The 54,910-nt window shown below is 60.3% G+C and carries 56 protein-coding genes (1 of these 56 cut by a window edge); 30 read left to right on the top strand and 26 right to left on the bottom strand.

The window, feature by feature from the left end; all coding sequences use genetic code 11:
• A protein-coding gene (gene lgt, locus ACR0KM_RS17675; protein ID WP_480860883.1) for a prolipoprotein diacylglyceryl transferase crosses the window boundary here: on the bottom strand, window positions 1–96 show its 5' end (the start). Its footprint begins 789 nt before the window's first position; 96 of the gene's 885 nt are visible here — the first part of the coding sequence; its start codon is at window positions 94–96; its stop codon lies beyond the left edge, outside the window.
• Between the two features lie 96 nt (window positions 97–192).
• Here lgt and ACR0KM_RS17670 point away from each other — a divergent pair, with 96 nt between their 5' ends.
• The 4 genes from ACR0KM_RS17670 (at window position 193) to ACR0KM_RS17655 (ending at window position 2,431) form a co-directional block, all read left to right on the top strand.
• Window positions 193–441 carry an accessory factor UbiK family protein gene (locus tag ACR0KM_RS17670; protein ID WP_480860880.1) on the top strand — a complete coding sequence of 83 codons (249 nt, stop codon included), beginning with the start codon at window positions 193–195 and terminating at the stop codon, window positions 439–441.
• Window positions 442–748: 307 nt separating this feature from the next.
• Window positions 749–1,249, top strand: a complete 501-nt coding sequence (locus tag ACR0KM_RS17665) for a type III secretion system chaperone family protein (RefSeq protein ID WP_480860877.1) — start codon at window positions 749–751, stop codon at window positions 1,247–1,249.
• Between the two features lie 35 nt (window positions 1,250–1,284).
• Window positions 1,285–2,100 carry a pyrroline-5-carboxylate reductase gene (gene proC / locus ACR0KM_RS17660; protein WP_480823031.1) on the top strand — a complete coding sequence of 272 codons (816 nt, stop codon included), beginning with the start codon at window positions 1,285–1,287 and terminating at the stop codon, window positions 2,098–2,100.
• Window positions 2,093–2,431 carry a tRNA-binding protein gene (locus tag ACR0KM_RS17655; protein ID WP_480860875.1) on the top strand — a complete coding sequence of 113 codons (339 nt, stop codon included), beginning with the start codon at window positions 2,093–2,095 and terminating at the stop codon, window positions 2,429–2,431. Before proC ends, ACR0KM_RS17655 begins: the two co-directional genes overlap by 8 nt.
• Window positions 2,432–2,467: 36 nt before the next feature.
• On the opposite strand, the gene ACR0KM_RS17650 is transcribed toward ACR0KM_RS17655, so the two are convergent.
• Entirely contained in the window at window positions 2,468–3,046 is a 579-nt protein-coding gene (locus ACR0KM_RS17650; RefSeq protein WP_480860873.1) for a thymidine kinase, read from the bottom strand.
• A gap of 359 nt (window positions 3,047–3,405) precedes the next feature.
• On the opposite strand from ACR0KM_RS17650, the gene ACR0KM_RS17645 reads away from it, so the two are divergent.
• A complete protein-coding gene (locus tag ACR0KM_RS17645) occupies window positions 3,406–3,867 on the top strand; it encodes a hypothetical protein (RefSeq protein ID WP_480823026.1) in 462 nt (153 codons plus the stop codon).
• Window positions 3,868–3,980: 113 nt separating this feature from the next.
• On the opposite strand, the gene ACR0KM_RS17640 is transcribed toward ACR0KM_RS17645, so the two are convergent.
• Window positions 3,981–4,646, bottom strand: coding sequence for a hypothetical protein (locus ACR0KM_RS17640; protein WP_480823024.1), 666 nt, complete (start codon window positions 4,644–4,646; stop codon window positions 3,981–3,983).
• A gap of 123 nt (window positions 4,647–4,769) precedes the next feature.
• Complete coding sequence (locus ACR0KM_RS17635; RefSeq protein ID WP_480860872.1) at window positions 4,770–5,894, bottom strand: beta-ketoacyl-ACP synthase III; 1,125 nt, start codon at window positions 5,892–5,894, stop codon at window positions 4,770–4,772.
• A gap of 154 nt (window positions 5,895–6,048) precedes the next feature.
• Here ACR0KM_RS17635 and ACR0KM_RS17630 point away from each other — a divergent pair, with 154 nt between their 5' ends.
• Genes ACR0KM_RS17630 through ACR0KM_RS17620 form a run of 3 tightly spaced genes read left to right on the top strand, consistent with a single transcriptional unit; the run spans window position 6,049 to window position 10,612 of the window.
• Complete coding sequence (locus ACR0KM_RS17630; RefSeq protein ID WP_480860869.1) at window positions 6,049–6,516, top strand: MarR family winged helix-turn-helix transcriptional regulator; 468 nt, start codon at window positions 6,049–6,051, stop codon at window positions 6,514–6,516.
• Entirely contained in the window at window positions 6,513–7,550 is a 1,038-nt protein-coding gene (locus ACR0KM_RS17625) for an efflux RND transporter periplasmic adaptor subunit (protein ID WP_480860866.1), read from the top strand. The genes ACR0KM_RS17630 and ACR0KM_RS17625 overlap by 4 nt, the downstream gene beginning before the upstream one ends.
• A gap of 11 nt (window positions 7,551–7,561) precedes the next feature.
• A complete protein-coding gene (locus ACR0KM_RS17620; protein ID WP_480860863.1) occupies window positions 7,562–10,612 on the top strand; it encodes an efflux RND transporter permease subunit in 3,051 nt (1,016 codons plus the stop codon).
• 53 nt (window positions 10,613–10,665) lie between these two features.
• On the opposite strand, the gene carB is transcribed toward ACR0KM_RS17620, so the two are convergent.
• Entirely contained in the window at window positions 10,666–14,010 is a 3,345-nt protein-coding gene (carB, locus tag ACR0KM_RS17615; RefSeq protein WP_480860861.1) for a carbamoyl-phosphate synthase large subunit, read from the bottom strand.
• Window positions 14,011–14,187: 177 nt separating this feature from the next.
• Here carB and ACR0KM_RS17610 point away from each other — a divergent pair, with 177 nt between their 5' ends.
• From ACR0KM_RS17610 to aspS, 4 genes are all read left to right on the top strand, one after another.
• Window positions 14,188–15,315, top strand: a complete 1,128-nt coding sequence (locus ACR0KM_RS17610; RefSeq protein ID WP_480860961.1) for an aminodeoxychorismate synthase component I — start codon at window positions 14,188–14,190, stop codon at window positions 15,313–15,315.
• A complete protein-coding gene (locus tag ACR0KM_RS17605) occupies window positions 15,270–15,917 on the top strand; it encodes an aminotransferase class IV family protein (protein WP_480860859.1) in 648 nt (215 codons plus the stop codon). Before ACR0KM_RS17610 ends, ACR0KM_RS17605 begins: the two co-directional genes overlap by 46 nt.
• On the top strand, window positions 15,914–16,585 hold the full coding sequence (locus ACR0KM_RS17600; protein ID WP_480860857.1) for a CPBP family intramembrane glutamic endopeptidase: 672 nt from the start codon (window positions 15,914–15,916) through the stop codon (window positions 16,583–16,585). The genes ACR0KM_RS17605 and ACR0KM_RS17600 overlap by 4 nt, the downstream gene beginning before the upstream one ends.
• Before the next feature lie 76 nt (window positions 16,586–16,661).
• Window positions 16,662–18,437 (top strand): aspartate--tRNA ligase, encoded by a 1,776-nt coding sequence (gene aspS / locus ACR0KM_RS17595; RefSeq protein ID WP_480860855.1) that lies wholly within the window; start codon window positions 16,662–16,664, stop codon window positions 18,435–18,437.
• Window positions 18,438–18,610: 173 nt separating this feature from the next.
• On the opposite strand, the gene ACR0KM_RS17590 is transcribed toward aspS, so the two are convergent.
• On the bottom strand, window positions 18,611–19,327 hold the full coding sequence (locus ACR0KM_RS17590; RefSeq protein ID WP_480860853.1) for a response regulator: 717 nt from the start codon (window positions 19,325–19,327) through the stop codon (window positions 18,611–18,613).
• A gap of 136 nt (window positions 19,328–19,463) precedes the next feature.
• Between ACR0KM_RS17590 and mce the strand changes: the two genes are divergently transcribed.
• Both mce and ACR0KM_RS17580 read left to right on the top strand, forming a co-directional pair.
• The gene (gene mce / locus ACR0KM_RS17585) at window positions 19,464–19,868 is read left to right on the top strand and encodes a methylmalonyl-CoA epimerase (RefSeq protein ID WP_480530961.1); all 405 of its coding nucleotides are present in this window, start codon (window positions 19,464–19,466) and stop codon (window positions 19,866–19,868) included.
• Between the two features lie 5 nt (window positions 19,869–19,873).
• Window positions 19,874–20,149 carry a DUF1467 family protein gene (locus tag ACR0KM_RS17580; protein WP_480823001.1) on the top strand — a complete coding sequence of 92 codons (276 nt, stop codon included), beginning with the start codon at window positions 19,874–19,876 and terminating at the stop codon, window positions 20,147–20,149.
• 3 nt (window positions 20,150–20,152) lie between these two features.
• Here ACR0KM_RS17580 and ACR0KM_RS17575 read toward each other — a convergent pair whose 3' ends face one another.
• The 3 genes from ACR0KM_RS17575 to ACR0KM_RS17565 all read right to left on the bottom strand — a co-directional run bounded on the left by ACR0KM_RS17575 (window position 20,153) and on the right by ACR0KM_RS17565 (window position 21,812).
• On the bottom strand, window positions 20,153–20,851 hold the full coding sequence (locus tag ACR0KM_RS17575) for an EI24 domain-containing protein (protein WP_480860849.1): 699 nt from the start codon (window positions 20,849–20,851) through the stop codon (window positions 20,153–20,155).
• On the bottom strand, window positions 20,848–21,426 hold the full coding sequence (locus tag ACR0KM_RS17570; RefSeq protein ID WP_480860846.1) for a nitroreductase family protein: 579 nt from the start codon (window positions 21,424–21,426) through the stop codon (window positions 20,848–20,850). Before ACR0KM_RS17570 ends, ACR0KM_RS17575 begins: the two co-directional genes overlap by 4 nt.
• A gap of 137 nt (window positions 21,427–21,563) precedes the next feature.
• Window positions 21,564–21,812, bottom strand: coding sequence for a hypothetical protein (locus tag ACR0KM_RS17565; protein WP_480822995.1), 249 nt, complete (start codon window positions 21,810–21,812; stop codon window positions 21,564–21,566).
• Between the two features lie 120 nt (window positions 21,813–21,932).
• Between ACR0KM_RS17565 and ACR0KM_RS17560 the strand changes: the two genes are divergently transcribed.
• The 5 genes from ACR0KM_RS17560 (at window position 21,933) to ACR0KM_RS17540 (ending at window position 23,857) form a co-directional block, all read left to right on the top strand.
• Window positions 21,933–22,634: a M48 family metalloprotease gene (locus ACR0KM_RS17560; protein ID WP_480860843.1), complete on the top strand. Its 702-nt coding sequence runs from the start codon at window positions 21,933–21,935 to the stop codon at window positions 22,632–22,634.
• Window positions 22,634–22,996: a YigZ family protein gene (locus tag ACR0KM_RS17555; protein ID WP_480860959.1), complete on the top strand. Its 363-nt coding sequence runs from the start codon at window positions 22,634–22,636 to the stop codon at window positions 22,994–22,996. Before ACR0KM_RS17560 ends, ACR0KM_RS17555 begins: the two co-directional genes overlap by 1 nt.
• A 68-nt stretch (window positions 22,997–23,064) precedes the next feature.
• Window positions 23,065–23,316 carry a DUF6455 family protein gene (locus ACR0KM_RS17550; RefSeq protein ID WP_480822989.1) on the top strand — a complete coding sequence of 84 codons (252 nt, stop codon included), beginning with the start codon at window positions 23,065–23,067 and terminating at the stop codon, window positions 23,314–23,316.
• 14 nt (window positions 23,317–23,330) lie between these two features.
• Window positions 23,331–23,591, top strand: coding sequence for a DUF6455 family protein (locus tag ACR0KM_RS17545; RefSeq protein WP_480822987.1), 261 nt, complete (start codon window positions 23,331–23,333; stop codon window positions 23,589–23,591).
• 8 nt (window positions 23,592–23,599) lie between these two features.
• Window positions 23,600–23,857, top strand: coding sequence for a DUF6455 family protein (locus tag ACR0KM_RS17540; protein WP_480860840.1), 258 nt, complete (start codon window positions 23,600–23,602; stop codon window positions 23,855–23,857).
• A 5-nt stretch (window positions 23,858–23,862) separates the two neighbouring features.
• Here ACR0KM_RS17540 and ACR0KM_RS17535 read toward each other — a convergent pair whose 3' ends face one another.
• Window positions 23,863–24,105 carry a CDGSH iron-sulfur domain-containing protein gene (locus ACR0KM_RS17535; protein WP_480822983.1) on the bottom strand — a complete coding sequence of 81 codons (243 nt, stop codon included), beginning with the start codon at window positions 24,103–24,105 and terminating at the stop codon, window positions 23,863–23,865.
• Between the two features lie 213 nt (window positions 24,106–24,318).
• Between ACR0KM_RS17535 and ACR0KM_RS17530 the strand changes: the two genes are divergently transcribed.
• On the top strand, window positions 24,319–24,507 hold the full coding sequence (locus ACR0KM_RS17530) for a hypothetical protein (protein WP_480822981.1): 189 nt from the start codon (window positions 24,319–24,321) through the stop codon (window positions 24,505–24,507).
• 131 nt (window positions 24,508–24,638) lie between these two features.
• Window positions 24,639–24,995 (top strand): diacylglycerol kinase, encoded by a 357-nt coding sequence (locus ACR0KM_RS17525; RefSeq protein ID WP_480860838.1) that lies wholly within the window; start codon window positions 24,639–24,641, stop codon window positions 24,993–24,995.
• 4 nt (window positions 24,996–24,999) lie between these two features.
• Here ACR0KM_RS17525 and rimO read toward each other — a convergent pair whose 3' ends face one another.
• Window positions 25,000–26,397: a 30S ribosomal protein S12 methylthiotransferase RimO gene (gene rimO / locus ACR0KM_RS17520; protein ID WP_480860834.1), complete on the bottom strand. Its 1,398-nt coding sequence runs from the start codon at window positions 26,395–26,397 to the stop codon at window positions 25,000–25,002.
• 93 nt (window positions 26,398–26,490) lie between these two features.
• Here rimO and ACR0KM_RS17515 point away from each other — a divergent pair, with 93 nt between their 5' ends.
• The gene (locus ACR0KM_RS17515; RefSeq protein ID WP_480860830.1) at window positions 26,491–28,419 is read left to right on the top strand and encodes an AsmA family protein; all 1,929 of its coding nucleotides are present in this window, start codon (window positions 26,491–26,493) and stop codon (window positions 28,417–28,419) included.
• Between the two features lie 27 nt (window positions 28,420–28,446).
• Here ACR0KM_RS17515 and ACR0KM_RS17510 read toward each other — a convergent pair whose 3' ends face one another.
• Genes ACR0KM_RS17510 through ACR0KM_RS17495 form a run of 4 tightly spaced genes read right to left on the bottom strand, consistent with a single transcriptional unit; the run spans window position 28,447 to window position 33,007 of the window.
• Window positions 28,447–29,943, bottom strand: coding sequence for a phosphomannomutase/phosphoglucomutase (locus ACR0KM_RS17510; RefSeq protein ID WP_480860828.1), 1,497 nt, complete (start codon window positions 29,941–29,943; stop codon window positions 28,447–28,449).
• Window positions 29,944–29,958: 15 nt separating this feature from the next.
• The gene (gene kdsA, locus ACR0KM_RS17505) at window positions 29,959–30,792 is read right to left on the bottom strand and encodes a 3-deoxy-8-phosphooctulonate synthase (protein ID WP_480860826.1); all 834 of its coding nucleotides are present in this window, start codon (window positions 30,790–30,792) and stop codon (window positions 29,959–29,961) included.
• Between the two features lie 6 nt (window positions 30,793–30,798).
• Window positions 30,799–32,370, bottom strand: a complete 1,572-nt coding sequence (locus ACR0KM_RS17500; RefSeq protein WP_480860822.1) for a KpsE/RkpR family capsule polysaccharide export protein — start codon at window positions 32,368–32,370, stop codon at window positions 30,799–30,801.
• The gene (locus tag ACR0KM_RS17495) at window positions 32,348–33,007 is read right to left on the bottom strand and encodes an ABC transporter ATP-binding protein (protein ID WP_480860820.1); all 660 of its coding nucleotides are present in this window, start codon (window positions 33,005–33,007) and stop codon (window positions 32,348–32,350) included. The genes ACR0KM_RS17500 and ACR0KM_RS17495 overlap by 23 nt, the downstream gene beginning before the upstream one ends.
• Window positions 33,008–33,216: 209 nt before the next feature.
• Here ACR0KM_RS17495 and ACR0KM_RS17490 point away from each other — a divergent pair, with 209 nt between their 5' ends.
• Entirely contained in the window at window positions 33,217–33,804 is a 588-nt protein-coding gene (locus ACR0KM_RS17490) for a uracil-DNA glycosylase family protein (RefSeq protein ID WP_480860818.1), read from the top strand.
• Window positions 33,797–34,585 (top strand): SseB family protein, encoded by a 789-nt coding sequence (locus tag ACR0KM_RS17485; protein ID WP_480860817.1) that lies wholly within the window; start codon window positions 33,797–33,799, stop codon window positions 34,583–34,585. The genes ACR0KM_RS17490 and ACR0KM_RS17485 overlap by 8 nt, the downstream gene beginning before the upstream one ends.
• A 12-nt stretch (window positions 34,586–34,597) precedes the next feature.
• Here the strand turns inward: ACR0KM_RS17485 and yghU are convergent, their stop codons facing one another.
• On the bottom strand, window positions 34,598–35,473 hold the full coding sequence (yghU, locus tag ACR0KM_RS17480) for a glutathione-dependent disulfide-bond oxidoreductase (protein ID WP_480860815.1): 876 nt from the start codon (window positions 35,471–35,473) through the stop codon (window positions 34,598–34,600).
• Between the two features lie 245 nt (window positions 35,474–35,718).
• Between yghU and ACR0KM_RS17475 the strand changes: the two genes are divergently transcribed.
• On the top strand, window positions 35,719–36,237 hold the full coding sequence (locus ACR0KM_RS17475) for a YHS domain-containing (seleno)protein (RefSeq protein ID WP_480860813.1): 519 nt from the start codon (window positions 35,719–35,721) through the stop codon (window positions 36,235–36,237).
• Between the two features lie 63 nt (window positions 36,238–36,300).
• On the opposite strand, the gene ACR0KM_RS17470 is transcribed toward ACR0KM_RS17475, so the two are convergent.
• On the bottom strand, window positions 36,301–36,954 hold the full coding sequence (locus ACR0KM_RS17470) for a J domain-containing protein (protein ID WP_480860810.1): 654 nt from the start codon (window positions 36,952–36,954) through the stop codon (window positions 36,301–36,303).
• A gap of 172 nt (window positions 36,955–37,126) precedes the next feature.
• Window positions 37,127–37,993 carry a methylenetetrahydrofolate reductase [NAD(P)H] gene (gene metF, locus ACR0KM_RS17465; RefSeq protein ID WP_480823130.1) on the bottom strand — a complete coding sequence of 289 codons (867 nt, stop codon included), beginning with the start codon at window positions 37,991–37,993 and terminating at the stop codon, window positions 37,127–37,129.
• Window positions 37,994–38,088: 95 nt separating this feature from the next.
• Here metF and ACR0KM_RS17460 point away from each other — a divergent pair, with 95 nt between their 5' ends.
• Entirely contained in the window at window positions 38,089–38,994 is a 906-nt protein-coding gene (locus ACR0KM_RS17460) for a LysR family transcriptional regulator (RefSeq protein WP_480822955.1), read from the top strand.
• A gap of 95 nt (window positions 38,995–39,089) precedes the next feature.
• Window positions 39,090–39,875, top strand: a complete 786-nt coding sequence (locus ACR0KM_RS17455; protein ID WP_480860805.1) for an inositol monophosphatase family protein — start codon at window positions 39,090–39,092, stop codon at window positions 39,873–39,875.
• A 57-nt stretch (window positions 39,876–39,932) separates the two neighbouring features.
• Here the strand turns inward: ACR0KM_RS17455 and bhcD are convergent, their stop codons facing one another.
• From bhcD to bhcA, 4 genes are all read right to left on the bottom strand, one after another.
• Window positions 39,933–40,898 carry an iminosuccinate reductase BhcD gene (gene bhcD, locus ACR0KM_RS17450; RefSeq protein WP_480860801.1) on the bottom strand — a complete coding sequence of 322 codons (966 nt, stop codon included), beginning with the start codon at window positions 40,896–40,898 and terminating at the stop codon, window positions 39,933–39,935.
• Window positions 40,899–40,971: 73 nt separating this feature from the next.
• Window positions 40,972–42,135: a 3-hydroxy-D-aspartate aldolase BhcC gene (gene bhcC / locus ACR0KM_RS17445; protein ID WP_480860799.1), complete on the bottom strand. Its 1,164-nt coding sequence runs from the start codon at window positions 42,133–42,135 to the stop codon at window positions 40,972–40,974.
• A gap of 11 nt (window positions 42,136–42,146) precedes the next feature.
• Window positions 42,147–43,118 carry a beta-hydroxyaspartate dehydratase BhcB gene (bhcB, locus tag ACR0KM_RS17440; RefSeq protein WP_480860797.1) on the bottom strand — a complete coding sequence of 324 codons (972 nt, stop codon included), beginning with the start codon at window positions 43,116–43,118 and terminating at the stop codon, window positions 42,147–42,149.
• 10 nt (window positions 43,119–43,128) lie between these two features.
• Window positions 43,129–44,319 (bottom strand): L-aspartate--glyoxylate aminotransferase BhcA, encoded by a 1,191-nt coding sequence (gene bhcA / locus ACR0KM_RS17435; RefSeq protein WP_480860793.1) that lies wholly within the window; start codon window positions 44,317–44,319, stop codon window positions 43,129–43,131.
• Between the two features lie 191 nt (window positions 44,320–44,510).
• Between bhcA and ACR0KM_RS17430 the strand changes: the two genes are divergently transcribed.
• Window positions 44,511–45,332: an IclR family transcriptional regulator gene (locus ACR0KM_RS17430; RefSeq protein ID WP_480860791.1), complete on the top strand. Its 822-nt coding sequence runs from the start codon at window positions 44,511–44,513 to the stop codon at window positions 45,330–45,332.
• A 3-nt stretch (window positions 45,333–45,335) separates the two neighbouring features.
• Here the strand turns inward: ACR0KM_RS17430 and ACR0KM_RS17425 are convergent, their stop codons facing one another.
• Together ACR0KM_RS17425 and putA are read right to left on the bottom strand one after the other, a co-directional pair.
• Window positions 45,336–46,079 (bottom strand): rhomboid family intramembrane serine protease, encoded by a 744-nt coding sequence (locus tag ACR0KM_RS17425; protein ID WP_480860789.1) that lies wholly within the window; start codon window positions 46,077–46,079, stop codon window positions 45,336–45,338.
• A gap of 42 nt (window positions 46,080–46,121) precedes the next feature.
• Window positions 46,122–49,520, bottom strand: coding sequence for a bifunctional proline dehydrogenase/L-glutamate gamma-semialdehyde dehydrogenase PutA (putA, locus tag ACR0KM_RS17420; protein WP_480860787.1), 3,399 nt, complete (start codon window positions 49,518–49,520; stop codon window positions 46,122–46,124).
• 103 nt (window positions 49,521–49,623) lie between these two features.
• On the opposite strand from putA, the gene ACR0KM_RS17415 reads away from it, so the two are divergent.
• Both ACR0KM_RS17415 and ACR0KM_RS17410 read left to right on the top strand, forming a co-directional pair.
• Entirely contained in the window at window positions 49,624–50,109 is a 486-nt protein-coding gene (locus ACR0KM_RS17415; protein ID WP_480860784.1) for an Lrp/AsnC family transcriptional regulator, read from the top strand.
• A gap of 31 nt (window positions 50,110–50,140) precedes the next feature.
• Window positions 50,141–50,698, top strand: coding sequence for a tetratricopeptide repeat protein (locus tag ACR0KM_RS17410; protein ID WP_480860781.1), 558 nt, complete (start codon window positions 50,141–50,143; stop codon window positions 50,696–50,698).
• A gap of 58 nt (window positions 50,699–50,756) precedes the next feature.
• Here the strand turns inward: ACR0KM_RS17410 and ACR0KM_RS17405 are convergent, their stop codons facing one another.
• Both ACR0KM_RS17405 and ACR0KM_RS17400 read right to left on the bottom strand, forming a co-directional pair.
• Window positions 50,757–52,646, bottom strand: coding sequence for a PhoX family protein (locus ACR0KM_RS17405; protein ID WP_480860778.1), 1,890 nt, complete (start codon window positions 52,644–52,646; stop codon window positions 50,757–50,759).
• 124 nt (window positions 52,647–52,770) lie between these two features.
• A complete protein-coding gene (locus ACR0KM_RS17400; protein WP_480860775.1) occupies window positions 52,771–54,414 on the bottom strand; it encodes a hypothetical protein in 1,644 nt (547 codons plus the stop codon).
• Window positions 54,415–54,910 lie beyond the last annotated feature (496 nt).

The following is a 54,910-nucleotide window of genomic DNA, read 5'->3' as shown; positions in this document are numbered from 1 at the left end:
GGCCAGGGCATACCACCGCAGCGCGAAATCCATCCCGAACAAAGAGATCGAGAACAACTCAGGGGACAGATCGGGAAAATTCAGAACAGCCTGCATGTGCGTCTCATTGCCCGGGGTTTGCGGGGCAAGTCAACCTTGAGCCCGCGCTATTCTTTACCCATATAGAGAGCAATTGCGAAATCGGAGAAAGCCATGCAGACCCGCAACAAGATTCTGGACGATATGTCTCAATTGATGACCAACGCCATGGGCGTGGCCCAGGGCGCGCGGGAAGAGGCCGAGAATGCGATGAAATCGATGATGGATCGTTGGCTGGCGGATCGCGATCTTGTCACGCGGGAAGAGTTCGACGCCGTTCGTGCGATGGCACAGAAAGCACGCGAGGAAAACGCGGCGCTGGAACAACGCATCGCCGCGCTTGAGGCAAAGCTGGACAAGTAAGTCCCATTCAGAATTTCGGGTGAAGAAATTGATCGCGCAATCCGGCATGGGTTGCGCGATGCCGTGCATCATGCCGCTTGGCAGAATTTAATCAAGTCAAAGCTGCGCAGCACGCCAATATTTTGATCGGCGTTGCCAACTGTCCACAACTTATTGCTGTTATCCCCAAAAATGGGGGTTGTCAGATTCTCAGCCACATCGCACCATATTTAGTACAGACAGACTGGGGAAGCCCGGCTTGTAGAGCAGGCAACTAGCGCTGGGGCGCTGCCAGCCCCAAAATGCTAGAGATTAGTGAGGTGGCATTATGGCCCTTTCCGAGCAGTATCTCGAAGAAGACCTTCATCCGATCGACATTGTTGAACATCTTGCCGAACATCACGACTGGGATTTTGACCGGATCGGGGATGATCAGATTGCCATGGCCGTTGAAGGCCAGTGGCGCACCTATTCAATTACACTGGCTTGGTCCAACTATGACGAAACGCTACGCATGGTCTGTTCCTTCGAGATGGAACCACCGGCCGAGCGTGAAACCGAGCTGTATGAGCTGCTGAACAAGATGAACGATCAGTGCTGGGCCGGGGCGTTCACATACTGGGCCAATCAGAAACTGATGGTGTATCGCTATGGTCTGGTGCTGGCGGGCGGCCAAATGGCCAGCACCGAACAAATCGACACCATGATCAACGCCGCGGTGCTGAGCGCCGAGCGCTATTATCCCGCGATCCAGCTAGTCACTTGGGGCAACCGCAGCCCGGAAGAGGCGATGCAAGTCGCCATTGCAGAGGCCTATGGCCGCGCGTAAAGCTTTGCCCCAAACCAAAGAGGGGAGGGGCAATCATGGATATCTCGCGTGTTGCGGAACAGGGCCTTGTGCTTTTGGGATGCGGCAAGATGGGCTCGGCCATGCTGGCTGGCTGGCTGGATCATGGTCTGCCTGCAGCGTCGGTCTGGGTTATTGATCCCTATCCCTCGGATTGGTTGAAGGCGCAGGGTGTCAACATCAACACAGCCCTGCCCGAATCCCCCGCGGTGGTTCTGGTGGCCGTTAAGCCGCAGATGATGGGTGAAGCCCTGCCTGCCATTCAGGCGCTGGGAGGGGGTCGTAGTCTGTTCATATCCGTCGCGGCGGGCACCTCTCTGGCTACATTTGAAGATGTGCTGGGCGCAGAGACCCCCATCATTCGCGCCATGCCGAACACACCAGCGGCAGTGCGGCAAGGAATCACGGCGCTGGTCGGGAACGCCAAAGCCTCCGACGAGGATGTTGTTCTGGCCGAGGGCCTGCTGTCGGCCATTGGCGAAACGGTGCGTCTGAAGGATGAAGCGCAGATGGATGCGGTCACCGGGGTGAGTGGCTCGGGTCCGGCGTATGTGTTTCATCTGATCGAAACACTGGCACAAGCGGGTGAGGCCCAGGGTTTGCCGCATGATCTGGCGATGAAACTGGCCAAATCGACGGTTGCCGGGGCAGGGGCGCTGGCGCTGGCGGCAGAAGAAGACCCCGCACAATTGCGGGTCAACGTGACGTCACCCAACGGGACCACACAAGCTGCGCTTGAGGTGTTGATGCACGAAGACACCGGTTTCCCCGACCTGCTGCGCCGCGCCGTGGGGGCCGCAACCAATCGTTCCAAGGAGTTGTCTCGTGAGTGAGATTTCGTTCGATGATTTTCTGAAGGTCGACATCCGCGTGGGCGAGGTCACCCGTGCCGAGCCCTATCCCGAGGCGCGCAAACCCGCGATCAAGATGTGGATCGATTTCGGCGACGATATCGGAGAGCGTAAAACCTCGGCCCAGATCACCGCGCATTATGACCCGTCCAATCTGATCGGTAAGCAGGTGATGGCCGTTGTGAATTTCCCGCCGCGTCAGATCGGTAAGTTCATGTCCGAAGTTCTGGTTCTGGGTCTGCCGGACGAAAACGGTGAGATCGTGTTGATCGGCCCGGATGGCAAAGTGCCCGCCGGTGGGCGGATGCACTGAAGAAGCCGCTGATCCGGGATCTGTTTCGCGTCCCGGTCACAAGCCCATCGCCTTGCGCCAGTGTTTACGACACAGTGAAACATAGGTTTCATTTCCGCCAATCTGGACCTGCGCACCTTCTGTGATGGTGGTGCCGTTGTCGTCCTGACGAATCACCATGGTTGCCTTGCGTCCACACTTGCAGATGGTGCGGACTTCGCGCATTTCATCGGCCAGCGCCAACAGAGCCGCAGAGCCTGGAAACAGCTTACCCTGAAAATCCACCCGCAATCCGTAGGCCAGAACCGGGACCTTCAGATCATCCACCGCGCGGGCCAGTTGCCAGACCTGTTCGTCCGAAAGGAATTGCGCCTCATCCACAAAAACGCAGGCAATCGCGCCTTGGTTCATCCGGTTCTCGATCATGGAAAAGACGTTGTCGTCAGGGCGGAATGTATCGGCCGGTTCCGATATCCCGATCCGTGACGCAATGCGCCCCTTGCCCGCGCGTCCGTCGACCGCTGCGGTCATCAGATAGGTCTGCATGCCGCGTTCACGATAGTTGTGCGAAGCCTGCAGCAACACGGTCGATTTACCGGCGTTCATGGTGGAATAGTTAAAATAGAGCTTTGCCATGGCGTACGGTCTAATTGCGGCATTCCGCCGGGACAAGCCCGCCTATGTGCAATTCAAAGCGACGCCGCCATTGCAGCTGCCGAGGTCGAGCAGATGCTCTTGGGGATGGAGAACCCCGCGCCCTCAACAGCGGCGTCGTCGGCCTACATGCGGCCTTAACGCACAAGGCGAATAATCTTGCCCTGCTTTTACTCATTACCGGCACGAACGGCCGCCACTCACTCACAAAATCCCTGCATATCTGAGGGATAGTCAATTAATGGCATTTCAATTATGACTCGAATATGGGAAATTTCCCTACCCTTTCCCCCGGCACGGACAGGCAGGGGGGCAGGAGCGCAGGTAACAAGGGTAGCAAAATGGCAGATATCGGGGCCTATCTGAAAAAGCATACCGAGGCATTGGTTAAAGATGTCGGAATCGAAGCGGCGTGTGAGATCACTGGAAAGTCCAAAGCGACGCTGGGTCGATACTATTCTGACAATCCTGAGCACGCGGATCGGTTCATGCCCGTTGATGCGGTCGCCCGCCTGGAAGAAGCAGCCTCTTACCCGCATGTGACAGCCGCGCTTGCGGATCTCAAGAACATCACCCTGTCTTATGATGGGCGCAATTCAAACAGCCCGCGCACGGGTGGAGTGAACTCGGACGTGATCGCGCTCAGCCAGAGGTTCGCGATGCTGATGACAGAGTATCAGTCGGCGATCGAAGACGGGATCATCACGGTTAACGAAGCCAAGCGCCTGCTGAAAGAAACCAGCCTGCTGCAACAGGTTTTGATTGAGATGAAGCTGCATCTGGAAGAAGAAAGCGTCAGCTGACAGCTGGACACTTTCTTTAAGGCCAGAACAGAACCCGGCATTCAAAGCGTTACGCCATTGACGCCTCTGGCACGCCCAAGATCCACCGCCTGCGGACCGCTATCGCTGCTGGCTTAGCGTTTTCCTTTACCGCTGCCTTTTCCACCCTTGTCTCCGCCGTGGCCACCTTTGCCACCCTTGTCGCTACCGTGGCCGCCCTTGCCGCCACCTTTTCCGCCCTTGTCGCCTCCGTGGCCGCCTTTGCCGCCGCCTTTGCCACCCTTGTCTCCGCCTTTGCCGCCACCCTTGCCGGGTTTGTCGCCACCTTTGCCCGGCGTCTCACCGCCGTTGCCGGGGTTTCCGCCGCCATCTCCGGGCGTGTCACCGTTTCCGGGGGCACCGCCCCCGCCCGAACCGCCGCCGGTGCCACCATTGGTGCCCCCTCCGCCGCCCGAAGTTGATGCGCCGCCCGGTCCGTCGCTGTTGCGATCCTCACCTGCATTTGCGGCGGCGATTGACGCGGTCGGCAGGTCCGTCAGCAATGCTGTCAATCCAAGGCATTGTTGCGAGGTGTTTTGCAGCACCGTCTCAAAATCCGAACGCTTCTGTAAATAAGACACAAATCCGGGCGTTACATGTGAACATCCGCATAGCGCGCCATAGTCACCGGCATTTGCTGCAGCACGTGCGATGTTGACGGTACAAACCTGCGGCTCGCTCGCAGCGGCACTGGTCGCCATGATGCCGATAAACGGCACCGTAACCAAAGTCGCAAGTCCAACGCGGTTGGTTCGTTGCATAACGGGGTGCTCCTTTCGCTCTATCACCTGAATGCGCCGGGCATCCGAATGGGATGTGTGCGCGTCACGTGAAGGAGCGGTTGCGCCCGCGTTAAGAAATCTTGAACAAGCCCGAACCGAGCCTCAGCCGTGTCGTTTCACGATGACCGAGCCGACTGAATAGCCCGCACCGAACGAGCAGATCAGGCCGATATCGCCATCACTCAGGTCATCCGAGTGTTTGGAGAATGCAATGATCGATCCCGCCGAGGACGTGTTGGCATAGTCCTGCAGAATGTTGGGCTGTTCACCCGGCTCGGGCTCGCGGCCCAGAACCTTTTTGCCGATGAAGTCGTTCATGGTCTTGTTGGCCTGATGCAGCCACAGGCGCTTGAGATCGCCGCTGGCCACGCCCTCGGCGTCCATATGATCGCTGATATGCTTACTGACCATTGGCAGAACTTCTTTGAACACCTTGCGCCCGTTTTGCATGAATTGCATGTCGCGGCGATCCACCAGACCATCGGGGCGCGAGCGGCGCAGAAAACCGTTGTTGTTGCGGATGTTGTTGGAAAAAGCGGTGGCGCAGCGGGTCGACAGGATCTCGAAATGCGGTCCTTTGACGTCGTCCAGACGCTCGATCAGGGTAGCTGTCGCAACATCGCCGAAGATGAAATGACAATCGCGGTCACGCCATTCCAGATGGCCCGAGCAGATCTCGGGGTTAACCACCAATGCTGCCCTGACCGAGCCCGAGCGCACCATATCCGCCGCCGCCTGAATACCAAACGTGGCCGAAGAACAGGCCACGTTCATGTCAAACCCAAACCCCCCGATTCCCAAGGCCTGTTGAATCTCGATAGCAATCGCCGGATAGGCACGTTCGTGGTTCGAGGCGGCACAGATCACAAGATCGACATCCTCTGCGCTGCGCCCGGCTTGCGCCAGCGCTTTGCGGCAGGCATCCACCGCCATCTCGGTCATGATCCCGGGTTCGTCATCACTGCGCTGGCGTAGCGACGGGTGCATGATCTCTGGGTCCAGCACGCCGGTCTTGTCCATCACGAACCGGTTCTCGATCCCTGATGCTTTGAGGATGAACTCTTCCGATGAATGCTGCATCGGTTCCATCTCTCCCGCTGCAATCGCCTCGGCATTCTGTGCGTTTATCCGATCGGCATAGGCGTTGAACGCCTCGACCAGTTCGGCATTGGTGATGACATTTTCGGGCGTATAAACACCGGTTCCGGTGATTGCAGGAGTGTACATGGCGGGTCCTGAGTTCATGATCTGCACAAAATGCAGTCACTGCAGGCTTTGATCAAGGTGTATTGACCCAAGGGAATGCGGAACCATCCGCTTCGAAACTTGAATAGTTCATAATTCGAAGTATATTCCCACGCGACTCGGACGGAGTGGCCTAATGTCAGATGATATCAGCAGCCGGTTGGGACGCCTCAGCCCTGAGATTCAGGCGATGATGGGGGTCTATGCGCTGTACTGGAAACTTGAAGAAAGCTTTGACCGCATCGAAACGGACCTGAGCCATCAGGAATGTCATATGCTGATCAAACTGGATGCGCCCAAGCGGATGGGGGTGCTGGCTGCGGATATGTTGACCGTGCCGTCGACGATCACGGCCACGGCGGACGCGTTGGAAAAGGCCGGGTATCTGACCCGTCAGCGCGATCCGGAAGACCGCCGCGCCTGGCTTCTGGTTCTGACCGAGCAGGGCGAACAGGCGCGCAACATGCTGGTCGCCGTGGCCGGAGAGCTGTTTCACAGCGCGTCCGGCCTGAACGCCGAAGAAACTGCCGAGTTTGCGCGTCTGGCGCGCAAAATCCGCGACAACATTCTGAAAACCGGAATTCCCGAGGGACTGAAGAAATGAAACTCCTGACTTCTGTCGGCTTTGTTTTGGCCGTTCTGACTGCCCCCGCCGCTGCGCAGGACGCCGCGAAACCCGTGAAACTCATGCAGGTCAGCGAGACCACACCCGGCTTTTCGCGCCAGTTCTTTGGCCGCGTTGCCGCGCGCCAGACCGTTGATCTGGCGTTTCAGGTCGCAGGCCAGATCGTCGAGATGCCCGTGACCGAAGGGTTTGTCATTCCCAAGGGCGAGCTGATTGCCCGACTGGATAAGGAGCCGTTCGAACTGCAACGCGATCGCACCCGTTTGCAGAAGGATCAAGCCGACCGGACGGTAGCCCGCCTGTCGCGCCTGCGCGGCACGGCAGCCAGCCAGGTGGCTGTCGATGATGCCGAAACAGCGGCGCAGCTTGCTGCGATCGCGGTGCGTGATGCGGAATACGAACTGGAACATGCCACCCTGACCGCACCCTTCGATGCGCTGGTCTCAAGCCGCGCGGTCGAGGCGTTTACAACGGTGTCTGCCGGGACCCCCATCGTGCGTATCCACGATATGTCCGAATTGCGTATCGAGGTCGATGTGCCCGAAATCCTGTTCCAACGTTCGGGGCAGGAGGATGACATCACCATCACCGCGAAATTCCCGGCCAGCGATGAAATTTTCCCGCTTGAGATCCGCGAATTCGATGCCGAAACCTCGAGCGTGGGCCAGACCTTTCGCATTCAATTCGGCCTGACACCACCTGAGGGACTGCAGATTCTACCGGGCTCGTCGGTCACTGTTACGGTGCAGGTGCAGGATGAACGCACGGGTATATTCGTTCCTCCGACCGCTATTGTTGCCGATGCAAGCGGCGCGCTGGGCGTACTGGTCTTCTCGCCAGTTGGCGCGGATGAGGGCACGGTCCGCCGCGTCCCCGTCACCATCGAACCCACCCAAAGCGGTGATGTTCGGGTGCTGACGGGCCTGTCGGATGGTGAGGAAATCGTCGTGGCGGGCGGTGGGGCGCTGACCGACGGGCAGGCCGTTCGCCGCTTCGTCGGCTTCTCGAACTGAGGGGCGGATTTATGAAGATCGCACGCGCTTCGATAGACCGACCGCTTTATACGTGGCTTCTCATCCTGATTGCCTTGTTTGGCGGCATCTGGGGTTTCATGTCGCTTGGCCGACTTGAAGACCCGGCCTTCACGATCAAACAGGCGGTTATCGCGACTCAATACCCCGGTGCCACTGCCGAGCAGGTGGCGCTGGAAGTCTCTGAACCTTTGGAATCGGCCATTCAACAGATGGGCGAGGTGGATGTCATCACCTCGGTCAACCAGCCGGGTCAGTCGCTGATCGAGGTCGAGATCAAGTCGACCTATGACGGCAGTGAATTGCCTGACATCTGGACACGGCTGCGCGCCAAGGTACGCGATGCCGCGCGGGGTCTGCCTTCGGGCGTCAGTGCCCCCTTTGTGAATGACGGGTTCGGCGATGTGTTCGGCCTGTTTTATGCGGTCACGGCGGACGGATTTTCGGACGCCGAGAAACACGATCTGGCCACCTTCCTGCGCCGCGAATTGCTGACGGTCAGGGGTGTCGCCGATGTCGAGGTTCAGGGCCTGCCGGACGAGGCGATATTCATCGAACCGGACCTGTCAATCTCGGTTAACCAGAACGTGCCCTTGCAGGCGATCAACGAGGCTATTGCAAACGCGGATTCTGTCAATGCCTCGGGCTCGTTGCGGTCAGACAGTGACCGGACAACAATTCTGACGGCAGAAGGCTCGGACAGCGTCTCGGCGATTGCGGGGCTCTCGGTGGGTTCGCAGGGGCAGGTGGTCAACCTGTTTGATATGTCCGATGTGTATCGCGGTCGGCAGAATGACCCCGATATCATGATCCGCTTCAACGGGACCGAGGCTTTCACACTCGGCATCGCCGGGCTGGCCACGGAAAACATCGTCGAGGTCGGCCAGCGCGCAGATGCGAAACTGGCCGAGCTGGATTCCGAGATTCCCTTTGGTGTCGAAATCCTGCCCATCTATCAGCAACATGTTGTTGTCGATGAGGCCTCGAACGCTTTCCTGCTGAATCTTGCGATGTCGGTCAGCATCGTGGTTGCGGTTCTGGGCATATTCATGGGTTGGCGCGCCGCCATCGTTGTGGGTTCGACCCTGTTGCTCACCGTTGTGGGCACGCTGCTGTTCATGTCGATCTTCTCGATCGAGATGGAGCGGATTTCGCTGGGGGCGCTGATCATTGCCATGGGCATGCTGGTCGACAACGCCATCGTTGTGGCCGAAGGGATGCAGATTGCGATGCTGCGCGGAAAGTCTTCGCGCGATGCGGCCGAAGAGGTCGCGTCAAAGACGCAAATCCCGCTGCTGGGCGCGACAGTGATCGGGATCATGGCCTTTGCGGGCATTGGCCTTAGCCCTGATGCGACCGGAGAGTTCCTGTTCTCGCTGTTCGCTGTCATCGGCATTTCACTGCTGCTCAGCTGGGTGTTGGCGATCACGGTTACGCCGCTGCTGGGGCATTATTTCTTCAAACAGGGCAAAGAGGGTGAGATCGACGCCTATGGTGGCATTCTGTTCCGCGCCTATGGCGCGATCCTGAACTGGGCGCTGCGGTTCCGCTGGCTGGTGGTGGCGGCGCTGATCGGGATCACCGTCGCCTGTTTCGCAGGCTTCGGGCTGATGAAACAGCAGTTCTTCCCCAATTCCAACACGCCGCTGTTCTTCGTGCACTACAAGCTACCACAAGGCACGCCCATTGCGCGCACTGCCGAAGATATGGCTGTGTTTGAAAACTGGCTTGCAGATCGTGACGACGTTGTTTCAGTCGCCACGTTTGTGGGGCAGGGGGCGACGCGGTTCATGCTGACCTATGCTGCGGAAAAGCCGAACCCCAGCTATGGTCACATGATCATCCGCACAGAAACTTTGGACGATATTCCCACCCTGCAAGCCGATCTAGAGGCCTTTGGCTCGGCTCAGTTCCCCGAAGGCGAATTCCGCACCAAGCGTCTGATTTTCGGCCCCGGCGGAGGCGACCCGATTCAGGCGCGCTTCTCGGGCAGTGATCCGGTGGTTCTGCGGCAACTGGCCGAGGAAGCTGTGGCGCGGATGTCAGCGGCGTCCCCGAATGCGTTGCACGTGCATCACGACTGGCGCGAACAGGAACTGGCGGTGCAGCCGATCTATGCGACCGAACGGGCCCAGACCGCGGGCGTTTCCCGCGAAGATATCGCCGCGACGCTGCAATTCTCGACCGATGGCATCACCGGTGGCGTTCTGCGTGAACGTGACCGCCAGATCCCGATCATCCTGCGCCGCCCTGCGGACGGAGACTATTCGATAGTCGATCAGGTGGTCTATTCCGATCAGTCGGAGCGGTTCGTCCCGATCGAGCAGATGGTAGACGGGTTCGAATACAAGGCGCTCAACACTCTGGTGCACCGGCGCGACCGGGTTCTAACCATAACCGTCGGCGCGGACATTCCCGCAGACATGACCGCCGCGCAGGTCCATTCCGAGGTGCGCGGCACCATCGAACAGATGGAACTGCCCATCGGCTACAGCATGGAATGGGGCGGAGAATTCGAAGATTCGGGTGACGCGCAAGCCAGTCTTGGGCGGCAATTGCCGCTGAGCCTGCTGATTATGGTGCTGATCTCGGTGTTGTTGTTCAACGCGATCCGGCAGCCGATTATCATCTGGCTACTGGTTCCGATGTCGGTGAACGGCGTGGTCATTGGCTTGCTGGGCACCGGTCTGCCGTTCACCTTCACCGCGCTGCTGGGTCTGCTCAGCCTGTCGGGCATGCTGATCAAGAACGGCATCGTGCTGGTTGAGGAGATCGATCTGGTCCGGGCCACCGGCAAAGCCTTGAAACCCGCCATCGTCGAGGCCTCGGTCTCGCGTCTGCGCCCTGTCATGCTGGCGGCGATCACCACCATTCTTGGGATGGCACCGCTGCTGACGGATGCGTTCTTTGTGTCTATGGCAGTCACCATTATGGGCGGTCTGGCCTTCGCCACCATCCTGACCATGGTCGCTGCGCCAGTTTTTTATATGCTGTTCTTCGCAAGGGACGAACGGCGGCAACGAGCACCTCAGCCGGTGCTGTAACGAACAAAGCCCCGGCGCGTTACCGGGGCTTTTCCATTCGGTCGGCTGCGGGATCAGCCCTGCAGCGATTTGACCTCAACATCCCCTTCGGCCTGCGCCTTGATCGCCAGCGCGGCGGCGTTCGATCCGGCAGCCGTGGTGAAATAGGGGATCTTGTCATACAGCGCGATGGACCGGATGGCCTTGCTGTCCTCGACCGCCTGCGCGCCTTCGGTGGTGTTCATCACCAGTTGCACTTGACCGTCTTTCAGCATGTCGACCACGTCCGGGCGGCCCTCGTAGACCTTATTGACCACCTCACAGGCGACGCCCTGTTCTTCCAGCCAGCTTTGCGTGCCACGCGTTGCGACCAGCGTAAAGCCTTGTTCAATCAGCACCTTGGCGGCCTCAAGCATCGCTTTGCCCTTGTCCGCATCCTTGATCGAGATGAACGCACGCCCCGAGGATGGCAGCACCATCCCGGCCCCCATCTGCGCCTTGAGGAAGGCGCGCGGGAAATCGCGGTCCCAGCCCATAACCTCGCCGGTCGAGCGCATCTCGGGGCCCAGAATGGTGTCGACACCCGGGAAGCGGGCAAAGGGCATGACCGCCTCTTTGACCGAGAACCAAGGCATGTCGGGGTCGGCCAGCGTCATCTGGTCGGCGATCTTGGTGTCTTTGCCCTCTTGGTAAGCGGGACGCATCGGGAAGGCCGAAAGCTTCTCACCGGCCATGACACGCGCTGCGATCGAGGCAATCGCGCTGTCGGTCGCCTTGGCGACAAACGGAACGGTGCGCGAGGCGCGGGGGTTCACTTCGATCAGGTAAATCTCATCATCCTTGATCGCGAATTGCACGTTCATCAGACCCACGACGTTCAGCGCCTTGGCCAGTTTGAAGGCCTGATCCTTGATCTGCTCGATGATCTCTTTCGACAGCGAATAAGGCGGCAGCGAACAGGCTGAGTCGCCCGAGTGAACGCCCGCCTCTTCAATATGCTGCATGATGCCCGAAACGTGAACGTCGGTGCCATCGCACAGAGCATCGACGTCCAACTCGACCGCGCCGGCCAAATAGCTGTCGAGCAGCACAGGGCTATCGCCCGAGACCACCACGGCCTCGTTGATGTAACGCCGCAGCTGATCCATATCGCGCACGATCTCCATCGCGCGCCCACCCAGAACGTAAGAGGGGCGGATCACCAGCGGGAAGCCGATCTCTTCGGCGATCTCAAGCGCCTGTTCATCGGTCGAGGCGATGCCGTTTTTAGGCTGCTTCAGGCCCAGCTCGTTGACCAGCGCCTGGAAGCGTTCCCGGTCTTCGGCCAGATCAATCGCGTCGGGGGTGGTGCCGAGGATCGGAATACCTTCGGCTTCCAACGCGTTCGCCAGTTTCAGCGGGGTCTGACCGCCGAACTGAACGATCACACCGTGCAGTGTGCCGTTTTCCTGCTCTTTCGTCAGGATTTCCATGACGTGTTCGAAGGTCAGAGGCTCGAAATACAGACGGTCCGAGGTGTCATAGTCGGTGCTGACCGTCTCGGGGTTGCAGTTGACCATGATGGTCTCATACCCCGCCTCGGTCAGCGCAAAGCACGCATGGCAGCAGCAATAGTCGAACTCGATCCCCTGACCGATCCGGTTCGGACCACCGCCGAGGATGACGACCTTCTTGCGGTCGCTCGGGCGCGCCTCGCATTCAACCTCACCCATCATCGGAGCTTCGTAGGTCGAGTACATATAAGGTGTCTGCGCTTCGAATTCGGCGGCGCAGGTGTCAATGCGTTTGAACACGGCCTTTACGCCCAGATTGCGGCGGGCGCGGCGGACGTTGTCTTCGTCACGGCCAGTCAGGTTGCCCAGACGTGCGTCGGTGAAGCCCAGCATTTTCAACTTGCGGATGCCGTCCTCGGTGACCGGCAGGCCGTCTTTGCGGACCTGGCGTTCGGCCTCGATGATCTCGCGGATGCGGGCCAGGAACCAAGGATCGAATTTGGTGACGCCGAAAATCTCATCATCGGAAAGACCGTGACGCATCGCTTGCGCAATCGTGCGCAGACGGTCGGGAGTCTGCTGACTGATTGCTTTGATCACGGCGGCCTTGTCATCGGCCTCATCCCAAACACCGACATTCAGGCCGGGGATTTCGATCTCATCAAAGCCGGTCAGGCCCGATTCCATCGAGGCCAGAGCCTTTTGCATCGATTCGTGGATGGTGCGGCCGATGGACATCGCCTCGCCCACCGATTTCATTGCGGTGGTCAGGTAGGGCTCAGACCCCGGGAACTTCTCAAACGCGAATTTTGGGATCTTGGTGACGACATAGTCGATGGTCGGCTCGAACGACGCGGGCGTGACTTTGGTGATGTCGTTGTCCAACTCGTCCAGCGTGTAACCAACGGCCAGCTTTGCCGCGATCTTGGCAATCGGGAAACCGGTCGCTTTGGAGGCCAGAGCGGACGAGCGCGATACGCGCGGGTTCATCTCAATCACCACCATACGGCCGTCATCAGGGTTGATTGCCCATTGCACGTTCGACCCACCGGTCTCGACCCCGATCTCACGCAGAACGGCAATCGAGCCGTTACGCATGATCTGGTACTCCTTGTCGGTGAGCGTCAGGGCAGGGGCCACGGTTATCGAGTCGCCGGTGTGCACACCCATCGGATCGACGTTTTCAATAGAACAGACGATGATGGCATTGTCGGCGGTGTCGCGCACCACCTCCATCTCGTATTCCTTCCAGCCCAGAAGGCTTTCATCGACGAGGATTTGGTTCACGGGCGAAGCATCCATGCCCGAGCGACAGAAATGGATGTAATCCTCGCGGTTATAGGCCACGCCGCCGCCGGTACCGCCCAGGGTAAAAGCAGGGCGGATGATGGCGGGCAAGCCGATTTCTTCCAGCTCATCCAGCGCCATCTGCACGCCTGCATCCAGATCGGTGGAGCCATCTTCGCGCTTGGGGGCAGTCACGATGGTTGCTTTGGGATTCTCAAGACCCAGACGGTCCATCGCCTCGCGGAACAGGGCGCGGTCTTCGGCCATTTCAATCGCGTCGCGCTTGGCGCCGATCATCTCGACGCCGAACTTCTCCAACACGCCCATCTCTTCCAACGCGAGCGATGTATTCAAGCCAGTCTGACCACCCATGGTGGGTAGCAGGGCGTCGGGGCGCTCTTTCTCGATGATCTTAGCGACCACTTCGGGGGTGATTGGCTCGATATAGGTGGCGTCCGCCAACCCGGGATCGGTCATGATCGTCGCCGGGTTCGAGTTCACCAGAATGACCCGGTAGCCTTCCTCGCGCAGCGCCTTACAGGCCTGAGCACCGGAATAGTCGAACTCACACGCCTGACCGATAACAATGGGCCCCGCCCCGATGATCATGATCGACTGGATGTCGGTTCTTCTCGGCATGGCCTTGTTCCTTCGATTGTCCGCGAGTCAGGGCACCGCCCCAGCGCCCAAATTGTCCTGCGTTATAGGGACCGCGCGAAAAGGTGCAAGAGGTATCGGAAACAAGGGTGAAATTGCCGCTTTCCCCCCTTTCCCCTGCTGGCGTATCCTCTATATCGCGCAGCACGGCAAATGAGGATGCACTTGCGTATTCGTTTCGATCAAGGACCAGCCGGGCGTGGTACCCGGTTTGACCGTCCCTCCCAGATCATCCGCGCGGACACCGCGGATGAGGTGCCCCAGGCTCTGACGGCGCTGGATCAGGCGCGTGCGGAGGGCGCATGGCTGGCGGGATATGCGAGCTATGAGCTGGGCTATGTGCTGGAGCCGCGTCTGGCGGAGCGCCTGCCCGAGGGGCGGCGCTTGCCGCTGCTGTGCTTTGGCGTGTTCGATGCACCGGATCGCGTTGGACTGTCCACCGATATCGGTGCTTTGACGGCGTTTCAGCCCCGCTGGGACGAGGCGCGTTATACGCAAGCCTTCCGCAAGGTGCATGACGCCATCGGTGCGGGCGATATCTATCAGGCGAATCTGACCTTCCCCATCGACCTCGAAGTCAGCGGTGACAGTGCCGCGTTGTACGCCGCGCTGGCTGCGGGCCAACCCGTTGGTCATGGCGCGCTGGTCGAGCAAGACGGGCTGCCCGACCTGCTGAGCCGCTCGCCCGAGTTGTTCTTCCGCACCGATGCAGAGGGCCGGATCGAAACCCGCCCGATGAAGGGCACCCAGCCGCGCAGCGAAGATCCGGTCGAGGATGAACGCCGCCGTGCATTTCTGACCACGGACGAAAAGAACCGGGCCGAGAACCTGATGATCGTCGACCTGCTGCGCAACGACATCAGCCGCGTGGCGCTGGCCGGGTCGGTCAAGGTGCCCGAACTGTTCAAGGTGGAAACCTATGCCACCGTTCATCAGATGGTCTCGCTGGTGCAGGCGCAGTTGCACCTTGGGGTGGGGCTGTCTGATATCCTGACGGCGCTGTTCCCCTGCGGCTCAATCACCGGCGCGCCGAAAATTCGCGCGATGGAGATTCTGTCGGAGCTGGAGCCGTGGCCGCGCGATGTCTATTGCGGCGCCATCGGCTGGGCCGCGCCGGATGGGCGGTCCGAGTTCAACGTAGCCATCCGCACCCTCATGGTCGAAGACGGCAAGGCGACCCTGAACGTGGGCGGCGGGCTGGTCTGGGACAGCACCGCCCCATCGGAATATGAGGAGGCGCTATGGAAAGCCCGCTTCGCCCACCAGCTGACCCTGATTTCCGCCTGATCGAAACGCTTGGTTTTCGGCCGGGGCAGGGTTTTGTGCGGCTGGACAGCCATCTGGCGCGTATGGCGCGTTCTGCCCAAACCTTTGGGATTTTATTCGATCGGGCTGCGGCGCTGACGGCATTGCACGCGGCCTCAGACGAGGCCCCGCTGCGCTGCCGCCTGACGTTGGATGCAGGCGGCGGCTTCGCATTGACCACCGGAGCACTCGCGGCGAACCCGCCGCTCTGGAGGGTCAGAGTGGCGGAACAGCGTCTATCGTCGTCGGATATCTGGTTGCGCCACAAGACCACCCGCCGCGTGGTCTATGATAAAGCGCGGGCGGCTTTGCCCGAAGGTGTGGATGAACTGCTGTTCCTGAATGAACGTGATGAGCTGTGCGAAGGCACGATCACCAACCTGTTTCTTGATATGCCCGATGGCCGCCGCCTGACGCCAGCATTGTCCAGCGGTGTTCTGCCCGGGGTCCTGCGGCAGGAGATGTTGGATCAGAAAGCCGCGATTGAAACCGTACTGACCTTGACCGATCTGCAAAATGCCCAAACCATCCATATCGGCAATTCCCTGCGGGGTCTGATCCGGGCGGAGCTTGTAACACCGTGAGCAGACAAAGCGATTGGGCCGCGCGCGCTGCACAGGTGCAGCGGCTGAGGCTGGAATTCGCGCTGTTCTACATCGCAGTTCCGGTCCTGATCGCGGTACTCTTCCCGCCGGATTGGATGTTCCCGGCGCTCTTTGCATTCACGGGTCTGGGCATTGTCCTGCTGCACAACACGCCCGGTTTTTCTTGGGCCGAACTACGCTATGGCTGGCGCAACTGGTCCTGGGTCGAGGTCTTGCTGTTCACGATTGCGATGGCGGGTTTCTGTTCAGCGCTTGTGCTGATCGCGCGACCCGATGCGGCCTTTGGGCTGTTGAAACACCGGCCCGAGTTACTGGCGTTCATCTGGATCGGCTACCCACTGGCCTCGGCCCTGCCGCAAGAGCTGCTGTTTCGCACCCTGTTCTTCCGCCGCTACCACGCGATCCTGCCTGACGGGCAGCCTGCATATCTCTGGAATGCAACGCTGTTTTCGCTGGCGCATCTGATGTACTGGAGCTGGATCGTCGCTGCGATGACCTTTGCCGGAGGGTTGCTGTTTGCATGGGCCTATCGCCAGCGCGGGTCGTTCCTGTACGCGGTTCTGCTGCATGCGATTGCGGGCAATATCATCTTTGCCGCCGGTCTGGGCGTCTATTTCTATTCCGGCAACGTGCAAAGACCGTTCTGACGTCCAAGCTGCCTTGACTTTCCAAGCCCGACAGGGTGTATCGGCGCGACGAATTCTGCGCCCGAAGGGATATTTCATGCACGCCTATCGCAGCCACACCTGCGCCGCTCTGACCGCCGCCAATGTCGGTGAAACTGTCCGCCTGTCCGGCTGGGTGCATCGGGTCCGAGATCACGGTGGCGTCTTGTTCATCGACCTGCGGGACCATTTCGGCGTGACACAGGTGCTGTGCGACGGCGACAGCGCCGCCTTTGCCGAGCTTGAGAAAGTGCGCTCGGAATGGTGTATCCGCATCGACGGAACGGTCAAAGCGCGCGACGCGGATCTGGTGAACCCGAAGCTGCCGACCGGTGAGATCGAGGTCTATGTGCGAGAGCTGGAAGTGCTGGGCGCGGCCGACGAACTGCCGCTGATGGTCTTCGGCGATCAGGAATATCCCGAAGAAACTCGCCTGCGCTATCGCTACCTGGACCTGCGCCGCGAGGCGATGCAGCGCAACATGACCTTGCGCTCGGACGTCGTGGCCTCGATGCGCAAGCGCATGTGGGATCAGGGGTTCCGCGAGTATCAAACGCCGATCATCACTGCCTCGTCGCCCGAGGGCGCGCGCGACTTTCTGGTGCCTTCGCGGCTGCATCCGGGCAAGTTCTATGCGCTGCCGCAGGCCCCGCAGCAGTTCAAACAGCTGATCATGGTGTCGGGCTTTGACAAGTATTTCCAGATCGCGCCGTGCTTCCGCGATGAAGACCCGCGCGCGGATCGCTCGCCGACCGACTTCTACCAACTCGACCTTGAGATGTCGTTTGTTGAGCAGCAGGACGTGTTCGACACGATCCAACCCGTTCTGACCGGCGTATTCGAAGAGTTCGGTGGTGGTCGCAAAGTCGATCAGGAATGGCCGCAGATTTCCTATAGGGACTCGGCCCTGTGGTACGGCACCGACAAGCCCGACCTGCGGAATCCTATTAAAATGCAAGTGGTCTCCGACCACTTCCGCGATAGTGGCTTCGCGATTTTCGCGAAGCTGTTGGAGCAGGACGGCACCGAAATCCGTGCCATCCCAGCGCCGAGCGGTGGCAGCCGCAAGTTCTGCGACCGCATGAACGCCTTTGCCCAGAAAGAGGGTCTGCCCGGCATGGGCTACATCTTCTGGCGCGATCAGGGCGAAGGGAGAGAGGCCGCAGGGCCTTTGGCCAAGAACATCGGGCCTGAGCGCACCGAGGCGATCCGCCAGCAACTGGGGCTGGATGTGGGTGATGCGGCATTCTTCTTGGGCGGCAAGCCCAAGGCCTTTGAGAAGGTCGCCGGTAAGGCGCGCGACGTGATCGGCGAGGAATTGGGCCTGACTGAGAAAGACCGCTTCGCCTTTGCCTGGATCGTGGATTTCCCGATCTACGAACAGGACGAAGAAACCGGCGCGATTGACTTTGAACATAACCCGTTCTCGATGCCGCAGGGCGGTATGGAGGCGCTGCAGGGCAATCCTCTGGACGTGCGCGGCTATCAGTACGATCTGGCCTGTAACGGGTATGAGCTGGTCTCGGGCGCGATCCGGAATCACAAGCCTGAGATCATGCTGAAGGCCTTTGAACTGGCTGGCTATGGCGAGGACGAAGTGAAATCCCGCTTTGGGGCCCTGTTCAATGCCTTCCACTACGGCGCACCACCCCACGGGGGCTGTGCGGCTGGTATCGACCGGATCGTGATGCTGCTGGCCGATGAGGCCAACATCCGCGAGGTCATGATGTTCCCGATGAACCAGCGCGCCGAGGATCTGATGATGGACGCGCCCTCTGATCCGACCTCGGATCAGTTGATGGAGCTGGGCCTGCGTCTGATCCCGCAAGACTGATCGAAACCGCCCGCCTTGTGCGGGCGGTTTTCGTTTGGGCAACCGACAGCAATCAGTCCAGCGGATTTGAGATATCCCGACGATTGCTTCGGATGCTTTTTGCTGTAAGGCGCGTCTGACGATACACCCAGATGCACAGAATGCTTGCTGTCACGAAATAGGCGGTCAGCATTTCAGATCGCCTCCTGCCGTTCCAGTCGCTCTTGCACCAGCCCGGCGACCCGTGCCGCCTGTGCTGTCACCGGCGCGCCCTGCACCCGCGATTGGGCAAGCTGCCCCGCTGCATCGGCCAGCACCGTGTCCTGCGCATCCCGCGCCACGCTTTGCAGAAATTGCGCGACGTAGTCGAATGTGCGCTGATCGGTCGGACCGGTCAGCAGGTCTGCGATATGGGCCATGTCATCCTGATAGGCCAGAGGATCGGGGTGGACGACCTCATCCCGCACGGCCTCGAGCCCGCCGGGGCGGCGGTCTTCGGGCAAGAGTTCGAGGATGGTTTTCTGGAAATAAGCGACCGAGCTAAGTGGTTTTGCCAAGAAACCGTCTGCCCCGGCACGCATTGCGGTCGATCTGGCGTTATCGTCACCCGACAGCCCCAGAATAACGCTGATACGCGGCACCGCATGGGTGAGTTCTGCGATCAGATCGGCACCCGACCCATCCGGCAGCCCCATATCGACGATCAGGACTGAGGGGCGGTAGATCTGCAGATGTCGCCGCGCCGATTGCAGGCAATCCGCCCGCCGGATACGCGCGCCGCTGTGCAGGCATATCAGTCTTATTGCGTCGCAGGCATAGCGACTATCTTCAACCACAAGGATCGTCTGGCCCAGTAGCGGCCGCATCTTGGTGGCAAGCGTCTGAGGGGCGAAAGGTCCCGAATCGTCCATGGCAGAACTCCTGATTAGCAGATGCTTCACGCTAGGAACTTCCGGCTAATACAGGGTTAACGCGCGTTTTGGCGCACTTGCCCTTTCACCGGACAGACCCCATAACCGCTGCAACGCAGAACGGAAGGAGAGTTCCATGATCGGTCGTCTCAATCATGTTGCCATTGCGGTGCCGGACCTCGAGGCCGCCTCGGCCCAATATCGCAACGCCTTGGGTGCCAAGGTTGGCGCGCCGCAGGACGAGCCCGATCACGGGGTTACCGTCGTGTTCATCGAACTGCCCAACACCAAGATCGAACTGCTGTATCCTTTGGGCGAAAACAGCCCGATCAACGGATTTCTGGAAAAGAACCCCGCCGGTGGCATCCATCACGTCTGTTATGAGGTCGAGGATATCATTGCCGCGCGCGACCACCTGAAGGAGACCGGAGCACGTGTTCTGGGGACAGGAGAACCCAAGATCGGCGCACACGGCAAGCCGGTTCTGTTCCTACACCCCAAGGACTTCAACGGTTGCCTTGTTGAGCTGGAACAGGTCTGACGCCGATGACGATCACCGCCGCGCTGGTTCTGTTCGCTGTCATCTGGTTTTTGACCCTGCTGGTCGTGTTGCCGGTCCGGATCAAGACGCAGGGTGATCTGGGCGATATCGTTCCGGGCACCCATGCGGGTGCGCCGGAAGTGCATCACATGAAGAAAAAGCTCTGGATTACCACCGGGATCACGGTGATCTTGTGGGCGATTATCGCCGGGATCATCATCTCGGGCCTGATCTCGGTACGCGATTTTGACTGGCTGAACCAGTTGGAGCCGCGCGAATAGCGCCTAGGCCCGCGTACCGGACAGCCCGTGATAGATATGGGTGAAGGTCGCGGCCCCAAGGATCGGGATCAGCAGGTTCACCAGCGGCACCGACAAGGGAATGGCCATCATGATACCTGCGGCCCAGATGGTCGTCGCGTGTTTGGCCCGCAGCTTTTTCGCGCCGTCGCGCCCCAACCGGCGCATCGCGGCGAGGGTGAAGTATTCTCGACCCAGCAGAAACCCGTTCATGCCCCAGAAAATGAACAAGGCGAAGGGCGTGAAGAACGCGTACAGGATCAGCGCCAGCAGGTTCGCCACGATCAACACACCGAGAAAACTGAGCGTATCGCGCAACGCGTCGCCGAAGGGAATGCGCTGGGCGGGGGGCAGGCCGGGATAGTGCTTGTCCTCAACGGCTTGGGCCACCTCGTCGAGAAACATCGACGTAATGGCCGATGCGACGGGCACCATCAGAAAAACCGAAAGCACCATCATCAGCAGGAACGACGACACGCTGAGCAGGTCGTTCAGCCACGTCACCTCACCCAGGATCGGCAGGGTGGCCTGTTCGCCCGCCAAGGCGTTGATCAGCCACAAGAACCCGGCGTAGGCGGCAACCAGCAGCGCAAAGGTCAGGCCGACACCCAGCAGCAGCACGCGGCGGAATCTGGGATCTCCGATCTGGCCAAGCGCCAGCAGGAAGGATTGAACGATGATCATTCCGAGACCCACTGAGTCAGCGCCTCGACATCGGGGCGCGGGCGTTCGGGCGGGACCGAGCCTTCGGTCGCGATGTGGATGAACCCGGCGATCCGCTCGTTATCGGCCAACCCCAAGGCGGCCTCGCCGAAAGCATGATCATGGGATTGCCACCCCGACAACCAGTTCGCGCCCCATCCGGCCGCCAAGGCTGCGTTCAGCAGGGCCAGACAGACCGCACCGGCAGAGTAGGTCTGCTCGATCGCAGGCACTTTTTCAGAAGGTTTCTGCACCTCGATGACCGCAACCGCGAGATGCCCCATATCAAATTGGCTGCGCGCCTTGGCGATCTCTTCTTCTGTTTTGCCCAAAGACTGACCGCAGCTTTCCGTCAATCGGGCCAAACGCGGCATGGCCTCCTTTTCGATGACCACAAAGCGCCACGGCTCAAGCTTGCCATGATCCGGGCTACGCGCAGCGGCGGTGAGCAGCGGCAACAGCTGGTCCCGTGTGGGGGCCGGGGCCACCAGCGACTTGGCCGGGCGCGACCGGCGCGCGTGCAGAAAATCAAGCGCAGCTTGGTTCTTCAGGGACATATGTTAAAATCCTTCACATGGGCAGTCTGTATGTCGGAGGTACGCCATCCTCTTTCAAGGGCAACCTGCCCCTGAAAGGGCGGTAAATTCAATTGGAAATACCTGTGGCGATGGGCCGTCCGGCCCGAAAGCAGCAGCTATTGCTGGCCGGGGTCCGTCTCGCGAATCTGGTAAACCCCTTCGGGCAGGTCCAGCGCGGCGGCCAGATCACGTACCTGTTCGGGTGACAAGGTGATCTTTTGAATCTGATCGGTCCGGGGGTCCAGTTGCTCGATCGTGACGCATTCGGCGAAGCTGTTGATCACAATATCTTCCTGCAAAGGCTTGGGGCCTTCATCCACCAGCGTAATGACCGTCGAGTCGAATTCGTGCTCTATTGAAAACATATGCGCAGAGTGCCGATCACGAGGCAGTAATGCAACCCGGCACAGGTGCAATCTGCTGTGGTCCCGCCGCGCCAGGCGCGCTATGCTCACCAACGGTCAGAATGACTTAGAGGATCCCGGATGCGCCGTCTTGCCCTTACGCTGGTTTTATTTCTGGCTGCATGCGGTTCGCAGTCGGTGGTCGCCGTTCCGGCTGAAGACTGGCGGCCGGGCGCATCGGGGCAGAAAGCCAGTGTGCGCAGCTTTGAACAGGTGGGGCGCGATGTTGCGTCAGCCGCTGGAAAAGAGTGTCGCCGCCAATCGTCAACGGCGAACTGCGACTTTGTGGTTCTGGTCGATCTCAATCCGCGGGCGCCGGCGAATGCCTTCCAGACACTTGACGATGATGGTCGCCCGTTGATCATCTTTACGCAACCGATGATCCGCTCGGCTCAGAATGCCGATGAGATTGCCTTTGTCATGAGCCATGAGGCAGCGCATCATATTCTGGATCACATCGCGCGTCAGGCCGCCAATGCTAAGGAAAGCGCACGTATCTTCGGTGATCTGGCGCGCCAGCGCGGGGCGAATGCGGCAGGTATCGAACGTGCGCAAAAGCTCGGCGCTCAGGTCGGGGTTCAGAACTATACGCAGCAATTCGAACTTGAGGCGGATCAGCTGGGCACGGTGATTACGCATGCGGCAGGGTATGATCCGCTGGTCGGCATGGCCTTTTTCCAGCGTATTCCGGACCCGGGTGATCGATTTCTGGCGACGCACCCGCCGAATGCCCAACGGGTTGAAGCTGTGCTGACGACAGCACGCCGACTGGGCTTGCAATGATGATGGAACTGACACAGCTGGGCGTGGTGCTGAGCGACCGCGGGTCGAAATACGCCGTGACAGGGGCACGGGCGACCAGCCGGGCCGAGGTGGATGCGGTTTTGGCTGATCTGAAGACTGACAAAGCATATGCAAAAGCCACCCTCAACACCTGGGCTGCAATCCTGCCAACAGGGGCGTTGAAGGCCGATGATGGCGAATCCGGCGCGGCGATGGTGATTTTGCGAATGATGGAACGAGCCGGGCTTTCCGATCATGTCATCATCGTAACCCGTTGGTATGGCGGCAAGAAACTGGGCGGAGACCGGTTTCGCAGGGTGCAGGATGCCACCCGCGCCTATCTGGATCATTTGGGCCTTTGACCTGAGTCAAGGCGCCCGTGGCCCGATTGTATAGCCTTTCCCCAAGCGTGACAGGGAAAGGAAAGCGCATGTCGTATCGCGAAACGCTCAAGCGCCATGCCGGTCTTGTGGACGAAATGGCCACAACGCTGGGCGTAGATCTGCAACAGGCCGCTATTGATGGCGCGTTGCCAGTCGATGATATAGCCGAGGCCGTGCTGCGTTGCACGGAATGTCCAAACCCAGGTCATTGCGAGTCGTTTCTTGCGGAAACGCAGGTTGCATCGCGCACACCGGAATACTGCCGAAACCAAGAGCTTTTGAAGCGATTGATGCCTTAACTTCGGGGGGCCGCATGACTCAGCTTGGTCAGGTGATGACGCATCTCAGGCTGGTGCTGCGCATGGCACGCACCACTGGCACCGACGTGGTTGCAGCGCATCGAGACGGATACCTGAGCCAGCAGGATTGGGCCGAGATGATCCAGCAATGCCGAGGTTGCGAATGGGCGCGCGCCTGTCCTGACTGGATGAATGACAATCAAACTGCAGACCACGCGCCTTGCACTTGCCCCAACCGGGACCGGTTCGCCGCGCTAAAAACCCGAGATGGATAGGTGATCAAATGCCACGGACCTCACTGGGTGAAATCGATACGCACTTCTGGCTGACGCGCTCGGTGGCGCGCTGCATGGGGGTGTCCCTGACCGAAGCTATAGCCGAAGGCAAGCTGACGCCCGACGAATACGCACGGATCGTAACGCGGTGTCGCGCGTCTGATTGTAGTCAGAAATGTCAGGCCTGGCTTGCCGAGCAACAGGAGCGTGCCGAAGAGGCACCTGCATTCTGCGCCAACGCAAAGTCGCTGAACGACCTGCGGTAAGGGCGTTAAAGCTTGGAATGCGATCCGTCGCAAAGCGGTGGTTTCGCGCTGTGTTTGCAACCGCAGAAGAACAGTTTCTTGTCGCCCTCAGCCGTGTATTTCATGGGTTCCAAACCGGTGTCTTTATGAGAGCCATCACAGAATGGCTGGCGCTGAGATCTGCCGCAGGTGCACCAGAAATAGGTCTTGCCCGCATTCACCTCGACCGCGTACGGCCCTTTTTGGGCAATGATTGGTGCATCTGACATTTGGCTTCTCCGTGATTTGCTGATGTCTTCACCTCAGTTTAGGACGCTCTGACAAAAAGGACAGAGCGCCACAGCCGACCGGTGGGACAGCGCAGTTTCGCCTCATTCACAATTATGTGATCAAGTCAGTTGCCAGAGCAACCTGTTGGTCTTATTCTGAGAGTGGCCTGAAAAATCGGGCAATATCAGAAAAGTAATAGAGGATTGACGGACATGAAACTGAAATTTGCTGCCATCTGTGCCACCGCATTCGTGCTGACTGCGTGTTCGCAGCAAGAAGAGCCGACCCCGGTATTCATCCAGCCCGACTATGACAAGTTCGGCACTCCCAGCTGCGCGGCAGGCTACGAACTTGCCACAACCGAAGCGGGGCAGACCGTCTGCAATCCAGTCACGCAATAAGATGCTGTCAGGCGGTCTCGCCCGGGGCCGCCTGAAGTCGCATCATCAGAACCGCCCTTGGGGGCGGTTTTTTCTTGCCTTTTGCCTTCCTCTGCTGAATCTGTGATCACTCATGTCGATCGGACAGACCTATGCGCAATTTCTTCAACCGCCTGAACGACCGCACCCGCTGGAGCTGGCAGGGCCTGCGCGCGACGTGGCGCGATGAGTACTCCTTTCGAAGTTGGGGCTGGGCCAATCTGATCTCATTGGCGTTTGCTTTTCTGCTACCCCTGAATGCGGCGGATCGGGCGCTGATCCTGATCATGGGCGTCCTGGTTCTGGTTGCTGAGCTGTTCAATACCGCCATCGAACGTGCGGTCGATCACACCTCGACTGACCAGAACCCGTTGGCCGGGCAAGCCAAGGATGCTGCCAGTGCTGCGGTTGCGCTGACGGCTATCGCTGCAGGTGTTGCGTGGGTGTTTGCGCTGGTTGGGTTGCTCTGAGCGCTCAGGTCGTGGGCAGTAGACGCCCCCACAGGTCGTATTCCCCGGCCTCATCCACCTCGACCCGGACGATGTCGCCGGGTTTCAGACCCTCGAACCCTTCGTCAATGAACAGGTTCCCGTCGATCTCGGGCGCGTCGGATTTGGTGCGGCAGGTTGCGGCCTCGTCATCGACCTTATCCACGATCACGTCCAGCGTCTGACCGACCTTGGCGGCCAGCTTCGCCTCGGAGATCGCCTGCGCCTTTTCCATGAAACGATCCCAACGCTCTTGCTTGACTTCGGCGGGGACGTGATCGGGCAGGTCGTTTGAGCGCGCCCCATCGACGTTTTCGTACTGGAAACAGCCGACGCGATCCAATTGCGCCTCGTCCATCCAGTCGAGCAAGGTCTGGAATTCGGCCTCTGTCTCGCCGGGATAGCCCACGATGAAGGTCGACCGCAGGGTGATATCGGGGCAGGTTGCGCGCCATGCCGCGATCTCGTCCAGCGTTTTGGCCCCAGCCGCCGGGCGCGCCATGCGTTTCAGCACATCCGGGTGGGCGTGCTGGAACGGGATGTCGAGATAAGGCAGAACATTGCAGCCCGCATCCGCCATAAGCGGGATCAACTCGCGCACATGAGGGTAGGGGTAGACATAGTGCAGCCGCACCCAGGCATCGAACTGGCCCAGCTCGCGCGCCAGATCGGTGATGTGGCTGCGCACCTCACGGTCTTTCCACGGGTTCACATCGTATTTGCGATCCAGCCCATAGGCTGAGGTGTCCTGCGAGATCACCAGCAATTCGCGCACGCCATTATCCACCAGTTTCTCTGCCTCGCGCAGCACCGCATGAGCCGGACGGCTGGCCAGCTTGCCGCGCATGTCGGGGATGATGCAGAACTTGCACTTGTGGTTACAGCCCTCGGAAATCTTGAGATAGCTGTAGTGGCGCGGGGTCAGTTTCACGCCCGAGGCGGGCAGCAGATCGACATATGGGTTGGGATCGGGCGGCACGGCGGCATGGACGGCGTCCAGCACCTGTTCGTACTGGTGCGGCCCGGTGACCGCCAGAATGCGCGGGTGATGTTCGCGGATATAGTCAGGCTCGGCCCCCAGACATCCCGTCACGATGACCTTGCCGTTTTCGACCAGCGCCTCACCAATGGCCTCAAGCGATTCCGCCTTGGCGCTGTCGAGAAACCCGCAAGTGTTCACAATCACGGCATCGGCCCCGGCATAATCGGGTGAAATGCCGTATCCTTCGGCGCGCAGCCGGGTCAGAATACGCTCACTGTCGACCAGCGCCTTGGGACATCCCAAAGACACCATCCCAAGGGTGGGCTGGCCGCGACGGGCCGTGTCGGTGATCTGGGCCGAAGGGGCCAGATCAGGGCGGAGGTTGGGCGGGTTCGTACTCATGGCCGGGCATATAGAGGGGAAAGCTTTCGCTTGCAAATATTGTCCGTGCAGGGCTGACTTGGACCAGAGCAGATAAGCCGGAAAGGCAGACCCATGAAGTGGCTCATTCGTATTGTTTTTCTTCTGGTTGCGGCCTTCGGGCTGGTGATTGGCGCGTTGCTGCTGATGCCGGGTGACAAACTGGCGACCATTCTGGCGGAACAGGTCAAGGCGCAGACAGGCCGCGACCTGACCCTGTCAGGTGATGTGCGGCTGTCCTTCTGGCCGGTTCTGGGCATGGAGACGGGGCCCGTCACCTTCGGCAACGCCCCCTGGGCCGGGTCCGAGCCAATGCTGAGCGCCCAAAGCCTGGCGGTAGGGGTCGATGCCGCGGCCCTGATGTCCGGCGACATCCGCATCAAGCGAGTGTTGGCCGATCGCCCTGTTCTGCGGCTCGAACGCACAGACGGGCGCGGAAACTGGGAGTTGCACCAGCCCGGAAACTCGGAGGTCTCTGGTGCATCGGCGCAAGCGGTCGAGAGCCGTCCCATCACGCTGGAACGGCTGGAACTGACCGGTGCCCGGCTGATTTACCTTGAAAACGGGGCGGTCAGCATGGACTTCGCCAATGTCGATCTGTCCGCCCGCTGGCCAGATATCACCGACCCGATGGAGCTGCAGGCTCGCATGCCAGTGCCCGGAGGGGCTGTGGAGGTTGACCTGACAATCCCCGATCTACCTGCCTTTTCCAGCGGGGTGGTGACACCGCTGGACTTGAGCCTGACGGCGCCGGGCGGGGATGTTCAGTTCTCGGGTCGGGTGAATTTGGCTGGAGAAATGGATGGCAAGACCACGGTAACGGCACGCGACACCCACAAGATGCTGGCCGCCTTCGGGCAAGGCGGTGTGCAGGTCCCTGAGGGGCTGGGACAGGTGGCCTCGGTCTCGGGGCAGATGACCTATACCAGCGACGGCCGGATTTCACTGCGCGATATGGTGGCTGTTCTGGACAGCAACCGATTGCAGGGCGAGGCGGACATTCAAATCGCCAACCCGCCCAAGGTGACGGCGCGCCTTGACGCCGGCGATCTCGATTTGTCGCAAGTCGGCGGAGCGGATACCTCGGACGGAGGGGCGGCTTCAGATGGCTGGTCGAAACAGTCCATTGATGCCTCATTTCTGGGGCTGGCCGATGGCAGTATCCGCCTGCAGGCCAATTCAATCGCGGTGCCCGGCATGCGTTTTGGCAAAAGTGACCTGACACTCAGCATTGATCGGTCGCGCGCCGTGCTCAAGATGCACCCGGCCTCGCTGTTTGACGGGCACCTGAACGGTCAGGTCGTTGCAAACAACCGCAATGGGCTGTCGGTCGGCGGCAATCTGAAAGCCGACAATATCGACATCAATGAGGCGCTGACCACTTTGGGCGATATCAAGCGCTTGTCCGGCACCGGCTCGGGCACGCTGGAGTTTCTAGGTGTCGGGCAGACCGAGGATCAGATCATGCGTTCGCTCAGCGGGAAAGGCGGGCTTGAGGTCGGTAAGGGCGTGATCTCGGGGCTTGATCTCGACCGGCTGATGGGGCGGGGGAAAGGCGCGGGTGGGACGACCGTGTTCAACAGCCTGACGGCCAGTTTCACGATGGAAAACGGCGATCTGAGGAATAACGACCTGCTGATGCAGTTGGACAATTTCCGCGCCGATGGGGCGGGCCGCGTGGGGCTGGGCGCGCGCGACATTGACTACCTGTTCACACCCGTCGCATTGCGGGCCAACTCCGGTCAGGGCATCTCGGTCCCGGTGCGGATCGTGGGGCCATGGAGCGATCCGTCGATCAAGCCTGACCTCACCAAAGTCATCGAGGCGGCGGCAGAGGGTAAGCTCAAGGACCTTGAAGATGACGCCAAGGGCAAGGTTCTGAAAAAGGTGGGTGACGAGCTGGATACGACCATCACCGACACGGAACAGGTCGAGGATGCGCTGAAGAAGAAGCTCGAGGACGAGGCCAAGAAAGGTCTTCTGAAACTGCTCGGCGGAGATTGATCGGGGACGCATCACGTCCCCGGATCATCAAATCGTCTGATCGTAGTCGCCTACGCCGGGTTCGGTGCGGATCACCGCATCGATATCGGCAAAGATCGCGCGCATCTCGGCTTCGCTCTCGCTGCTTTCGCAGACCACGACAAGGTTCGGGGTGTTGGACGACGCGCGCACCAGCCCCCAGCTGCCATTGTCCAGAATAACCCGCGCGCCGTTGACGGTGACGACCTCTTTGATCGCGCGGCCCGCGAGGGTTTCTCCCGCGTCGGCCTTGGCGACCAGCTTGTCAACCAGCCGCTGCAGGATGTCGTATTTCTCGGTATCGGCGGCATAGGGCGACATGGTGGGGGTCGACCAGGTCTTGGGCAGCGCCTTGCGCAGGTCCGACATGCTCTGATCCGGGTTGCGATCCATCAGCTTGCAGATTTCCACCGCCACACGCATACCGCAGTCATATCCGCGTCCGACCGGTTCGGCCAAGAAGTAGTGACCGGATTTCTCGAACCCAGCCAGCGCGCCAATTTCCTTGACCCGGCGCTTCATATGGCTGTGGCCGGTCTTCCAGTAATCGGCCTTGACCCCACGTGCCTTCAACTCGGGGTCGCTCGCAAAAAGGCCGGTGGATTTCACATCGGCCACGAAGGTCGCGTTCGGATACAGTTTGGCCAGATCGCGCGCCATGATGACGCCAACCTTATCGGCAAAAATCTCCTCGCCTTCATCATCCACGACGCCGCAGCGATCACCGTCACCGTCGAACCCCAGCGCCAGATCGGCGCCGCTGGCTTTGACCGTGTCGGCCATGTCGTGCAGCATCTCCATGGCTTCTGGGTTCGGGTTGTAGTTGGGGAAGGTATAGTCCAGCTGCGTATGGCTGGGCACGACCTCAACGCCGATACGTTCAAAGATTTCTGGTGCAAAGGCGGCGGCGGTGCCGTTGCCGGTGGCGCAAACGACCTTGAGCGGGCGGGACATTTTGAAGTCGCCGACCAGATCGTCGATATAAGCCTCCTTGACGCCATCTACAAACTCGTAAGAGCCACCCGGGCGGGCGACCCCTTCACCGTTCAGGACGATATCGCGCAGTTCCGACATCTCATCCGGGCCGTGGGTCAGCGGGCGGTCAAAGCCCATCTTCACGCCGGTCCAGCCGTTCGGGTTGTGGCTGGCGGTGACCATCGCGACTGCAGGAACGTCCAGATGGAACTGCGCGAAATAGGCCATTGGGCTCAGCGCCGGGCCGATATCCTTGACCTGAATACCCGCCTGCATCAGCCCCACGATCAGCGCGTTTTTGATCGACAGCGAATAGTCGCGATAGTCGTTACCAACCGCGATCACCGGTTCGATCCCGCGTTTGTGCATCTGGGTGCCCAGACCCAGACCAAGGGCAGTCATGCCCGGCAGGTTGATCTCATCCGGGTATTTCCAGCGCGCGTCGTATTCGCGGAAGCCGGTGGGCTTGATCATCGGGTCGCGCAGAAAGCTCCAGGTGTTTTGGGTCACCTCGGCAAGGGGTTTGGTCATTACAAATCTCAATCGTTAAATCTGAATCGGGTTATCTTTGGCGAGCGCATCAAAGCGCATCAATGTGTCAATCAGATGGCCCATTTGATCCAGCGGGATCATGTTGGGGCCGTCCGAGGGCGCGGTGTCGGGGTCCTGATGCGTTTCGATGAATAGCGCACCAACACCAAGCGAGACCGCCGCCCGCGCCATGACCGGTGCAAACTCCCGCTGTCCGCCAGAGGATCCGCCCTGACCGCCCGGTTGCTGCACCGAATGGGTGGCGTCCATGACCACCGGATACCCCGTTTTGGCCATCTGCGGCAGCGAGCGCATATCGGCAACCAAAGTGTTGTAGCCAAAGGATGTTCCGCGCTCGGTCAGCAGGATATTCTGATTGCCGGTGCTTTCGATCTTGGTGACGATGTTGGGCATCTCCCAGGGGGCCAGAAACTGACCCTTCTTCACGTTCACAGCCTTGCCGGTATTGCCTGCCGCCAGCAGCATATCCGTCTGTCGGCACAGAAACGCCGGGATTTGCAGGATGTCGACAGACTCGGCCGCAATCGCGCACTGAGCTTCGGTATGAACGTCTGTCAGAACCGGGATGCCCATCGTCTTGCGAATATCGCCGAGAACCTGCAGCCCGGCATCAATACCCATGCCGCGCTTGCCCGATAGCGAGGTGCGGTTGGCCTTGTCATAGGACGCCTTGAATACGTACTGCGCGCCTGCGGCGTCGCAAGCCTCTTTCATGATGCCTGCGATCATCTGGGCGTGATCGGCGGATTCAAGTTGGCAGGGGCCGGCGATAATCGTCAGCGGAAGATCGTTGCCAACCGTCAGGTCGGCGATTTTTACATGTTTCATGAGTCTTTACGAGGATACCTGTTCACGAAGGACCGACGCGGTAAGCGAGATCATCAGGTAGATACCAGCAAATAACAGGAAAGCCAAAATCGTATTTTCGAACTTGCGCGGGTAGCTGGGTTCCTGACTGGGCACCGGGTTCACGGAAACGGTCAGATAGCGCACCTTGCGGTTGGCCTCGGTCCGGGTGGATTCCATTTGCTGCATCGCGGTTTGCAGCATCATGTCCCGCGCCGCCAGATCGGCCTGCGCCATCTGAATTCGTACGCTCAACCGTGCTAGCGAGTTTTCGCCTGCGGAAACATCCAGCATCTCGGCATTCAGTTCCTCCAGAACCACTTCGAGCCGCGCGATATCTGCACGGGTGCCGTCCACCTTGGCCTGATTGGGGCGCAGGTTATCCAGCAGGGCGGCAAGTTGCAGTTCTTTATCCTGCAGCTCGACTTCGACCTGATCGATGCGCCCGCGCAGGCTGGCGATGACACTTTGCGGATCCAGAATAGCGCCCTGCAATTGCAACTCGATCAAGTCCTCTTGCGCCTGCCGGCGGGCATCTTGCGCAGCGTCGAAACTGGCGACAGCATCACGCATCTGGTCTTCGCGTTTCTTTTCCGAAAGGGCATTGACCCTGTCTTCGGCATAAGAAATCAAGCTCTCGGAAAACTGGGTTGCGGTCGCGGCGTCGGGGGCCACAACCTCCATGCGGATCACACCTTCGGTTGGATCGTATCCGATTGTGATCATACGCTTGAATGTCTTGTAAGCCTCTTCAAGCGTTGCGTCAGGGGAAAGCCGCTGGATCGGGTCTATCGACTCCTGTTTGAACACATCGGTAAAGCCCGCGTCGCGATCAAGCAGGATCAGAGCCTCTTTTGATTCCAGAAACGACTGAACCGAGATCGAATCCTGCGTCGTGGCAAATTGCGTACCGGCCAACAACCCTCCGATGCTGCCGGGGCCGCCATCGGCCTGAAGGATCAGAAATTCGGAATCGCTGGCATACATAGGGGTCGCGATGCGGTAGAAATAGGTGCCAACGATCAAGGTCGGCAGCAGGACAAATGCAGCCAGCCTTGCGAACAGCATCATAAGCTTGCGACGGCGACGGCGCGCGATGTCTTTCTGAATCTGACCGATCTCGTATTCGCGCCGCTGCGTGGGGCTCAGCTCGGGGCCGGGCAGATTTGTCTGACCTTCTTTTGCGGTCTGCGGCAGGTGGATTTTGATATTGTCCTGCGCTTCGTTTTGCGCAGGATCTACTGCGGCCAAGTCCAGCAGGTTGGCCCGCTGAAACGGGTCGATCCCCTTCAGGCGCAGCAGACGCACCGCATCGTAGTCCGAAGTCGCCGCCAGGCCGTTTTTCTGTGCCAAACGCCGCGCCACACGCAATTGGCGACCGGTGAGCCCTTCGCGCTTGATCGCGTCCAGTTCGGTACCCGGCTGGGCATCATTTGCAGCCTGCGGTGTCTGAGTCGCCTCGCGAATGCGCGCCATGGCATTGGCGCGCGCCTCGGCAGTGCCCTCACCGCTTGGTGTGCGGTCGGGATTGTACTTTCTAGCCTTGGGCTTCGTAGTCATAAAGCTGCTTCGCCTCTTCCAAGGTTTCAAACATATACAGCTGGCCATCCAGCAGCACCGCCGCTTGCCGCGCGAATTTCTCAAGAACCGAAGGGTTGTGCGAGACGATCACAAGAGTTGTGGTGCGCAGGCGTTCCTGCAAAATGGCACCGGCTTTCCTGTTGAATTCGACGTCTGTTGTCGAGGGCATCCCTTCGTCAATCAGGTACATATCGAAATCCAGCGCCAGCATCAGCGCAAAGGTGAATCGCGCCCGCATGCCGCTGGAGTAGGTGCCAAGAGGCTGGTTGAAGTACTCACCCAGATTGCAAAGCCAGCTGCAATAGGCTTCGACATAGTCGGGATCCATGCCGTAGATCTTGGCGATGTAGCGCGCATTCTCAAGCGCCGACAGCCGCTTGGCCACGCCGCCGGTGAAACCCATCGGAAACGACACCCGGCAATCACGCCGAATCACACCTTCGTCAGGCTTTTCCAGTCCGGCCATCATGTTGATCAGCGTGGTTTTACCGGTTCCGTTCGGTGCCAGCACGCCCAGTGATGTACCAAGTTCCACCCGGAACGATACCTGATCCAGAATCACCTTGCGGCGGGTTCCGGTCCAGAAGGACTTGCTGACATTGTCAAATTCCAGCATGCGCGGCCTGTAGATCGCTCGGGTTCTTGTCGGTTTGAGGGCGTTGGTGCTACCGATCCATGTTGGCCACATTATGTCGAAATATGAAACAAATGATCAATGCGTATCCAGGCTCATGACGACGAAGTGTTGCAGCGCGCACCTTTATCGGTATGGGCGCGGGGTGCCGCTGCCTTGACCCGGTGAAATTTGCAGCGCCAGATGACTGCATGACTTCACTGATCGACGATATCCGCGCCTGCCGTATTTGCGCAGATAAGTTTGCACAGACTGAAACCGCGCACCAGCCGCGGCCGGTGGCATGGTTCCGCCCTGGTGCCCGCATTTTGATCGCAGGGCAGGCCCCCGGCGCGCGGGTGCACGAGTCCGGCAAACCGTTCACCGATCCGTCGGGTGATCGCCTGCGCGATTGGCTGGGGGTAGACGAGGCCGCCTTCTATGACCGAGACCGGGTGTCGATCGTGCCGATGGCGTTCTGTTTTCCCGGCTACAACGCCCGCAAGGCGGATTTGCCGCCACCGCCGATTTGCGGGAAGACATGGCATGCTAAGGTGATGGCCGAGCTTGGGGACGTGCCGCTGACGGTGCTGGTGGGCGGTCATGCGCATAAATACCATCTTGGGGTCAGGACACCGGTAACCGAGACTGTCAGTCGGTGGCGGGACCATGCGCCGCGGGTCTTTGCCTTGCCTCATCCGTCGTGGCGCAATACGGCTTGGCTGAAGAAGAACCCGTGGTTCGAGGCCGACCTGCTGCCGGTCCTGCGCGCCCGGGTGCAAGAGGTGATGAATGGCTGAAACAACGGCGTTGGACGCCGCCCATGCCGCGATGGAGGCATCCCCGCAGGACGATGCCGCGCGGTTGCGGTTCTTCGAACGGCTTGCCGATAGTGAGCTGTTCCTGATGCTGACCGAGGAGGCGCGCGACGAGAATATCTCGCCCGAGTTATTCGATGTTGCCGATGGGCGTTTTGTGCTGGCGTTTGACCTCGAGGAGCGGCTTGCGCGGTTTGCAGGCCGTCCGGTGCCGTATGTGGCGCTCTCGGGCCGGGTTCTTTCGTCGATGCTGGCGGGACAAGGGATCGGGCTGGGGCTGAACCTTGAGGCCGCGCCATCCTCGATGCTGATCCCGGCCGAGGCGCTGGCGTGGCTGGCCGATACGCTTCAGCACGGTCCCGAGGAAGTTCAGCAACAGCTGGCCGAATTCACGCCGCCTGCGGGCCTGCCCGACGTCCTGCTGACCGCGTTAGACGCTAAACTGGCAACCGCTGCAGGGCTCGCCGCTGCGGCGTTTCTGGTGGGGACCAGAACGCAGGATGGCGGTCAGGGCCATCTGCTGGGCTTTGTCGCCGCTGTCGAGGGCGCGCAATCCGCACTGGCCCGTGCGGTGTCCGAGGCTATGACCTTCTCAGGCATCGAAGCCGGGGCGCTGGATGTGGGGTTCTTCGCGCCGGATGATCCTGCTGCCGCCGCGCTGGCGAAGGTCGGGCTGCGGTTCGATCTGCCGCAACCACAGGCCCCGCAAGTGGAAAGGGCCGCTCCGGGTTCTGATCCCGAACGGCCCCCCATTCTGAAATAGTCGGCGAAGCCCTTAATCCGCCGGAGCTAGCTTGTCCTGCGTGCGGGTCTCGAAATCGCTGGCATCGTGGCGCTCGTGCAGCTGCGTGTGCGGCTCACCAAAGGCGCGGTTGACCATACGGCCGCGCTGAACCGCCGGGCGGGCGTCGATCTCTTTGGCCCAACGCATGACGTTTTCATAGCTTTCGACGTCAAGGAACTCTGCCGCGTCATAGAGACGGCCCAGAACCAACTGCCCATACCACGGCCAGATTGCCATATCGGCAATGGTATAGTCGGGGCCGACGATATAGGGCTTCTCGGCCAGCTCCAGATCCAGCACATGCAACTGGCGTTTCGCCTCCATGGCGAAGCGGTCAATCGGGTATTGCCACTTTTCGGGCGCATACGCATAGAAATGGCCAAAGCCGCCGCCCAGATAGGGCGCGCTGCCCATCTGCCAGAACAGCCAGTTCATGGTCTCGGTACGTTCCGGTCCGCTTGCGGGCAGGAACGCGCCGAATTTCTCGGCCAGATGGAACAGGATCGAGGCGCTTTCGAACACGCGGATCGGGGTCTCGCCCGACCGATCCCACAGAGCAGGGATTTTCGAGTTCGGATTGGCCCCCACAAATCCCGAGCTGAACTGGTCGCCTTCACCGATATTGATCAGCCAGGCGTTATACTCGGCCCCCTCGTGGCCCAACGCCAGCAGCTCTTCTAGCATCACGGTGACCTTGACGCCGTTAGGCGTGGCCAGCGAATACAACTGCATCGGGTGCTTGCCGACCGGCAGGTCCTTGTCATGGGTAGCCCCGGCGATGGGGCGGTTGATATTGGCAAAGCGACCGCCGCTTTCGCTGTCCCATGTCCAAACCTTCGGAGGGGTATAGGTGGATTGTTCGCTCATCTCATGCCTTTCCTTCAGAACCGGCCCCCAAGGCCGCTGCACCCACAGCTAATATTGCAGAACCCAAAGTCCAACCCCGGTCCGGCTGCGAACTTTGTAACATTCGGCACGGATTGGCTCACGAATCACGTTCTGATGTCACAGCGGCGCGAGGTGGTCTTCGCACCGATCGAAAACCCCCTATTGTCTGAGCAGACCCATCAAGCCGGGTTCGCTGAAACCGTAAGGATATGAGGACCAATCATATGAAACGCTTTGCGCTGAGTCTCGCCGCAACATTGGCCTTTGCTGTACCCGCTTTTGCAGGGGATCAGTATGTTGATGGCACCGGATTCGCCGTCTCAGGATATGACGTCGTTGCCTATCGCAGCCTGGATCAGGTGCCTGTTGGCCAATCGCAACCCGAGGCCGTGCGTGGCCGGGCGGATATCACCGCCGAATACAATGGCGCAACCTGGGCGTTCGCCAGCGAAGAAAACCGTGACAGATTCCTTGAAAACCCGGCCTACTACGCCCCCCAATATGACGGGCACTGCGCTTATGGTGTTTCGAAAGGCGGCAAAGTTCCGGCCAACCCGCACCTGTGGCGGATTGTCGACGACAAGCTGTACCTGAACATCACCGATGTTGTCGTTGGTTTCTTCGAAGAGGACATTCCCGGCAACATTAATCTGGCCGAAGGCAACTGGCCGGGTATCGAACCTGCTGCGGCTTCGACCAGCGTGATCCCGAAATTTACCTCGGAAGGCCCGATCTCGAACTGATCACCCCCTCGGACCTGAAGCAAGAAGCCCGGCCGCAAAGGCCGGGCTTTTTGTTTGCTTGCACTATCCGGCCAGTTCGTAGGTGTCGCGCATGTCCTGATCCGCTTCAAAGCGGATTCTAACGCTTTTTGCGCCTGGAAACTTACGCTCGCGGATCGGGTCGGGGATGACGATTTCGCCCGAGCCCGAGCTTTTGGACTGGAAGGTCAAAATCTCTGTCTCGGCCTTCCGGCAACTGGCCAGAACCGAGGTCGGCAGCGCAACCCGGTTGGCCCCTTCGCAGACCGATGAGGCCACGAAATAGGTCAGGTCGCGGCCAAAGCGTCCGATCGCCTCGGGCACATGGTCTGACGATCTGTCTTTGCGCATTTCGCCCTTGTCGTTCGTGAAATCCGTCAGCGCGTGCTCGGGGTTCAAAAGATCGCGGCAAGCCTCGATCTGATCCGGGCCCAGCTCGATCACGCGCTTTTTCAGGCGCGGTCGGCGCGGCATTGATGACCCCTGGGCCCCATGACGGGTCAGCCCCTCTTTGCGCAGGTAATCATAGGCCGCCTTGGCCTGCGAAAACCCGCCATAATCCCCGCCAGTATGATCGGGGTGGTCGTGGAAGGCGACTCTGCGCCAGGCCTCTCGAATTTCGTCCGCACTGGCGTTTTGGGCAAGACCCAGAACCTGCAACGCGTCGGTCCGAGCCTTGATCTTGCTCACTGGCTCCATACTCACAATACTCGTTAAAACTACACTGGGCCCAGAGTGCCAATGGTCACTTTTTTGTCAAATTTTACCGGGTATTAGGCAGGGCATACTCAACAGTTAGCGGGCGCGTGTTTCGATTGTCGCCGATATGGTGTTCTGCCCGCCATGTACGGCGGGCCGATCCGTCATTGCCTCAGGCCACGTTTTGCAAGTCGGCGCGCGGCGTGATGCCCAATGCAAAGCAAACATCGCGGGTCAGTTCGGGACGGTTGAGCGTATAGAAATGCAGCTTGTCCACGCCGCCCTCGATCAGGTCCGAGCACAGCTCGGTGCAGAGCGCGGTGGCCAATAGGTCTTCGCGATCATCGCGCAGGGCCTTGTCAAAGGCCTGCTCGACCCATGCCGGGATGCGCGTCCCGCAGCGCTGGGCAAAGCGGCGCGCCCCTTTCCAGTTCTCGATTGGCAGGATGCCGGGCACGATCGGCTTGTCGATGCCCGCCTTTTCGCAGGCATCGCGGAAGCGGAAGAAGGTTTCAGCCTCGAAGAAGAACTGGGTCAGCGCCTCGTCCGCGCCAGCATCCAGCTTGGCCTTCAACCAGTCCACATCCGTGCGCGCGCATTGCGCCTCGGGGTGGATATCCGGATATGCACCGACGCGGATGTTGAATTTCCCGGTTTCGGCCAGTGCTGAAATCAACTCGACAGAGTTCGCAAACCCGTCCGGATGCGGAACAAATCGATCCTGCCCTTTCGGCGGGTCCCCCCGCAGCGCCACGATATCGCGCACCCCTGCCGCCGCGAAGGCGTCGGCGATGGCCAGTGTCTCGTCCCGTGTGGCGTCGACGCAGGTGAGGTGCGCCGCCACCGGCAGGCCCGAGGATTTGTGCAGCGTCGCGACCGCATCACGCGTCAACTCGCGCGTTGTGCCGCCCGCACCATAGGTAACCGAGACAAATCGCGGCTCGAGCGGGGCCAGTGTTTGTACGGTGTCCCACAGGCGGAACGAAGCCTCCAAAGATTGGGGCGGAAAGAACTCGAATGAAATCTCGGGCTGGGTCATGGCGGCCTCTGTATCTGTCATTTCCGCTCTTGTGCCATTTGATGCATTGTGAGACAAACTCATATTATTCAAGAACAACATGAGTTGCATGAGATATGCATATCGAATTCCGGCATCTGCGCACGATCAAAGCCATCCACGAATGCGGCGGGCTGGCGCGGGCCGCCGATCAGCTGAACATCACGCAATCCGCGCTGAGCCATCAGATCAAGGGGTTAGAGGATCAGGCCGGGGTCGAACTGTTCCTGCGCCGGTCGAAGCCGATGAAGCTGTCGGCGGCGGGCCTGCGCCTGTTGCGGCTGGCAGAACAAATCCTGCCGCAGGTCGAGGCGATGCAGCAAGAATTCTCATCCCTGCGCGACGGACGCACGGGCCGGATGCATATCGCCATAGAATGCCATGCCTGCTTCGAGTGGCTGTTTCCGGTACTCGAATCGTTTCGCAAGTCATGGCCGGACGTCGACGTGGATATCCGCCCCGGTCTGGCTTTTGATGCATTGCCAGCCTTGCAAAAGGAAGAGGTCGATCTGGTTGTCTCATCCGATCCCGAGGACCTGCCCGGCGTCGAGTTTGTAGAGCTTTTTGACTATAACGCGGTGTTCGTCGCCGCCTCGTCCCATCCCTTGGCCGAAAAACCCTATATCGAGGCCGAGGATTTCCGGGGCCAGACCCTGATCACCTATCCGGTCGAACGCACCCGGCTGGATGTGTTCAGCCAGTTGCTGATCCCAGCGCGGGTTGAACCCGCCGCAATCCGGCAGGTCGAGCTGACGGCGGTGATCCTGCTGCTGGTCGCCTCGAACCGGGGGATTTCCGTGCTCCCCGACTGGGTGGTGCGCGAGGTGAAGTACAATTCCGACTATGTTACCCGCCCGCTAACCAAGGACGGGATCACCCGCAGGCTTTATGCTGCGGTGCGTACAGAGGACCTTGAAAAACCCTTTGTTCAGGAACTGGTAAAGCTGGCCCGCACAGAGGCACGCGCGCTGCAATCACAGTAGCGTCCGGCGCAGGGCAGCCATGCGCATCATTCCTCTTGGCAAGGCTGCATTGCATCAGTATACGCGCGGTTTGACCGGACAGGAGCCTATGGACAATGGTTGGCAGTGCAAATCTCAACATCATGATCAAAGCCGCGCGCAAGGCGGGGCGGTCTCTGGTCAAGGATTTTCGTGAAGTCGAGAACCTGCAGGTGTCGATGAAAGGCGCGGGCGACTTTGTTTCGAAGGCAGACATCGCTGCCGAAGCGATCCTGAAAGAGGAACTGCTGGGCGCGCGTCCGACCTATGGCTGGCTGGCTGAAGAGGGTGGCACGATCGATGGCGAAGACCCGACCCGCCGCTGGATTGTCGACCCGCTGGACGGCACCACGAACTTTCTGCACGGGCTGCCGCACTGGGCTGTTTCGATCGCACTGGAACACAAAGGCAAGATCGTTGCCGGTGTGATTTATGATGCCGCCAAGGACGAAATGTTCTTTGCCGAAAAGGGCGAGGGCGCGTGGATGAACGATATGCGCATCCGTGTCTCAGGCCGTCACCGCATGATCGAATCCATTTTCTCGACCGGCCTGCCATTCGGTGGCCGCTCGGACCTGCCTGCGACCCTGCAGGATCTGGCGCGCTTGATGCCCGCCTGCGCCGGAGTGCGTCGCTGGGGCGCTGCGGCACTGGACATGGCCTATGTGGCCGCTGGCCGTTACGAAGGCTTTTGGGAGCGTCGGCTGAACGCATGGGATGTCGCCGCCGGCATCATCATCGTGAAAGAGGCCGGTGGATTTGTTCAGGCCCTGAACCCCGAAGGCAGCGTGCTTGACGATGGCGAAGTGATCTGTGCCAACGAGCCAATCTTTGACACTTTTGCCAAAGTGATCCGGGGCTGACCCGCAACCCCGGTCTGTTGATCGCAGCGCGCGTCCGGTTCGGGCGCGCGTTTTGGTTTAGAAGTCGACCTCGATCGCGATCCCCTGTCGAACCGCCAAATTGACCACTGCGCTGGCCACGGCAAGATCCTGCAACCCGACGCCAGTGCCATCGAAGACCGTGACCTCATGGTCGGAGATGCGTCCGGGATGGGTGCCGTTGATGACCTCTCCGATCTGGCGGATATCGCTTTCCGCTTTGGTTCCGATGGCGACTGCATGCTGGCTTTCGCCCAAGGTCACCGCCTGCGCGACCTCGTCGGTGAATACACTGGCACGGGCGATCAGATCGGTTGCGACTTCATGCTTGCCGACCGTATCAGTGCCCATGCAGGCGATGTGGGTGCCGTCCGAGACATGCGCGGACATCAGTGTTGGCGCAAAGGACGAGGTGATGGTGATAATCACATCCGCCTGCGCCATGCCGGGCAGGTCGACCGCCTCAAACGGCAGCCCTGCCTCTGTCGCGACCTTTTCGATATTGGGCAGCATCTCGGGGTGCAGGTTCCAGCCGATGACTTTTTCAAACGCGCGCTGTTCCAATGCGGCGCGCAGTTGGAAGGTGGCCTGATGCCCTGCGCCCACCATCCCGATCACCTTGGCATCCTTACGCGCCAGATGGTTGATCGACACTGACGAAGCCGCCGCCGTTCGCAGCGCGGTCAGCAGGTTGCCGCCCACGATGGCGCGGACACGGCCTGTGTCGGGGTCGAACAGAAACACGGTGGATTGGTGATTGATCAGCCCGTTTGTCTCAAGATTATTGGGCCAGTATCCTCCGGCCTTGAGGCCGAGACTCATACTCGCACGGTCAAACCCACCTTTGAATCCATAGAGCGCATCCGCGTGGCCAATCGCCTCGCGCACAACCGGGAAGTTGTAGGCGTCGCCTGCGGCCATGGCGGCAAACACCTGTTCAACCGCAGCATAGCTTTCCTTGCGACCCAACAGCGCGCCGATTTCCTTTTTAGGAACGATGATCATCGCATGTGTCTTTCTTTCAGATTGAACAAGAGAAGGGCTGCTCAGAGCGCACGCTCTGACACTCGTTTATGGATCAATAGGCCTTGCCACGCGCGGATACCGGCCAAAGGGTTTCGACCTTGCCGTTTCGCACACCCACATACCAGTCATGGACATTGCAGGTCGGGTCGCAGTGCCCGGGCACCAGCCGCAGCTTGTCGTTGACCTTCAGCACGCCCTGCGGGTCACCGATCACGCCATGCTCGTCTGAGCATTTCAGGTATTCCACATCATCGCGCCCATAGATGAAGGGCAGGCCGCTATCGACCGACTGCGCCTTCAGGCCCGCATCGCAAATCGCCTTGTCGGCCTTGGCGTGGCTCATCACACTGGTGAGGATGAACAGCGCGTTTTCCCATTCGCCCTGATCGATCCGCTTGCCATCCTTGTCGAGGATGCGCCCGTAATCAGCGTCCATGAACGCGTAAGAGCCGCACTGCAACTCGTTGTATACGCCTGAATTGCTTTCGAAATAGTACGAACCGGTTCCGCCGCCCGAGATCAGCTCACATTCGATCCCTTCGGCTTTCAGTCCGTCAACGGCATCTTTGACCATGGCGATTGCGGTATCCAGTTTGTCCTTCCGCGCTTCATAGGTATCCAGATGCTGCATCGCGCCCTGGTAGGCCTGAATTCCAGTGAATTTCAGGTTTGGGGCCGCTTCAACGGCCTTGGCGATCTCGACCACGGCGGGGGTAGTCGTCACCCCGCAGCGGCCCGCGCCGCAGTCGATCTCGACAAAAACCTCAAGCTCGGTGCCGTGTTTGACCGTAGCGGCAGACAAATCTGGCACGTTTTGCACGTCGTCGACGCAAACAATCGTGCGGGTTCCCAGCTTGGGCAGTCGCGCCAGACGGTCGATCTTGACCGGGTCGCGCACCTGGTTTGAGACCAGAACATCCTTGATGCCGCCGCGTGCGAATACTTCGGCTTCGGAAACCTTCTGGCAGCAGACACCAACCGCACCGCCGAGGCGTTCCTGAAGTTTCGCGACATCCACGGATTTATGCATCTTGCCATGCACCCGGTGGCGCATCCCATGCGCCTTGGCATAGTCGCCCATCTTCTGGATGTTGCGTTCCAGTGCGTCCAGATCGAGGATCAGGCACGGGGTCTGGATCTCGGATTCATCCATGCCAATCGCGGCGGGGATGTCATAGCCAACTTCGAGTTGATCGATATTCATAGGTTTGTTCATCGTGTTTTTCCTTACCCGTTCAGCCAGGGCAGCTTGTCCAGATCCACATTGCCGCCGGTGATGATCACGCCAACGCGCTTGCCGCGGAAGACCTCCGGGTTCTTGAGGATTGTCGCCAGCGGCACCGCCGAGGACGGCTCCATCACCACTCGCAGGTATTTCCAGGTCAGTTTCATCGCGTCGATGATCTCAGCATCCGAGGCGGTGAAGATGTCGGTTACGTTGTTCGAGACAAAGTGCCAGGTGTTTTCCTTGAGTGGCACCAGCAGCCCGTCGGCGATTGTTTTGGGTGCGTCATCGGCAATGATATGACCCGCTTTGAAAGACCGATACGCATCGTCGGCCTGCTCGGGCTCGGCCGCGTAGATTGCCGTGCCGGGCGCTAGATTCGAGACCGTCAGACAGGTGCCCGAAACCATCCCACCACCGCCGATAGGCGCGATGACGGCGTCGACGCCACCCGTTTGTTCCAACATCTCAGCCGAGCAGGTGGCCTGACCGGCGATGACGCGCGGGTCGTTGTAAGGGTGCACGAACGCGCCGCCCGTCCGCGCCTGCACTTCGGCAAAGGTTGCCTCGCGGGACGAGGTTGAAGGCTTGCATTCGGTAATTGTCCCACCATAGCGGCGCACGGCGTCTTTCTTGGCCTGCGGTGCAGTGCGCGGCATGACGACGTTGCAGGGGATGCCCCGCCGTCCGGCCGCATAAGACAGCGACAGCGCGTGGTTGCCGCTGGAATGGGTGCAGACGCCCTTGGCGGCCATCTTATCGCTCAGGCCAAATACAGCGTTGCAGGCACCGCGTACCTTGAAGGCACCTGCCTCCTGAAAATTCTCGCATTTGAAGAACAACTGGGCACCGGTCAGCTCGTTCAGATAATCCGAGGTCATGATGGCCGTGCGGCGGATATGCGGCTTGATCCGTTCATGCGCGGTACGCATGTCGTCGATGGTCAGGTCTGCCGCTGGTATGTGATCCAACATCCCCTCCTCCTCAGGCTGCGGCTTTGGCGTGGCCCGATGGGCCCGTGCGGTAATAGTCCTGCGCTGCGGCGACGCCGCTGCCCAGCTTGATCGGATAGTTCAGGTCCGCCATCGCCATTTCGATCGTGCTGAGACCCGATAACACCATCACATCCGTCAGGCTGCCCAGATGGCCTATGCGGAAGGCCTTGCCGTTCAACTCGCCCAGCCCGATGCCGAAAGATACGCCATAGGCGTTGAACGCATGATCGGTGAGCGCGTTGCTGTCGTAACCTTCGGGCACATAAATCGCGCTGACAGTGTCCGAATACAGTTCGGGTGATCGCGCGACCAGCGTCAGGCCCCATGCATCGACGGCACGCCGGACGCCCGCGGCCAGTCGGTGGTGGCGGGCATAGACGTTGCCCAACCCCTCTTCGAACAGCATCTTCAGGCTTTCACGCAGACCGTAGATCAACTGTAGCGGCGGCGTATAGGGAAACCCGCCCAAGGCATTCGCGGCCATCATATCCCCGAAGTCAAAGAAAGTGCGCGGCAGGCTGGCGGTTCCCATCGCGGCCAGTGCCTTGGGGCTGACGCACAGGATTGCCATGCCGGTGGCCAGCATGAACCCCTTTTGCGACCCAGAGACCGCGATGTCCACGCCCCAGCGGTCAAACTCGAACGGCATCGAGGCCAGCGAGCTGACGCAATCGACAAACATCATCGCGGGGTGATCGCTGGCATCTATCGCTTTGCGCACCGCCGCAATGTCCGAACGTACGCCGGTTGCGGTTTCGTTATGCGTGACCAGAACGGCCTTGATCTGGTGGGATGTATCTGCCCTAAGCGCTGCTTCGAACTGGTCGGCGGGTGCGCCTGTGCCCCAGCGGCATTCGATGACCTGTACCTCCAACCCATGCCGCTGACACAGGTCGGTCCAGCGGTGGCTGAACACACCATAACGCGCCACCAGCACCCTGTCGCCGGGGCTGAGCGTATTGGTGATCGCAGCCTCCCACCCGCCAGTGCCGCTGGCGGGGAAGGTGACGATCTGCCCATCGCTGGTGCCGAACACCTTTTTTGTGTCCTCAAGGACCGGTGAAAATGTCTCGACAAAGTCCGGCGCGCGGTGATCTTGCGTCTGCACCTGCATTGCCAACCGCAGGCGATCGGGGATGTTGGTCGGGCCGGGAATGAAAACCGGGTTCTGGTTTGACATGACACTTATCCTTTGCTCTCGCCTCAAGTGTCGCCTGAGCATCAGGGTTTTGCAATTTTCTTGAAAAATATTTTCATTTTGGATAGGTAAAATTCAACCACATGAAATATAATGGTTTTTAGTTTCTCAAAATTGTATGTAAAAAATACATCGCTTCTGAGCGAGGCAAGAAACCGGAGGGTTCGGGCACCATGGACTCACAAAAACGGCCGCGCGGCAGGCCGAAATCGCTGTTCAAGGAAAGCTCAGCCGGGACGATGCAATCGCTGGACCGCGCGCTGGGGGTGCTGACCACGGTTGCGCGACTAGAGCGCGCCGCGCTCAGCGATCTGGCGCGCGCGGTTGAGGTGCCGACCGCGACCACCCACCGCATCCTCGTGACCCTTCAGAAACATGGCTTCGTCGCCTTCGATGATGAGCGGCAGGAATGGATGATCGGGATCGAGGCTTATCGCACCGGGGCTTCATTCCTGCGCCGGAACAGCGTGCTTGAGGTCGGCAGGCCGATCCTGCGGCGTCTGATGCAGGACAGCGGTGAGACCGCCAATCTGGCTGTCCCAGACGGCGGCGCGGTCGTGTTTGTTGGGCAGGTCGAAACCCAGAACCCCATCCGCGCGTTCTTCCCGCCGGGCGCGCGGACGCCCATGTATGCCTCGGGCACGGGCAAGGCGATCTTGGCGGCGATGCGCGAAGACCGGTTGAACAAGGCGCTGGACGCGGCTGAGCTGATCCCGTTTACCGGCAGCACGCTTCTGCCGGATACGGGGCTGCTGCAGGATCTGGCCCAAACCCGTCAGCGCGGCTGGTCGCATGATCATGAAGAACGCTATGAGGGCATGTCCTGCATCGGCGCGGCCATCTTTGATGACAGGGGTGAGCCTTGCGCTGGTATTTCAGTCTCGGGACCGACGGTGCGGTTCAGCTCGGATCGCGCGCCGGAGCTGGGGGCGCTGGTCACCAGTGCTGCGCGTGAGATCACGCATCTCAGCGGTGGGCGGTTGCCTGCGGACTAGGTGCTAGCGGCGCGGCACCTTGGGGATGCGTGATCGCGACAGCTTGTATTTGTGTTCCGGATGCGGTGGATGGCCGTGCGTGCGGTTCCAGAACCCGGTCCCACCACGCCTGAGCCATAGTGGAATACACAGGATCAGCCCCACGAAGAAGCCTCCGGTATGGGCCCAATAGGCGACGCCACCCTGATCGGGATCGCTGGATAGGCTGCCCATGAACTGAAGACCCAGCCAGACGCCCAGCATGACAAAAGCAGGGATGGTGAAGACGCGGAAATAGACGATCAGGATCAGCAGGATATCGACGCGGGCTTTCGGGAACAGCAGCAGATAGCCGCCCATCACCCCAGCAATCGCGCCTGATGCTCCGATCGTGGGAACCACCGATCCGGGGGCCGAGACCACATGGATCAACCCCGCACCGACACCGGCCAGCAGGTAGAACAGCAAAAACGGCAGGTGCCCCATCTCGTCTTCGAGGTTGTCGCCGAATATCCACAGAAACAGCATGTTACCGGCCAGATGCATCCAGCCTCCGTGTAGGAACATCGAGGTGACGAGCGTTTCAAGCGCAAAGCCGTCCGAGATGCGCGCGGGAATGACGGCATAGTCGAAATAGAACCGGTTGAGCAGCCGTGCATCCTCCATGATCCCCTGATAGCTAAGGAATATCAGGATATTGGCGGCCAGCAGGGCATAGACAACGAACGGAGTACGCCCCGAGGGGTTATGATCACGGATCGGAAACATGGCGCGACGCTGGGCTTTTCACCGCCCAGCGTCAAGGTCCGGTTATGCCGCACCACCCAAAAGGGCGGCGTTGCCTCCGGCGGCGGTGGTGTCGACGCAGACATGGCGTTCGCCCAGAACGCGCGCGCGGTCGGGTTTGCCGGGGATCAGCGGGATGATCGGGCCATCGCGCCGCGCTAGATGCTGCTCAATCTGGCGGGCGGTCTCGTCGTCGCCCCACCACAGAACGCCCGCGAAACCTGTCAGGTTTTCAAGTCGGTGCAAATCCAGTGCTCCGGTCATCCGGATCGCCGTCCCGCCCAAAGCCTTGACCGCATCTGCCTGCGCCTGCGCAGCCTCTGCCCCCGGGCCCATGCACAGCAGCGGCGTGCGGGCGTATTCGGTCAGACGGTTCGATTCGCCGGTGGGGCCGGGCAGCGATTGGGTGCGCGGCGGCGCGGGCTGCCCCTCGGGCGCGCCGGGTTCTGCCCCAGTTTCCCAGTTCGTCGAACTTGTCTGCCGATCCGGCGCGCAGAACCGGGCCATGTAGTTCGGTCCGCCCGCCTTGGGGCCGGTGCCCGACAGACCCTCACCCCCGAAGGGCTGAGAGCCCACGATCGCGCCGATCTGGTTGCGGTTGACATAGATGTTGCCTGCGTGGATGGCCTCGGTCACATGCTGGACCCGGTCGTCGATGCGGGTGTGCAGGCCGAAGGTCAGGCCATAACCGGTGGCGTTGATATCCGCGATGACCTTGTCGATCTCCTGCGCTTTGAAACGGGCGACATGCAGCACCGGGCCAAAAATTTCGCGTTCCAGCGCGGCGATGCCCGGGATTTCGATCAGCGTTGGCGCGATGAACGTGCCCTCGGGCGGGGTGGGCATTTCTTTCAACACCCGACCCTCGGCGCGGGCTTTGGAGATGTGATCCGCAATGGTCTGACGGGCCTGCTCATCGATCACCGGGCCGCAATCGGTTGAGATCAGCCAAGGCTCACCGACGTTCAGGGCGTCCATTGCGCCTTGCAGCATGGTCAGAACGTCCTCGGCAATGTCCTCCTGCAGATAGAGGCAACGCAGGGCCGAGCAGCGCTGGCCTGCGGACTGGAAAGCGCTTTCGATGATCGACTGCACCGCTTGTTCCGGCAGGGCGGTGCTGTCGACGATCATCGCGTTCAGGCCACCGGTCTCAGCAATCAGGGGCGTACCGGGGCGCATATGCTGGGCCATGGCCGAACGGATTTTCAACGCGGTCGCGGTTGAGCCGGTAAAGGCCACGCCCGAGACGCGTTCGTCCGATGTCAGCGCCGCGCCCACAGCCGGCCCGCCGGGCAACAGTTGCAGCGTATCGCGGGGAACGCCCGCCTCGTGCAGTAATTGGACAGCGCGATGTGCGATCAGCGGCGTTTGCGGGGCAGGGGCGGCCAGTACGGCGTTACCGGTGGCTAGTGCCGCCGAAATCTGCCCGGTGAAGATCGCCAGCGGGAAGTTCCACGGGCTGATGCAGGTGAAAATCCCGGCGGGCTTGGCGGCGGGAATGTTGGCCGCATAATAACGCAGGAAATCCACCGCTTCGCGCAGCTCGGCCACCGCATCGGGCAGGGACTTCCCGGCCTCGCGGGCGAGCAAGGCGAACAGTTCGCCGAAATGCGCCTCATACAGATCAGCGGCCTTGTTGAGCGCGGCGGCGCGTGTTTCAGCCGGGGCTTGCCACGGGCAGGCGCTGGCCAGGGCCAGTTCTACATCCTCGGGGCTGGCTGCGGCGACCGAGCCGGGGCGGTCCTGTGGTTGCGCGGGGTTGATCACCGGGACGTCGGCCAAGGGTCGAGCTTCATCCGACAACAAGGGTCGCGCGTACCAGTGATGGGCGCGGAAGGCGTCGCGCGCGATGTCAATCCGGTCCAGCGTCGGCGTATGGTGCAGATCGAACCCTTTCGAGTTCGGGCGTTCAGGCGCAAACAGCTCGGGCCCGGTTGGCAGCGGTGTGGCGGGTGCCTGCACCGACAGGAACGGGTCGGCGGCAACGGTTTCGGGGGCGACGTCCTCATCCACGATCTGGTTCACGAAGGATGAATTCGCACCGTTTTCCAGCAGACGCCGCACCAGATAGGCCAGCAGGTCGCGATGCGCGCCAACGGGCGCGTAGATGCGGCAGCGCGAGTTTTGTTGATCGCGCACGATCTGATGCAGCGTCTCACCCATCCCGTGCAGGCGCTGGAATTCGAACGACTGGTCGTCAGCCATATGCAGGATGGCGCTGACCGTATGGGCGTTATGGGTGGCGAATTGCGGATAGATGCGATCGGTCATGCCCAGCAGTTTGCGGGCGTTGGCGATGTAAGACACATCCGTTGCCGCCTTTTGTGTGAAGACCGGAAACCCATCGACGCCTTCGACCTGAGCGCGCTTGATTTCGGTATCCCAATACGCGCCCTTCACCAGCCGCACCATGAGCTTGCGGTCATGACGTTCGGCCATCTCATAGAGCGTGTCCAGCACCAGCCCGGCGCGCGGGCCGTAGGCCTGCACCACGATACCGAACCCGTCCCAGCCTGACAGCGCAGGTTCGGCCATGACCTCTTCGATGACCTGCAGCGACAGGGACAGGCGGTCGGCCTCTTCCGCGTCGACATTCAGCCCCATACCTGCCGCCTTGGCCAGCAGCGCCAGCGCGCGCAGACGCGGGACCAGTTCGTCCATCACCCGCTGTTCTTGCGCCAGTTCATAACGCGGATGCAGCGCCGACAGTTTGACCGAGATGCCGGGGTTTTCGCGGATATCCTTGTGAATGCAGGCCTCGGCAATGGCGGCAATGGCGCGGGAATAGGACAGGTGATAGCGGGCAGCGTCAGCCTCGGTCCGCGCGGCCTCGCCCAGCATGTCGTAGGAATAGGTGTACCCCTTGTCCTCCATCCCCTTGGCGCGCTTCATGGCCGACTGGATGGTTTCGCCCAGTACGAACTGACGGCCCATTTCCTTCATTGCGCGGCTGACCGCGGTGCGGATCACCGGCTCACCCAGACGCTTGATCGCACCGCGCAGCGCGCCGACGGGCGAGGCTTTGTCTTCGTCCAGAACCCGCCCCGTCAGCATCAGTGCCCAGGTCGAGGCGTTGACCAGCGACGACGACGACTGCCCCAGATGCTTGCCCCAGTCCGAGGGTGCGATCTTGTCTTCGATCAGCGCATCAATGGTATCGGCATCGGGCACCCGCAACAATGCCTCGGCCAGACACATCAGCGCAACGCCTTCGTCGGTGGACAGGCCATACTCGGCCAGAAACACCTCCATCATGCCGGGCGAGGTGCTGGAGCGGATGTCGCGAACCAGTTGGGCCGCTGCCGCGCAAATCGTGTTGCGATTGGCGTCGTCCAGATCGGCTTGGGCGATCAGAGCGTCCAGAACAGCGGATTGATCGGCATAGGTCTGAGTATCGATTTTGGTGCGCAGGCTGTGTGACATGTGTACTCCGGAGGTTTTGCCTAATATATCTATGGCTCAGCAGGAGAATGGCCTGAAATTTCGACCTTTCTGGTCGTATGGACTGATTTTTTGGAGGTATGGGGTGCAAAAGGACTTATCCGGCCTGGATCGTTTCGATCAGGCGATCCTGACCGCGCTGGCCGAAGATGGCAGGATTTCGGTGGCTGATCTGGCGCGCCGGATCGGGTTGTCGAAATCGCCCACGCAAGCGCGGCTCAAGCGGCTTGAGGCTGACGGGGTTATCACTGGCTATCGCGCCATGCTGGATCCGATCCGTCTGGGGCTGGATCATGTGGCCTTTGTCGAGGTGCGCCTGACCGATACACGCGAAAAGGCACTGGCCGAGTTCAACGCTGCGGTGCGCCGCATCGCCGAGATCGAACAGGCGCATATGATCGCGTCGAACTTCGACTATCTGCTGAAAATCCGCACGCGTTCTATGTCGGAATACCGCGCTGTGCTGGCCGAGAAAATCTCATCCCTGCCGCATGTGGCCAGTACGTCGACCTTCGTGGCGATGGAGGCGGTGAAAGAGGCCGGGTTGCTTGGTCCGTTAGAAAGCAGTTGACCTGAACATTTCGGGGATCAGGTTAGAGGGGATGAAACTTGCATCCGCTCTTGTTCTTATGGTCGTCGCCACGCAGGCGTCTGCCGAGTGTCCGGCAGCCCCGGATCATATCTCGGGCATCGACGCCCTGATCGCGCAGGCTCAGGGGGCGGCATCCGAGGGCGAGGCGCGCGGTATCTCCGGTCAGATGTGGCAGCTGTGGACCGATGCGCCGGATGCGCGGTCGCAAACCCTGCTGGATCGCGGCATGGCGCTGCGCGAGGCGTGGGATTTGGCCGGTGCGTTGGCCGAGTTTGACGCTCTGATCACCTACTGCCCCGACTATGCCGAAGGGTATAACCAGCGGGCCTTTGCCCATTATCTGCAGCAGGATTATGGCGCGGCCCTAGTAGATCTAGACCGGGCGATTGCGCTGTCGCCGAACCATGTGGCCGCGCTGAGCGGGCGGGCGTTGTCGTTGCTGGGGCTGAAGCGGTTGGAGGAGGCGCGGGAGGCGTTGATCTATGCGCTTGAGCTGAACCCGTGGTTGGCTGAGCGCGCGTTGCTTGCCCCCGGTGGGCTGCTTGATCCGCCGGGGCAGGATATCTGACCCGAAACGAAAAACGCCCCCGAACCCGCGTTCAGGGGCGTCCTAAGATGCGAAGTGCTTAGCCGACCAGCCCGTTATCGGTGCGCTTGATCGCGATCACCGACGAGCGCGGCGTGCCGCCATCGGGCCAGTTGCTGCCCGGGTGCTGGATGCCGACAAACATGGTTCGCAGGTCGGTCGACCACGCCAGACCAGTGACCTCGCACCCGTTCGGGCCGGTCATGAAGCGCACGATCTCGCCGGTCACGGGGTCGCCAACCAGCATCTGATTGTTGCCGTTGCCTGCGAAATCTTCCTCGTTGTCGTCATTGCCGTCCGTCTGGATCCAGACCAGACCGGTTGAGTCGATGGCCATGCCGTCGGGCGAGTTGAACAGGTTGCCCTCATTCACATTGCCGGATCCGGCCTTGTCGTCCGAATGCACGGTCGGGTTGCCCGCCATGACATAGAGATCCCAGTCGAAACCGGTGGCCGCGTGATCATCCTGCGCCGGACGCCAGCGCACGATCTGCCCGTATTTGTTGGCATCGCGCGGGTTGGGGCCGTTGGCCGAGGTATCGTCGCCACCCGCATTCGGCTTCACACCACGGTTCTTGTTGTTGGTCAGGCAGCAATAGGCCTCGACCGCGACGGGGCTGGAGGCCACCCATTCCGGGCGATCCATGGTGGTGCCGCCTGCTGCCGACGCGGCCATTCGGGTGAAGATCAGGATCTCGGCCGGGTCCATGCCGGTGGTTTCCGGCGTCAGCGGCAGCCACTCACCGCTCATGTCGTCGTTGAACTTCGCAACGTAGAGCGTGCCGTCGTTCAGCAGCGCCTCAGTATCGACACCGGGGGCATAGGCTGCGTTCGAGACGAACTTGTAGAGGTATTCGCCCCGCTCATCGTCACCCATGTAGACCACGACGCGACCATCGGCAGCCAGCGTGACTTCGGCATTCTCGTGCTTGAAACGGCCCAGACCGGTGTGCTTGACCGGCGTGCTGTCTGGCTTGGTCGGGTCAATCTCGACAATCCAACCCGCACGATGCGGCTCGTTGGGGTTTTTCGAGGTGTCAAAGCGCGGATCGAACAGCTCGTACCCGTTCCAGCTTTCGGCCTTGATGCCATAGCGTTTCATGCCATCTGCGACCTTGGGGTCATAGCTGGCATTCTCGTCAGAAGAACCGAAGTAGCCGTTAAAGTTCTCTTCGCAGGTCAGATAGGTGCCCCACGGCGTCTTGCCCGAACCACAGTTGTTCATGGTGCCCAGCGAGGCGGTGCCGGTCGGGTCAGCCTCGGTCTTCAGCAGGTCGTGACCAGCGGCGGGGCCGACGATCTTCATCGGGGTGTTGTGGTGAATGCGGCGGTTGAAGGGGCTGTCTTTCACGACCGACCAGCCTTCGGGGCCTTCGGTAATTTCCATCACGGTTACACCCTGCAGGTTTTGCAGTTTGAGAACGTCGCCAGCATTTGCAGGCACACCGTCCTGCGCGGCAGGCAGGTTGATCTTGCGGTTCGGGTATTCATGGTTGATCGCGATCAACTCGTGACCCTGGAACGAGAAGGTCTCCATCCCGTCGGTATTCTCACCAAAGACCTTGTCCGAGTTTTCGACCGAACCGCCATCGGTCAGGTCATAGCCGTCGGCCTCGGAAAACAGCGGATCGCCCCAGCGCATCAGCATCTTCCACTCATAGCCTTCCGGCACATGCACGGTGCCGTCAGTCTGGGCAGGGATCGGGGTGAAGGCAAAGCGCGACGCTGCCTGTGCCTGCGCCGAGGTCGAGCCCATAAGGCCTGCGCCCATAGCTGCAGCACCCGAGCCAAAGGCCACGACACCGGCCAGAAAGCCCCGGCGCGAGATGGCGCTTTCGACCACGCGGTCAAAGTCGTTTTCTTCGGGGCGGGGGAAGTGCAGTTCGTCCCAATCGTCTGCGGACAGTGTGGTGGGGTCGATGTCGGTCATGGATAGCTCCCGGCTGTCTGGGTTGAAATTCCAAAGCGGATGTAGTGCGCGAGTGTGACAGAAGAATAACAACAGGCTCAAACGTCGCGCAGACGCGTGTGTTTCCGCCCAGACTGCGCGTGGATCAGGCCGCTTTGGCCTTGCTGCGGCAATAGCAGGAGGCATGCACCGGCACCGTGGCGCGAGCCGAGGCCTGATCCAGCAGCAGCTTGATATGCCGCGCTTCGGTCTGTTCGTCGCGCCGAACCAGACATTCGTGCAACCCGTGCAGGCTCCAGATATTGCGGGGATGCTGGCAGGCACGTGCCAGCGTGTTGTCCAACCCCAGATCGGCGCGATAGACGGCCTCGGCCTCTTCGAACTGACCGGCCTCCATCAGCAACGCCCCCAGCGCATGGCGCGTGGGCTGCATCCAGCCCCATGGCTCGTCGTAAACCAGCGCGTCATCCAATTCAACAGAACGACGCAGATGGGCCAGCCCACCTTCGTGATCGCCGGATTTGAAAGCGATCTCTCCGTCCATCATCGCCTCGCCGATCATCAGGACGTCTTCGGCGGTGTTGTTGAAAACCAGCCGACTTTCCGGGACCGCCTTACGTGCCTGAACGGCCTGCCCGCGGGCCTCTTGCGCGGCGTCCAGTTGCCCGAGATTGGCCAGCGCCACGGCGCGGGCCTGATGGATCGCGGCGGTGGTATAGCTGTAAAGCTCGGCGTCTTGTGGCAGGGGCTCGTCCAGAATCTCCTGCCACATGCCGAACCGGACCATGACGTGGATTTTCTTGCCGTAGAAGGATTCGAACAGATCCGGGAAATAGCGGATCACGTTGTCGGGCAACATCCGCATCAGTTCCTCGGACGCGGCAAGGGCCTTTTCGGGCTGGCCGAGGAACATCGCGCCGTAGGCCTCAAAATGCACATTGTGGACGCGGTAGACGGTATAGAAATTCTCACCCCCCGCCATAGCTTCGTACTTTTTGTCGACCTCAGCGGCGCGGTGATTGCGCCAGACGACGTTCTGATAGTCGCCGCAGAGCACGTCGATATGCGTGGCCATATGCACCAGATGGCCGCTTTCGGGCACAAGATCGACCAACCGGTCGCCATGCTGCAGCGCCTTTTCAGGCGTCGGCGACATCTCCATCAGGTGTATATACATATGCAGCAGGCCGGGGTGGTCCCATGCACCGGGCAGGGCATCAAAGGCGCGCTCCAGAACCTCCTGCGCCTCGGTGGTCGAGGCCCCTTCGGCAGGCACCCCGTTCTTCAGATCCCACAGCATCCAAGGGGTTCGATTCATCAGCGCCTCGGCAAAGATCGACGAGACTTCAAGATCGTCAGGATAGTCGCCATAAACCTTGCGCATCGAATCCGAGAAGGCGTCGTTCCACGGGGCATAATCCTCGATCTCGGGGTCGGTGGGGAAACGATGGGCGATGGCCTCGATCAGTGCTGACTCAACGGGCGTTAGCTTATCGCGTAGCGCCATCGCGGCGTCGATTGCCTGATGCGCGCGCTTCAGTGTCGCGACTTTCTCGTCGGGCTCAAAAAACTCCCACGGTTTGTTATAGTTGGGACCAATTGCATAGGCGACACCCCAATGGGCCATGCCGCAATCCGCATCCTGCACAATGGCCTGTTCAAAACACTGTGCCGCCGCTTCGTGATTATATCCGAACAGCCAGATCAGCCCCTGATCGAACAGGCGTTGCGCATCTGCCGAGGCGGTGGTGATCTTGCGTTCATACGTGCCAAGGTCAAAATCGGTCATCTGAAACTCCCCCCACAATAAATCCGCCAATGCGCCAACGCGATGCGGATTTGCACACCATAACACATTTTCGTGATCGCCGCTGCGAGCAGGCAAACCGCAAGACGGCAAAACGCTGCAAACGGGTGATTTCGCTTCTTGACGCCTGCTGGCGCATGGAATAGTCAGCCCTAGTGCTGAGCGGGCGTTGTGTAGTGGTAAGACCTTAGCCTTCCAAACAGATGTAATGTGTTTCCCAGTCATTCCTGTCGTTGCCAAGTTATTCATAATGTGTACTTATTTCTTTGATTCTCGTTCCTTGAGTATCCTTGAGTTTCAATTCGCTTCCGACAAAAAGCTGACAAAATGCCAAAACTCACAGAGACCTTCGCCCGCAAAGTTTCGCAGACAAAAACCGGCACCACCTGTCCGTCGTCAGAGATTTTGGGACAGATGGCGCTCTGATCTAAGAGAGAGTGTGGCTCATCTGGTTAGATTGATTATGCGGCGGTTTTGC

Source organism: Ruegeria sp. G10 (genome assembly GCF_056533645.1).
The sequence above is the reverse complement of the archived record's forward strand: the minus strand, read 5'-3'. Positions and strand labels throughout refer to the sequence as shown.

Excerpts from the sequence above, each read along its gene's own strand:
- bhcA (WP_480860793.1), bottom strand. The coding sequence starts at position 44,319 with ATGTCAAACCAGAACCCGGTTTTCATTCCCGGCCCGACCAACATCCCC.
- ACR0KM_RS17670 (WP_480860880.1), top strand. The coding sequence starts at position 193 with ATGCAGACCCGCAACAAGATTCTGGACGATATGTCTCAATTGATGACC.
- ACR0KM_RS17575 (WP_480860849.1), bottom strand. The coding sequence starts at position 20,851 with ATGATCATCGTTCAATCCTTCCTGCTGGCGCTTGGCCAGATCGGAGAT.
- ACR0KM_RS17485 (WP_480860817.1), top strand. The coding sequence starts at position 33,797 with ATGGCTGAAACAACGGCGTTGGACGCCGCCCATGCCGCGATGGAGGCA.
- ACR0KM_RS17645 (WP_480823026.1), top strand. The coding sequence starts at position 3,406 with ATGGCAGATATCGGGGCCTATCTGAAAAAGCATACCGAGGCATTGGTT.
- ACR0KM_RS17550 (WP_480822989.1), top strand. The coding sequence starts at position 23,065 with ATGTCGTATCGCGAAACGCTCAAGCGCCATGCCGGTCTTGTGGACGAA.
- ACR0KM_RS17545 (WP_480822987.1), top strand. The coding sequence starts at position 23,331 with ATGACTCAGCTTGGTCAGGTGATGACGCATCTCAGGCTGGTGCTGCGC.
- ACR0KM_RS17400 (WP_480860775.1), bottom strand. The coding sequence starts at position 54,414 with ATGACCGATTTTGACCTTGGCACGTATGAACGCAAGATCACCACCGCC.
- ACR0KM_RS17605 (WP_480860859.1), top strand. The coding sequence starts at position 15,270 with ATGGAAAGCCCGCTTCGCCCACCAGCTGACCCTGATTTCCGCCTGATC.
- ACR0KM_RS17650 (WP_480860873.1), bottom strand. The coding sequence starts at position 3,046 with ATGGCAAAGCTCTATTTTAACTATTCCACCATGAACGCCGGTAAATCG.
- ACR0KM_RS17635 (WP_480860872.1), bottom strand. The coding sequence starts at position 5,894 with ATGTACACTCCTGCAATCACCGGAACCGGTGTTTATACGCCCGAAAAT.
- ACR0KM_RS17610 (WP_480860961.1), top strand. The coding sequence starts at position 14,188 with ATGCACTTGCGTATTCGTTTCGATCAAGGACCAGCCGGGCGTGGTACC.
- ACR0KM_RS17455 (WP_480860805.1), top strand. The coding sequence starts at position 39,090 with ATGGTTGGCAGTGCAAATCTCAACATCATGATCAAAGCCGCGCGCAAG.
- yghU (WP_480860815.1), bottom strand. The coding sequence starts at position 35,473 with ATGAGCGAACAATCCACCTATACCCCTCCGAAGGTTTGGACATGGGAC.
- ACR0KM_RS17515 (WP_480860830.1), top strand. The coding sequence starts at position 26,491 with ATGAAGTGGCTCATTCGTATTGTTTTTCTTCTGGTTGCGGCCTTCGGG.
- ACR0KM_RS17410 (WP_480860781.1), top strand. The coding sequence starts at position 50,141 with ATGAAACTTGCATCCGCTCTTGTTCTTATGGTCGTCGCCACGCAGGCG.
- bhcB (WP_480860797.1), bottom strand. The coding sequence starts at position 43,118 with ATGTTGGATCACATACCAGCGGCAGACCTGACCATCGACGACATGCGT.
- ACR0KM_RS17665 (WP_480860877.1), top strand. The coding sequence starts at position 749 with ATGGCCCTTTCCGAGCAGTATCTCGAAGAAGACCTTCATCCGATCGAC.
- ACR0KM_RS17425 (WP_480860789.1), bottom strand. The coding sequence starts at position 46,079 with ATGTTTCCGATCCGTGATCATAACCCCTCGGGGCGTACTCCGTTCGTT.
- ACR0KM_RS17630 (WP_480860869.1), top strand. The coding sequence starts at position 6,049 with ATGTCAGATGATATCAGCAGCCGGTTGGGACGCCTCAGCCCTGAGATT.
- ACR0KM_RS17430 (WP_480860791.1), top strand. The coding sequence starts at position 44,511 with ATGGACTCACAAAAACGGCCGCGCGGCAGGCCGAAATCGCTGTTCAAG.
- ACR0KM_RS17555 (WP_480860959.1), top strand. The coding sequence starts at position 22,634 with ATGATGGAACTGACACAGCTGGGCGTGGTGCTGAGCGACCGCGGGTCG.
- ACR0KM_RS17565 (WP_480822995.1), bottom strand. The coding sequence starts at position 21,812 with ATGTTTTCAATAGAGCACGAATTCGACTCGACGGTCATTACGCTGGTG.
- ACR0KM_RS17560 (WP_480860843.1), top strand. The coding sequence starts at position 21,933 with ATGCGCCGTCTTGCCCTTACGCTGGTTTTATTTCTGGCTGCATGCGGT.
- ACR0KM_RS17540 (WP_480860840.1), top strand. The coding sequence starts at position 23,600 with ATGCCACGGACCTCACTGGGTGAAATCGATACGCACTTCTGGCTGACG.
- ACR0KM_RS17590 (WP_480860853.1), bottom strand. The coding sequence starts at position 19,327 with ATGGACGATTCGGGACCTTTCGCCCCTCAGACGCTTGCCACCAAGATG.
- ACR0KM_RS17460 (WP_480822955.1), top strand. The coding sequence starts at position 38,089 with ATGCATATCGAATTCCGGCATCTGCGCACGATCAAAGCCATCCACGAA.
- proC (WP_480823031.1), top strand. The coding sequence starts at position 1,285 with ATGGATATCTCGCGTGTTGCGGAACAGGGCCTTGTGCTTTTGGGATGC.
- ACR0KM_RS17525 (WP_480860838.1), top strand. The coding sequence starts at position 24,639 with ATGCGCAATTTCTTCAACCGCCTGAACGACCGCACCCGCTGGAGCTGG.
- putA (WP_480860787.1), bottom strand. The coding sequence starts at position 49,520 with ATGTCACACAGCCTGCGCACCAAAATCGATACTCAGACCTATGCCGAT.
- ACR0KM_RS17640 (WP_480823024.1), bottom strand. The coding sequence starts at position 4,646 with ATGCAACGAACCAACCGCGTTGGACTTGCGACTTTGGTTACGGTGCCG.
- mce (WP_480530961.1), top strand. The coding sequence starts at position 19,464 with ATGATCGGTCGTCTCAATCATGTTGCCATTGCGGTGCCGGACCTCGAG.
- ACR0KM_RS17620 (WP_480860863.1), top strand. The coding sequence starts at position 7,562 with ATGAAGATCGCACGCGCTTCGATAGACCGACCGCTTTATACGTGGCTT.
- metF (WP_480823130.1), bottom strand. The coding sequence starts at position 37,993 with ATGACCCAGCCCGAGATTTCATTCGAGTTCTTTCCGCCCCAATCTTTG.
- ACR0KM_RS17490 (WP_480860818.1), top strand. The coding sequence starts at position 33,217 with ATGACTTCACTGATCGACGATATCCGCGCCTGCCGTATTTGCGCAGAT.
- ACR0KM_RS17535 (WP_480822983.1), bottom strand. The coding sequence starts at position 24,105 with ATGTCAGATGCACCAATCATTGCCCAAAAAGGGCCGTACGCGGTCGAG.
- ACR0KM_RS17625 (WP_480860866.1), top strand. The coding sequence starts at position 6,513 with ATGAAACTCCTGACTTCTGTCGGCTTTGTTTTGGCCGTTCTGACTGCC.
- ACR0KM_RS17580 (WP_480823001.1), top strand. The coding sequence starts at position 19,874 with ATGACGATCACCGCCGCGCTGGTTCTGTTCGCTGTCATCTGGTTTTTG.
- bhcC (WP_480860799.1), bottom strand. The coding sequence starts at position 42,135 with ATGAACAAACCTATGAATATCGATCAACTCGAAGTTGGCTATGACATC.
- aspS (WP_480860855.1), top strand. The coding sequence starts at position 16,662 with ATGCACGCCTATCGCAGCCACACCTGCGCCGCTCTGACCGCCGCCAAT.
- carB (WP_480860861.1), bottom strand. The coding sequence starts at position 14,010 with ATGCCGAGAAGAACCGACATCCAGTCGATCATGATCATCGGGGCGGGG.
- ACR0KM_RS17470 (WP_480860810.1), bottom strand. The coding sequence starts at position 36,954 with ATGGAGCCAGTGAGCAAGATCAAGGCTCGGACCGACGCGTTGCAGGTT.
- ACR0KM_RS17405 (WP_480860778.1), bottom strand. The coding sequence starts at position 52,646 with ATGACCGACATCGACCCCACCACACTGTCCGCAGACGATTGGGACGAA.
- bhcD (WP_480860801.1), bottom strand. The coding sequence starts at position 40,898 with ATGATCATCGTTCCTAAAAAGGAAATCGGCGCGCTGTTGGGTCGCAAG.
- ACR0KM_RS17475 (WP_480860813.1), top strand. The coding sequence starts at position 35,719 with ATGAAACGCTTTGCGCTGAGTCTCGCCGCAACATTGGCCTTTGCTGTA.
- ACR0KM_RS17510 (WP_480860828.1), bottom strand. The coding sequence starts at position 29,943 with ATGACCAAACCCCTTGCCGAGGTGACCCAAAACACCTGGAGCTTTCTG.
- ACR0KM_RS17530 (WP_480822981.1), top strand. The coding sequence starts at position 24,319 with ATGAAACTGAAATTTGCTGCCATCTGTGCCACCGCATTCGTGCTGACT.
- ACR0KM_RS17495 (WP_480860820.1), bottom strand. The coding sequence starts at position 33,007 with ATGCTGGAATTTGACAATGTCAGCAAGTCCTTCTGGACCGGAACCCGC.
- kdsA (WP_480860826.1), bottom strand. The coding sequence starts at position 30,792 with ATGAAACATGTAAAAATCGCCGACCTGACGGTTGGCAACGATCTTCCG.
- ACR0KM_RS17500 (WP_480860822.1), bottom strand. The coding sequence starts at position 32,370 with ATGACTACGAAGCCCAAGGCTAGAAAGTACAATCCCGACCGCACACCA.
- rimO (WP_480860834.1), bottom strand. The coding sequence starts at position 26,397 with ATGAGTACGAACCCGCCCAACCTCCGCCCTGATCTGGCCCCTTCGGCC.
- ACR0KM_RS17570 (WP_480860846.1), bottom strand. The coding sequence starts at position 21,426 with ATGTCCCTGAAGAACCAAGCTGCGCTTGATTTTCTGCACGCGCGCCGG.